Source organism: Actinacidiphila acididurans (assembly GCF_016918855.1).
Lineage (GTDB): Bacteria > Actinomycetota > Actinomycetes > Streptomycetales > Streptomycetaceae > Actinacidiphila > Actinacidiphila acididurans.
Genome location: NZ_JADKYB010000032.1, coordinates 1 through 57671 on the forward strand (window position 1 = coordinate 1; position 57671 = coordinate 57671).

General features: G+C 73.3%; 47 protein-coding genes (1 of these 47 running past the window's edge). 19 read left to right on the plus strand and 28 right to left on the minus strand.

What is annotated here, in order from left to right; all coding sequences use genetic code 11:
- Positions 1 to 139: 139 nt before the first annotated feature.
- Positions 140 to 1129 (plus strand): aldo/keto reductase, encoded by a 990-nt coding sequence (locus tag ITX44_RS37450; RefSeq protein ID WP_205363870.1) that lies wholly within the window; start codon positions 140 to 142, stop codon positions 1127 to 1129.
- 57 nt (positions 1130 to 1186) lie between these two features.
- Here the strand turns inward: ITX44_RS37450 and ITX44_RS37455 are convergent, their stop codons facing one another.
- Positions 1187 to 2239, minus strand: coding sequence for a LacI family DNA-binding transcriptional regulator (locus ITX44_RS37455; protein ID WP_205363872.1), 1053 nt, complete (start codon positions 2237 to 2239; stop codon positions 1187 to 1189).
- Between the two features lie 316 nt (positions 2240 to 2555).
- Here ITX44_RS37455 and ITX44_RS37460 point away from each other — a divergent pair, with 316 nt between their 5' ends.
- The 3 genes from ITX44_RS37460 (at position 2556) to ITX44_RS37470 (ending at position 6290) form a co-directional block, all read left to right on the plus strand.
- Entirely contained in the window at positions 2556 to 3389 is an 834-nt protein-coding gene (locus ITX44_RS37460) for an aldo/keto reductase (protein ID WP_205363875.1), read from the plus strand.
- Positions 3390 to 3491: 102 nt separating this feature from the next.
- Positions 3492 to 5486 carry a CHAT domain-containing protein gene (locus tag ITX44_RS37465; RefSeq protein WP_205363876.1) on the plus strand — a complete coding sequence of 665 codons (1995 nt, stop codon included), beginning with the start codon at positions 3492 to 3494 and terminating at the stop codon, positions 5484 to 5486.
- A gap of 48 nt (positions 5487 to 5534) precedes the next feature.
- Positions 5535 to 6290, plus strand: coding sequence for a hypothetical protein (locus ITX44_RS37470; protein WP_205363877.1), 756 nt, complete (start codon positions 5535 to 5537; stop codon positions 6288 to 6290).
- A 323-nt stretch (positions 6291 to 6613) separates the two neighbouring features.
- Here the strand turns inward: ITX44_RS37470 and ITX44_RS37475 are convergent, their stop codons facing one another.
- Positions 6614 to 6937: a plasmid stabilization protein gene (locus ITX44_RS37475; RefSeq protein ID WP_205363878.1), complete on the minus strand. Its 324-nt coding sequence runs from the start codon at positions 6935 to 6937 to the stop codon at positions 6614 to 6616.
- Positions 6938 to 7224: 287 nt separating this feature from the next.
- Between ITX44_RS37475 and ITX44_RS37480 the strand changes: the two genes are divergently transcribed.
- The 3 genes from ITX44_RS37480 (at position 7225) to ITX44_RS37490 (ending at position 9859) form a co-directional block, all read left to right on the plus strand.
- On the plus strand, positions 7225 to 7995 hold the full coding sequence (locus ITX44_RS37480) for an SDR family NAD(P)-dependent oxidoreductase (RefSeq protein WP_205363879.1): 771 nt from the start codon (positions 7225 to 7227) through the stop codon (positions 7993 to 7995).
- A gap of 189 nt (positions 7996 to 8184) precedes the next feature.
- Positions 8185 to 8778: a TetR/AcrR family transcriptional regulator gene (locus ITX44_RS37485; RefSeq protein WP_307795661.1), complete on the plus strand. Its 594-nt coding sequence runs from the start codon at positions 8185 to 8187 to the stop codon at positions 8776 to 8778.
- 217 nt (positions 8779 to 8995) lie between these two features.
- Positions 8996 to 9859 (plus strand): SGNH/GDSL hydrolase family protein, encoded by an 864-nt coding sequence (locus ITX44_RS37490; RefSeq protein ID WP_205363880.1) that lies wholly within the window; start codon positions 8996 to 8998, stop codon positions 9857 to 9859.
- Here ITX44_RS37490 and ITX44_RS37495 read toward each other — a convergent pair.
- The gene (locus ITX44_RS37495; RefSeq protein ID WP_307795662.1) at positions 9846 to 10847 is read right to left on the minus strand and encodes a LacI family DNA-binding transcriptional regulator; all 1002 of its coding nucleotides are present in this window, start codon (positions 10845 to 10847) and stop codon (positions 9846 to 9848) included. The genes ITX44_RS37490 and ITX44_RS37495 overlap by 14 nt on opposite strands.
- A gap of 413 nt (positions 10848 to 11260) precedes the next feature.
- Between ITX44_RS37495 and ITX44_RS37500 the strand changes: the two genes are divergently transcribed.
- Positions 11261 to 14410: a GH92 family glycosyl hydrolase gene (locus ITX44_RS37500; RefSeq protein WP_205363883.1), complete on the plus strand. Its 3150-nt coding sequence runs from the start codon at positions 11261 to 11263 to the stop codon at positions 14408 to 14410.
- Between the two features lie 22 nt (positions 14411 to 14432).
- Here ITX44_RS37500 and glgC read toward each other — a convergent pair whose 3' ends face one another.
- Together glgC and glgA are read right to left on the minus strand one after the other, a co-directional pair.
- Positions 14433 to 15656 (minus strand): glucose-1-phosphate adenylyltransferase, encoded by a 1224-nt coding sequence (gene glgC, locus ITX44_RS37505; protein ID WP_205363885.1) that lies wholly within the window; start codon positions 15654 to 15656, stop codon positions 14433 to 14435.
- Positions 15657 to 15785: 129 nt separating this feature from the next.
- Entirely contained in the window at positions 15786 to 17093 is a 1308-nt protein-coding gene (gene glgA, locus ITX44_RS37510; RefSeq protein WP_205363886.1) for a glycogen synthase, read from the minus strand.
- A gap of 277 nt (positions 17094 to 17370) precedes the next feature.
- Here glgA and ITX44_RS37515 point away from each other — a divergent pair, with 277 nt between their 5' ends.
- A complete protein-coding gene (locus ITX44_RS37515; protein ID WP_205363887.1) occupies positions 17371 to 17997 on the plus strand; it encodes a GNAT family N-acetyltransferase in 627 nt (208 codons plus the stop codon).
- An 81-nt stretch (positions 17998 to 18078) separates the two neighbouring features.
- Here ITX44_RS37515 and ITX44_RS37520 read toward each other — a convergent pair whose 3' ends face one another.
- Positions 18079 to 19023, minus strand: coding sequence for an SDR family NAD(P)-dependent oxidoreductase (locus ITX44_RS37520; protein ID WP_205363891.1), 945 nt, complete (start codon positions 19021 to 19023; stop codon positions 18079 to 18081).
- Positions 19024 to 19302: 279 nt separating this feature from the next.
- On the opposite strand from ITX44_RS37520, the gene ITX44_RS37525 reads away from it, so the two are divergent.
- Together ITX44_RS37525 and ITX44_RS37530 are read left to right on the plus strand one after the other, a co-directional pair.
- Entirely contained in the window at positions 19303 to 19896 is a 594-nt protein-coding gene (locus tag ITX44_RS37525) for a TetR/AcrR family transcriptional regulator (RefSeq protein WP_307795663.1), read from the plus strand.
- Between the two features lie 151 nt (positions 19897 to 20047).
- Complete coding sequence (locus ITX44_RS37530; protein ID WP_372441088.1) at positions 20048 to 20950, plus strand: RNA polymerase sigma factor SigF; 903 nt, start codon at positions 20048 to 20050, stop codon at positions 20948 to 20950.
- 87 nt (positions 20951 to 21037) lie between these two features.
- On the opposite strand, the gene ITX44_RS37535 is transcribed toward ITX44_RS37530, so the two are convergent.
- From ITX44_RS37535 to ITX44_RS37580, 10 genes are all read right to left on the minus strand, one after another.
- Entirely contained in the window at positions 21038 to 22843 is a 1806-nt protein-coding gene (locus tag ITX44_RS37535) for a GH39 family glycosyl hydrolase (RefSeq protein WP_236062362.1), read from the minus strand.
- Between the two features lie 134 nt (positions 22844 to 22977).
- Entirely contained in the window at positions 22978 to 25014 is a 2037-nt protein-coding gene (locus tag ITX44_RS37540) for a glycoside hydrolase family 31 protein (RefSeq protein ID WP_205363893.1), read from the minus strand.
- A 165-nt stretch (positions 25015 to 25179) separates the two neighbouring features.
- On the minus strand, positions 25180 to 25941 hold the full coding sequence (locus ITX44_RS37545) for a carbohydrate ABC transporter permease (protein WP_236062373.1): 762 nt from the start codon (positions 25939 to 25941) through the stop codon (positions 25180 to 25182).
- A gap of 140 nt (positions 25942 to 26081) precedes the next feature.
- Complete coding sequence (locus tag ITX44_RS37550; protein ID WP_205363894.1) at positions 26082 to 27053, minus strand: carbohydrate ABC transporter permease; 972 nt, start codon at positions 27051 to 27053, stop codon at positions 26082 to 26084.
- A 16-nt stretch (positions 27054 to 27069) separates the two neighbouring features.
- Complete coding sequence (locus tag ITX44_RS37555) at positions 27070 to 28368, minus strand: ABC transporter substrate-binding protein (protein ID WP_205363895.1); 1299 nt, start codon at positions 28366 to 28368, stop codon at positions 27070 to 27072.
- Positions 28369 to 28628: 260 nt separating this feature from the next.
- Entirely contained in the window at positions 28629 to 29663 is a 1035-nt protein-coding gene (locus ITX44_RS37560) for a LacI family DNA-binding transcriptional regulator (protein ID WP_307795664.1), read from the minus strand.
- A gap of 213 nt (positions 29664 to 29876) precedes the next feature.
- Complete coding sequence (locus ITX44_RS37565) at positions 29877 to 31373, minus strand: MFS transporter (RefSeq protein ID WP_205363899.1); 1497 nt, start codon at positions 31371 to 31373, stop codon at positions 29877 to 29879.
- Between the two features lie 371 nt (positions 31374 to 31744).
- Positions 31745 to 32215, minus strand: a complete 471-nt coding sequence (locus ITX44_RS37570) for a cyclic nucleotide-binding domain-containing protein (protein ID WP_236062363.1) — start codon at positions 32213 to 32215, stop codon at positions 31745 to 31747.
- Positions 32216 to 32283: 68 nt separating this feature from the next.
- A complete protein-coding gene (locus tag ITX44_RS37575) occupies positions 32284 to 33033 on the minus strand; it encodes an amino acid kinase family protein (RefSeq protein WP_205363901.1) in 750 nt (249 codons plus the stop codon).
- An 81-nt stretch (positions 33034 to 33114) separates the two neighbouring features.
- Positions 33115 to 34005, minus strand: a complete 891-nt coding sequence (locus ITX44_RS37580) for a universal stress protein (protein ID WP_205363902.1) — start codon at positions 34003 to 34005, stop codon at positions 33115 to 33117.
- A gap of 266 nt (positions 34006 to 34271) precedes the next feature.
- On the opposite strand from ITX44_RS37580, the gene pflB reads away from it, so the two are divergent.
- From pflB to ITX44_RS37595, 3 genes are all read left to right on the plus strand, one after another.
- Entirely contained in the window at positions 34272 to 36569 is a 2298-nt protein-coding gene (gene pflB / locus ITX44_RS37585; RefSeq protein ID WP_205363903.1) for a formate C-acetyltransferase, read from the plus strand.
- Positions 36570 to 36675: 106 nt separating this feature from the next.
- On the plus strand, positions 36676 to 37374 hold the full coding sequence (gene pflA / locus ITX44_RS37590; RefSeq protein WP_236062374.1) for a pyruvate formate-lyase-activating protein: 699 nt from the start codon (positions 36676 to 36678) through the stop codon (positions 37372 to 37374).
- A gap of 86 nt (positions 37375 to 37460) precedes the next feature.
- Positions 37461 to 37937: a Crp/Fnr family transcriptional regulator gene (locus ITX44_RS37595; RefSeq protein WP_205363905.1), complete on the plus strand. Its 477-nt coding sequence runs from the start codon at positions 37461 to 37463 to the stop codon at positions 37935 to 37937.
- Between the two features lie 55 nt (positions 37938 to 37992).
- Here ITX44_RS37595 and ITX44_RS37600 read toward each other — a convergent pair whose 3' ends face one another.
- Positions 37993 to 39726, minus strand: a complete 1734-nt coding sequence (locus tag ITX44_RS37600) for a GAF domain-containing sensor histidine kinase (protein ID WP_205363948.1) — start codon at positions 39724 to 39726, stop codon at positions 37993 to 37995.
- A 245-nt stretch (positions 39727 to 39971) separates the two neighbouring features.
- On the opposite strand from ITX44_RS37600, the gene ITX44_RS37605 reads away from it, so the two are divergent.
- Positions 39972 to 40385 (plus strand): pyridoxamine 5'-phosphate oxidase family protein, encoded by a 414-nt coding sequence (locus ITX44_RS37605; protein WP_205363906.1) that lies wholly within the window; start codon positions 39972 to 39974, stop codon positions 40383 to 40385.
- A gap of 98 nt (positions 40386 to 40483) precedes the next feature.
- Here ITX44_RS37605 and ITX44_RS37610 read toward each other — a convergent pair whose 3' ends face one another.
- From ITX44_RS37610 to ITX44_RS37640, 7 genes are all read right to left on the minus strand, one after another.
- Complete coding sequence (locus ITX44_RS37610; RefSeq protein ID WP_205363907.1) at positions 40484 to 41689, minus strand: globin domain-containing protein; 1206 nt, start codon at positions 41687 to 41689, stop codon at positions 40484 to 40486.
- Between the two features lie 142 nt (positions 41690 to 41831).
- The gene (locus ITX44_RS37615) at positions 41832 to 43307 is read right to left on the minus strand and encodes a hydrogenase large subunit (protein WP_205363908.1); all 1476 of its coding nucleotides are present in this window, start codon (positions 43305 to 43307) and stop codon (positions 41832 to 41834) included.
- Between the two features lie 2 nt (positions 43308 to 43309).
- Positions 43310 to 44908, minus strand: a complete 1599-nt coding sequence (locus ITX44_RS37620; RefSeq protein WP_205363910.1) for a proton-conducting transporter transmembrane domain-containing protein — start codon at positions 44906 to 44908, stop codon at positions 43310 to 43312.
- Positions 44908 to 45579 (minus strand): hypothetical protein, encoded by a 672-nt coding sequence (locus tag ITX44_RS37625; RefSeq protein WP_205363912.1) that lies wholly within the window; start codon positions 45577 to 45579, stop codon positions 44908 to 44910. The genes ITX44_RS37620 and ITX44_RS37625 overlap by 1 nt, the downstream gene beginning before the upstream one ends.
- Positions 45576 to 46574 carry a respiratory chain complex I subunit 1 family protein gene (locus ITX44_RS37630; protein ID WP_236062364.1) on the minus strand — a complete coding sequence of 333 codons (999 nt, stop codon included), beginning with the start codon at positions 46572 to 46574 and terminating at the stop codon, positions 45576 to 45578. The genes ITX44_RS37625 and ITX44_RS37630 overlap by 4 nt, the downstream gene beginning before the upstream one ends.
- A gap of 23 nt (positions 46575 to 46597) precedes the next feature.
- Entirely contained in the window at positions 46598 to 48670 is a 2073-nt protein-coding gene (locus ITX44_RS37635) for a proton-conducting transporter transmembrane domain-containing protein (RefSeq protein ID WP_205363914.1), read from the minus strand.
- Positions 48667 to 49149, minus strand: a complete 483-nt coding sequence (locus tag ITX44_RS37640; protein ID WP_205363916.1) for an NADH-quinone oxidoreductase subunit B family protein — start codon at positions 49147 to 49149, stop codon at positions 48667 to 48669. The genes ITX44_RS37635 and ITX44_RS37640 overlap by 4 nt, the downstream gene beginning before the upstream one ends.
- A gap of 508 nt (positions 49150 to 49657) precedes the next feature.
- Here ITX44_RS37640 and ITX44_RS37645 point away from each other — a divergent pair.
- Together ITX44_RS37645 and ITX44_RS37650 are read left to right on the plus strand one after the other, a co-directional pair.
- The gene (locus tag ITX44_RS37645; protein WP_205363918.1) at positions 49658 to 50185 is read left to right on the plus strand and encodes a hypothetical protein; all 528 of its coding nucleotides are present in this window, start codon (positions 49658 to 49660) and stop codon (positions 50183 to 50185) included.
- A 222-nt stretch (positions 50186 to 50407) separates the two neighbouring features.
- Positions 50408 to 52864 (plus strand): glycoside hydrolase family 9 protein, encoded by a 2457-nt coding sequence (locus ITX44_RS37650; protein WP_307795665.1) that lies wholly within the window; start codon positions 50408 to 50410, stop codon positions 52862 to 52864.
- Between the two features lie 95 nt (positions 52865 to 52959).
- Here ITX44_RS37650 and ITX44_RS37655 read toward each other — a convergent pair whose 3' ends face one another.
- The 3 genes from ITX44_RS37655 to ITX44_RS37660 form a co-directional block, all read right to left on the minus strand.
- On the minus strand, positions 52960 to 54234 hold the full coding sequence (locus ITX44_RS37655; protein WP_307795666.1) for an RNA polymerase sigma factor: 1275 nt from the start codon (positions 54232 to 54234) through the stop codon (positions 52960 to 52962).
- Entirely contained in the window at positions 54231 to 54551 is a 321-nt protein-coding gene (locus ITX44_RS41900) for a YciI family protein (RefSeq protein ID WP_236062365.1), read from the minus strand. Before ITX44_RS41900 ends, ITX44_RS37655 begins: the two co-directional genes overlap by 4 nt.
- A gap of 579 nt (positions 54552 to 55130) precedes the next feature.
- The gene (locus tag ITX44_RS37660; protein WP_205363920.1) at positions 55131 to 55286 is read right to left on the minus strand and encodes a hypothetical protein; all 156 of its coding nucleotides are present in this window, start codon (positions 55284 to 55286) and stop codon (positions 55131 to 55133) included.
- Positions 55287 to 55296: 10 nt separating this feature from the next.
- Here ITX44_RS37660 and ITX44_RS37665 point away from each other — a divergent pair, with 10 nt between their 5' ends.
- Entirely contained in the window at positions 55297 to 56319 is a 1023-nt protein-coding gene (locus ITX44_RS37665; protein WP_205363921.1) for a glycoside hydrolase family 3 N-terminal domain-containing protein, read from the plus strand.
- A 111-nt stretch (positions 56320 to 56430) separates the two neighbouring features.
- Positions 56431 to 57249 (plus strand): alpha/beta fold hydrolase, encoded by an 819-nt coding sequence (locus ITX44_RS37670; protein WP_205363922.1) that lies wholly within the window; start codon positions 56431 to 56433, stop codon positions 57247 to 57249.
- A gap of 258 nt (positions 57250 to 57507) precedes the next feature.
- Here ITX44_RS37670 and ITX44_RS37675 read toward each other — a convergent pair whose 3' ends face one another.
- Positions 57508 to 57671: the end of a saccharopine dehydrogenase NADP-binding domain-containing protein gene (locus ITX44_RS37675; protein WP_205363924.1), read on the minus strand. It continues 949 nt past the right edge of the window; 164 of the gene's 1113 nt are visible here — the last part of the coding sequence; the start codon falls outside the window, past its right edge — the gene reads right to left on this strand; it ends in the stop codon at positions 57508 to 57510.

Below are 57671 nucleotides of genomic sequence, written 5' to 3' on the forward strand. Positions count from 1 at the left end.
CATGATCGGCCAGCTCTACCACTGCCTCCACAGCGGGCAGCTCTTCGACGAGCAGCATGCTTTCACCTCCCCATCAGCAGATCTGGCCGCTGCGGCTTGACTTCTTAGTCACGTGAGATGTCTTTCGGAGGAGTGAGTCATGCAGCAGCGCACACTCGGCGGCCAGGGCCTTGAGGTCTCGGCGATCGGTTACGGCGCGATGGGCCTGACCATGGCCTACGGCCCCACCGACGAGGAGGCCGGCGTCGCCGCCATTCGCCGCGCGCACGACCTGGGCGTCACCTTCTTCGACACCGCCGAGATGTACGGCTTGGGCACCGGATCCAACGAGATCCTGGTCGGCATGGCGGTCAGGGACTTCCGCGACGACGTGGTCCTGGCCACCAAGTTCGGTGTCGACATGTCCGTGCCTCCGGAGCGGATCGGCAGCGCTCTCGACAGCCGGCCCGACACCATCCGCAAGGTCGCCGACAACAGCCTGCGCTACCTCGGCGTGGATCACATCGATGTCTTCTACCAGCACCGCGTCGACCCCGAGGTGCCCATCGAGGAGGTCGCGGGCACCGTCAAGGAGCTGATCGACGCGGGCAAGGTGAAGTACTTCGGCCTCAGCGAAGCCGGACCCGAGACGATCCGCAAGGCGCACGCCGTGCAGCCGGTCTCCGTCCTGCAGACCGAGTACTCCCTGTTCGAACGGGACGTCGAGGAGCTCTTCCCCACCCTGGACGAACTCGGCATCGGCTTCGTCGCCTACTCCCCTCTCGGCCGCGGGTTCATCACCGGCACCGCCAAGCCCGCCGGCCAGTACGAAGCCACCGACATGCGCAACGTCGACCCGCGCTGGCAGCCGGGCAACTTCGAGAAGAACGTCGAAGCCGTCGACCGGCTCGCCGAGCTCGCGGCGGCCAAGGGTGCCACCGTCTCCCAGCTCGCCCTGGCCTGGCTCCTGACCCGGGGCGAGCACATCGTGCCCATCCCCGGCACGCGCAGCCCGAAGCGCATCCAGGAAAACGCCGGCGCCGCCGACATCGCTCTCACCGACACCGACCTCAAGGCCATCGACGGGATCCTGCCTCAGGGCGGCTTCGGCGCCCGCTACCCCGAGGGGCGCGTGCCCACCTGGATCTGAGACCCCCGGGACAGACGCACTCAGGTCGGGCCGCTCAGCCGGTGCGGCGGGTGGCGGTCAGGCGGAGGCGCGGACCACGAGCCGGGTCGGGGTGACGATCGAGGCGAGGGCGGGCACGGCGGGTGCGCCGGCCGGGGCGGGCGGTTCCAGGGTGCGCAGCAGCAGGCGGGCCATCAGGCGGCCCATTTCCTCGATGTCCTGGTGGACGGTGGTCAGCGGCGGGTCGGTCCACTCGGCGACCGAGATCATGTCGTCGAAGCCGACCACCGCCACGTCCTGCGGGATGCGGCGGCCGGCCGTACGCAGCATGTGCAGCGCGCCGGAGGCCATCAGGTCGGAGGCGATGAAGACCGCGTCGAGGTCGGGAGAGCGCTCCAGCAGGGCAGCCATGGCCCGGGCGCCGCCCTCCGCGGTGAAGTCGCCCTCGGCGATCAGGGTGCCGCCGCCCTCGGGCAGCACGTCGCGGAAACCGTTCAGCCGGTCCACGGAGGCCGGCTGGTCCAGCGGCCCGGCGATGTGGGCGATGCGCCGGCGGCCGAGTCCGAGCAGGTGACGCACCGCGTCACGGGCGCCGCCGCGGTTGTCGCAGTCCACGTACAGGGTGCGGCGCCCCTGGTCGTGGTCCTGCCAGGTGGGCCGGCCGCCGACGACGACCGGGACACCGGCCTGACCGGCCAGGCCGGTCAGCGGGTCGTCGGCGTGCAGCGAGAAGATCAGCGCGCCGTCCACGTGGCCGCCGGCCAGATAGCGGCCGACCCGTTCGTGGTCGGACTCGCCGCCGGTGAGCAATAACACCAACTGGTTGTCGTGCGCGGTCAGTTCGCGGCTGATGCCGCGCACCTGGCGAGCGAAGAAGGGGTCGGCGAAGAAGCGGGCCTCGGGTTCGGCGACGACCACGGCGATCGCCTCGTTGCGCCGGGTGACCAGGGTACGGGCGGCCTGGTTGGGGACGTAGCCGAGTTCCTCCACGGCTTTGCGGACCCGTTCGGCCAGCGGGCCGCGTACCCCCGCTCCCCCGTTGACCACGCGCGAGGCGGTGGCGCGCGAGACTCCGGCGCGGGCGGCGACGGCCTCCAGAGTGGGACGGGACACGGGGCGCGGGCCGGGCAAGGGGTCTCCTTAGCGCGCGGAAACGACCACCGGGCCGGACGCCGGCGGCAGGTCAGGGCCCCAGAGTAAACGATTACATTCCGCCGTGAGAGCGCTCTCCGAACTCAAGACCACCGCGTCCGCCCGGCGCATGCCTCCGGGGCCGCCCGCTCCCGCGCGCCGGACCCGACCGGACCCGTTACGGTGGGTCATGGGGTGCGAGACCCGCCCGACCGCGTCGCCGCAGGTCACGAGGGTACGAGGCGTGGCGGGGCCGGGGGCACGGGGGCGTCGGGGGGCAAGGAGTCCAGCCGACCCACGCAAGGAAGCCGCGCACATGACAACAGTGCCCACGCTCACGCTGAACAACGGTGTCCCGATCCCGCAGCTCGGCTTCGGGGTCTTCCAGATCGAGCCCGAGAACACCAGGGCCGCGACGCTCGCCGCGCTGGAGACCGGCTACCGGCACATCGACACCGCCGAGATGTACGGCAACGAGAAGGAGGTCGGCGAGGCGGTCCGGGAGTCGGGCCTGCCGCGCGGCGAGGTGTTCGTGACCAGCAAGCTGAACAACGGCTACCACGCGTACGGCGACGCGCTCGCCGCCTTCGCCCGTACCGTGGACGACCTCGGCCTGGAGTACGTCGACCTGTTCCTGGTCCACTGGCCGATGCCGGGCGTGGGCGACTACGTGGAGACGTGGCGGGCGATGGAGGAGATCTACCGGTCCGGCCGCACCCGGGCGATCGGGGTCTCCAACTTCAACCCGGCCCACCTGCGGAAGCTGCTCGAGAACACCGAGGTGGTCCCGGCGGTGAACCAGATCGAGGTCCACCCGTACCTCACCCAGGACGACGTGCGTGCCTTCGGCCTCCGGCACGGCATCGCCACCGAGGCCTGGTCGCCGATCGCCAAGGGCAACGTGCTCGGCGACCCGGTGATCGCCGGCATCGCCTCCCGGCTGGACCGCTCGACCGCCCAGGTCACGCTGCGCTGGCACCTCCAGCGCGGCGACATCGTCTTCCCCAAGTCGGTCACCCGCGCCCGCGTCGAGGAGAACTTCCGCCTCTTCGACTTCGAGCTCACCGAGCAGGACATGGCCGCGATCACCGCCCTGAACCGCGACGAACGCACCGGCCCGGACCCGGACACGTTCAACTGGATCCCCTGAGCCCCGGACGGGGCGGGGCGGGGTCGGTCCGGGAGAGCGCTCTCCCCCTCCAAACGCGGGCAGGGCCGCACAGAGCCGGGCCCTGCCGTGGCAGGATGCAGCATGGCCGGTTCCGACGAGGCGGCGCGCGCAGCGCTCGCCGAACTGCTGCGCCGGGCGTGTCTGGACGAGGTACGGCCGGGAGACGCCGAGGCGGCCCGGCTGCTGCTGCGAACGTTCGTACGGGACGACCTGGACGCCGTGCTGCTCGCCGCGGGGACGGGCGGGGTGTGGGCGGCCTACCGGCCGGACGAGGAACTGGACGCGGATATCGAGGCGGCCGCGCTGGCGTCGGCCCGGGCGTTGCTGGGGGCCGGTGCCGAGGACGGTGAACGCGCCCTGGCCGCCTCCGCGCTGGCGCTGATGGCCGTTCGCGGGGCGGGGGAGCGCCCCGGGGCCGATCTGGTGGCGGCGGCCGCGGCCGCACGCTCCTGCGAACAGCACGACGTCGCCCTGTGGGCCGGACGGCAGGCGCTGGCCGTCCGGAAAACGCTCTCCGCGTCGGACGAAGCGCTCGCGCTGCTCACGGTGGCCGTGCTCGGCGGCGATCCCGCGGCGGTCGAAGAACTGTACGAGGCCACCTCCCGGTTACCGCCGGACGACATCGCCGTCCGTTCGGCCGAGGGGCTGCGTCCCACGCTCCGCCCGGCCGGGGGCAGGAAGCCCTCCGCCGCCGGCCGGGCGCTCGCGGCGGACGACCGGAAGGGTGCCGCGGCCGCCGCCGCGGCCGAGATCGCGGAGTTGCGCCGGCACACCGACGACGACCTGCTGAGCGGCCTGCACATGGCGCTGCGGGCCCTCGCCGTCGCGGACATACAGGTCGAGGCGGCCCGGCGCGGTCTGATCTCGGTGCTGGGCCACCTACGACGCCGCCAGCACTTCGGCGAGGTGCCGCCGGTCGCCCGGGCCGGGCTGGAACTCGTGGCCGATCTCCTGGCGCTGGACCCCACGCTCGAGGCCGTCAACGTCCTGGCCGAACTCCTGGAGGCCATGGCCGACGCCGGGCTCTCCGAGATCGCCGCGCTGCCCGACGCCGGCGAACTCCCCGAACTGGCCCAGGCCCGGCTGGCGCTGGAGGCCCAGCGCCACCCGCTCTGGCCGGACCTGGCGGCCTGCGTCACGGGGCTGCGCGGCCGGCCCGGGCTGCTGCTGCGCTGTCAGCGCATGCTGTCCACCGGCGAGTTCACGGTCCGCGCGCTGCTGGTGACCCCGCCGCGCACCGTGGCGATGAAACGCGCCGTGCTCAACCGGGCCGAAACGTCCCTGCTGGACCGGCTGGCGGGAGGCGACCCGCGGGAGATCGCCGGGGTCACCGCGCCGGAACTCGACGGCCTGGTGGAAAGCCTGCTGCCGGACACGCTCGTGGCCCGGCTCGCCGGCCCCGGGCTCGGCTCGCTGGTGATCGTTCCGGACGGCCCGCTGTGGAGCGTCCCGTGGCAGGCCGCGGCCGCGCTGAGCCGGACGAGCGTGACCCTGTCCCCCTCGCTGGCGGTGCACGCGCGCCTGCGGCCGTTCGCCGCTGCGATCCGCCGGGTGACCGCGGTGCTGGACGACGACGCGCCCGGCGGCGACCTGGTCTTCGACGCCCTTCAGGAGGCACGGGCCGGCGGACGGCTCGACGTACGCCTGACCGCGGAGCCCGGCGGCACGCCCACGGACCTGCTGCTGGTCTTCGCCCACGGCGGAGGCACGGGCCTGGGCTTCCGTACCGGCGCCGCCGGCCGGCCACTGGGCGCGCTCGCCCTGGCCGGCGCCGCGCCCCCGCCGAACGCGCTGATCGCCGCCTGCTGGTCCGCGGCGGCGCCTCCGACCTCGTTCCCGATCAACCTGCCGGCCGCGATGCTGCTGAACGGTACGTCCACCGTCGTCGGCGGCCTGTGGCCGCTGCCGGGCCTGCCCACCGCGCGCATCGTGAGCGCCCTCATCGGCCACCTCGCCGACCACGGGCGGTTGCTGCCGGCGCTGGCCGCCGCGCGCTCGGCGGTGCCCGCCGACTCGACCGCCCGCTGGGGCCTGGTCGTCCACGGCGCGGCGCCGGACGACCACCCGCCCGCCTGACCGCCCGCCCGCCGACGACCCGCGAACGACGACCCCGAGGAGCAACGCGTGGCACTGCCGAGCAAGTACGCCAAGGCCGTGTGGGAGACCGAAGGGGCGCTGGCGACCTGGCTGCCGGATCGTTCCCTTCAGGTCGGCGACATCGTGACCCGCGACGGGACGGGCGGCGCGATCCGGGTCGAGACCCGGCTGCGGGACCTGGTGCGGCACGAGGAGCCGGGACCGACGGTACGGCGGCCGGGGGTGGAGCGGATGCTCCTGCAGGACGGTTTCTCCTTCCAGGCCGACGCCGACGCGTCCGCGCCGGGCGCCCGGGTGCGCGCCCGCCTCAGCGGCGCCTCGTCGTTCGTCTTCGTCGCGGAGCACGGCACGGTGACGGAGTACCGGCGGGTCGCCGACGTACGGGAGGCGATGCTGTCGCTGTACGCGCGAGGCGTCTGGCGCGACACGTGGCACGTGGTCACCGCGGTCCGCTCCTTCGACGCCTGCACCCTGGTCGTGGCCGAGGGCGACGACGCCGAGGCTGAGCTGCACGTGGAGGTGCCCGGTGACCCCGGCGGCCAGCAGGTGATCCGGGCCGGAGCCGGCGTGAACGTCCACCGCGGCAGGGCGGCGACCTGGTCGCTCACCGCCTCCACCCCGCTCTACGAGGCGCTCCACGTCAAACGGCGCCTGCGCCGCACCGAAACCGCCGCCAGCTACCTGGACGACGACCCGGATCCCCGCCCCCTTGCCGATGGAGACCACACCGAACCGACCGCCGCCCGCGTCACGCCCGAGGCCCTGGGTCTGCTCGCCGGCTGACGTCCGGGCGCGGCCTGCCCCGTGGTTGGAGGCGGGGAGAGCGCTCTCCGACTTCGAGGTCGGCGCTCTCCTGGCCGGTGCGGCCCCTTCCGCGCCGGGCCCGGGCGGGCCGGCGGCCGGAGCTGGCCGTACACACCTCCGGGACCCGCCGCGCAGCCCGGCTGCCGGGTGCGGGCCCGGCAAGCAGCTTTCCTTGTCCCGGGCCGCCGCTGAACCCGGTTGCCCCGGTCTGGCCGGCCGGTTCGGACTCCCGGATCCGGGAGCCGGGCGAAGAGCCAGGTCAACTCCGGATCGGCTCACCAACCCGCCGGCCGCGAGGCCCTTCAGCGGCCCAAGGCCCGAGTGAGTTCGTCCTTGGTCATGTGCGAGCGGCCCTTGATGCCGCGTTGGCGGGCCTCGTTGTAGAGCTGGTCCCGGGTCGGGCCGCCCGGGCCGGAGCCGGAGCGCAGGCCGCCGCGACGGCCGGAGGACATGTCGCGGGTGGAGGTGCGGCTCGCGCCGCGGGACTCGCCGGAGCGGGCCCGTTCCTTGTTGACGGTGCGGGCGGCGATTTCCTCGGCCCGCTGCTCGGACTCGCCGCGTTCCCGGGCGCTGTCCTTGATGTGTTCGTACTGCCGCTCGCGCTTGGGCGACGCTCCGCGGGGCATGGTGCTCACCTCTCGTCGTACGTACGGCGCGGACCGGTCCGGCGGTCCGGCCTGCCGTTCGCCTGCCCGGCCCCCCGGACGGCACACGCACCGTGGTCCCGTACGCGCCACCGGCCGCTCCCGCGCGGCCGCCGCGCGTACGGCGTCCGGGTGGCGGCGTCACGCGCCCCCATTTTGGACCCCACGGTCCACACTCGTGTTACGGTTCATTCTGAACCGCGCAGTCCATTCTGATCCGGGCGCCGCGGCCGCCGAATCCAGCGAAGAAAAAGGAAAGGGGCACCGCCATGACCGCTCGACTGCAGGGCAGAACCGCACTGGTCACCGGCGCGACCAGCAACATCGGCCGGGCGATCGCGGTGGCGTTCGCCGCGGAGGGCGCGCATGTGGTGGTGGTCGGGCGCAACCCGGAGCGAGGCGCCGAGGTGATCGCGGAGATCGAGGCAGCAGGCGGCCGGGCCGACTTCGTCGCCGCGGACCTGGACGGCAGCGCCGCAGCGAGCACCGCGCTGGCCGAGCGCGCCACCGAGGTGCTGGGCGGCCGGATCGACATCCTGGTCAACAACGCCGGGATCTACCCGCCCGCGACCACGACCACCACCGACGACGCGACCTTCGACCGGGTGTACGCGGTCAACGTCAAGGCGCCCTTCTTCCTGACCGCCGCCGTCGCGCCCGCGATGGCCGCGCGCGGCTCGGGCAGCATCGTGAACCTCGGCTCGTGGATCAGCCGGCTCGGCATTCCGGTCGGCTCGCTCTACAGCTCCACCAAGGGCGCGCTGGAAACGCTGACCCGGGCCTGGGCCGCCGAGTTCGGGCCGTCCGGGGTGCGGGTCAACGCGATCTCGCCGGGCGTCGTCCACCCGGCGCTGCCCGAGGGGACCGGCCCGCACCCCGGCGACGTGATGATGAAGGGCACCCCGGCGGACGGCCCCGGCACACCCGAGGCGATCGCGCACGCGGCGGTGTATCTGGCGAGCGACGAGGCCGCGTTCGTGCACGGCACCGTGCTGGACGTGGACGGCGGCCGGGTCGCGGTGGCGGTCGTCGCCGCCTGACCGGCGGGCCCGGGACCGTACGATGGGACCCGGACCGCCGAGCCCGGCCGGGTCCTACGGTCCGCTCGGGTCCGGTCCCTACCGTTCCGGTCCCTACCGTTCCGGTCCGGGCCGGTCGAATCGGTCCGGTCGCAGCGGACGGGCGGCAACGCCGGTCACGTCGGTGAAGTCGCGGAAAGGCGGGGGCAGGTGCCGCAGGGTCTGACGAGCAAGGGCGCGGCCACCCGGCAGCGCATCATCGAGGGCACCTCGGACTTGATGCGGCGCAATGGCGGCGGGGTGTCCCTGGACGAGATCCGCGGCGTCACCGGCACCAGCAAGAGCCAGCTCTTCCACTACTTCCCCGACGGGCGGGAACAGCTCGTGCTCGCCGTGGCCCGGCACGAGGCGGATCAGGTGCTGGCCGACCAGCAGCCGTATCTGGACGAGTTGACCTCGTGGCCGGCCTGGTACGGCTGGCGGGACACACTGCTGGACCACTACCGCCGGCAAGGCCGGCAGTGCCCGATGCGGGTGCTGCTGGAGCAGCTCTCCCCGGAGGACGAGGGCGCGCGGCAGGTGCAGACCGAGCTGCTCGAGACCTGGCACGGCAAACTCGCCGCCGGGGTGCGGCACATGCAGCAACAGGGGCTGATGCGGCCCGCTCCGGACGCCGACCGGGCCGCCGCGGGCCTGCTGGCCGCCGTGCAGGGCGGCGCGGTCCACATGATCGTCACCGGCCGGCTCGACGCCCTGGAGGCGGCACTCGACCTGACGCTCGGACAACTCCGGGCCGACGCCTGAGCCGCAGCGGCGATCCGCCTCCGGCGGCGGCACCCGTACGCCGCCCGCGCGTTTTCACCGCGTTTCCACCACACCGTCCGTACCGGTTATGGTGACCCCTTGTCACCCGCGAGGAGTCGCACAGTCGGTGGCGAGTGGTGAGGTCCGGCCCGGCGGGACGCCGTACGGCACACCCCGCCGAAGGCCACGTGCAGGAAAGCCGGAAAGGACGACGGACATGAGGGGCGGCCGGCTGGCTCGTACCGGGGCGGTGGTCGCCGTGGTCGCCGCGGCCTGCGTCCTGGCGGTCGTGGCGCTGCTGCCCTCGCGGGGCACGGCCAGTGCGGCCCCGAAGAAGAGCGGTCCGCCGCCGCTGGTACGGGTGATGCCGCTGGGCGACTCGATCACCTGGGGGCAGGGCAGCGCCACCGAGTCGTCGTACCGGGCGCCGCTGTGGCGCATGGTGGCGGGGCAGAAGCGGTACGCGATCCGGTTCGTCGGCTCCGAGCACAACGGCGACCTGCCCGAACCGGACAACGAGGGCCACCGCCGCTACACCATCGGTCAGGTGATGGCGAACATCGACCGGTGGACGGCCGCCGGCCGGCCCGACGTCGTCCTGCTGCACATCGGCATCAACGACCTGAACCGGCGTGTCGACCCGGACCACGCGCCCGAGCGGCTGGCCGCCCTGGTGGACCGCATCTACGCCGACCGGCCCGGCGTCTCGGTCGTCTACCTGGGCCTGATCCCCACCACCCCCGGACTCCAGCCGCAGATCGCCGGCTTCAACGTGCTGGCCCGGCACTTGGCGGCCGTCGAGCGCGAGCGCGGGCGGATGTTCCGTTACGTGGACCCGCCCGCGCTGACCGCGGCCGAGCGGGTGGACCGGCTGCACCCGAATGACGCGGGCTACCTGCGGATCGCCCGGGCCCTGTTCCCGGCGCTGACCGCCGCCGTCGAGGAGCGCGAGGCCCGCGGCGCGGTGGCGCGCGCCGGTGCCGGCGTGACCGGCCCCTCGGACGGACCGGCCCCGGCCACGCCCCCGACCGGACCGGGCAGCCCATCCCCCACTCCCCCCACCGCCGTCACGCCCGCCTGAGCTCCCCCGAGCCGCGTTCGACCAGCCGCGTCTCGAGTACAACCGAGCGCGGCGCCGAGGTGTCGCCGGCGATGCGGGAGAAGAGCAGGCCGGCCGCGGCGCCGCCGAGCGCCAGCGGGTCCTGGCTGATCACGGTGAGCGGTGGGGTGAGGCGTTCGGCGAGCGGCAGGTCGTCGAAGCCGACGACGGCCAGCGGGGCGGGGTGGTCGAGGTCGTCGAGCACCCCGAGGGTGATCAGGTCGTTGCTGGTGAACAGCGCCGTGGGCGGGTCGGGCAGGGCGCGCAGGCCGGCGAGCGCTGCGCGGGCCTGGTCGCCGGTGCGCAGGCCGTGCCGGATCAGGGCCGGGTCCTCGGGTATGCCGCGGGCGGTGAGCGCGTCGAGGTAGCCGGCGCAGCGCTGGCCCTGGGTCCAGATCCCGACGCGGTCGCCGAGGTAGGCGACGCGGGTGTGGCCGTGGGCGAGCAGGTGGGTGACGGCGCGCCGGGCGCCGGCCCGGTTGTCGACGGTGACGGTGTCCACGGCCAGGCCCGGGGCGGGCCGGTCCACGCACACCACCGGGGTGCCGGCGTGCGCGGGTCCGCGCAGGAAGCCGTGGCCGGCGGCGGTGGGCACCAGGATCAGGCCGTCCACCTGGCGGGCGGTGAAGGCGGCGACGACCTCGCGCTCGCGGCGCGGTTCGTCGTGGGTGCTGCCGATCAGGACCAGGCAGCCGCGGCGGTGCGCCTCGTCCTCCACCGAGCGGGCCATCCGGGCGTAGAAGGGGTTGGCCAGGTCGTCCACGAGCAGGCCGATGGTGGCGGTGCCGGGGCTCTTGCGGCGCAGATGGCGGGCGTTGTCGTTGCGCTGGTAGCCGAGGGCGCGCACCGCCTGGCCGACCTTGGCGGCGGTGGCCGGCGCCACGCCCGGCTCCCCGGAGACGACCCGGGAGACGGTCATGGGGCTGACGCCCGCCAGTCGGGCCACGTCCTTCATCGTCGGGCGTCTCACGGGCCTCCTCGCCTCCGCCGCTGTCCGTGCTCGCGGTTGCCTGTGTTCCCGGTTTGCCTGTACGCCTGCGCTGCCTGTCCTGCCTGCCGAAACGATGTCGCCGCCGGTTTCGATGATGGCAGGCCGGCCCGGTCGGGCGGGGACGGCCGCGTGAGGGTTTGGTAACGTTCCCACCCACTCGGCGGCACGGTCAGGGATGTGACGGCGTGTCAGCAGGGCACGGAGCCGCCGTGAAGCCCGGCGCCCCTACGCTGCTCCGCGGGGCTGGTCCAGACCCTTGACATTGCGTCAGGTACACATCAACAATGCTCATCCGCTTGGTAACGTTCACACGCACCTCGAGCAGCCCCGTGTCCCGCGGCAGCCCGCCCCCTGCGAGGCGGTGCGTGCCTGAAGCGAGAAGGTGGTCCTCCGTGCTCCCTGCGGTTTTCCGCTCCAGGTCCCTTTCCAGGGCCCTCGGCGCGCTGTGCGCCCTGTTACTGGCCGTCCTCGGCGTCAACGCGCTGGCCTCGGTGCCCGCCCGCGCCGCGACGGCCGATCTGACGCAGTACGCCGACCCGTTCGTCGGCACCGACGACAGCACCGCGCCCAACCCCGTGCCCGGCGGCGCGGGCGGCTCCACGTATCCGGGGGCCGTGGTGCCCTTCGGCGGGGTGCAGTTCAGCCCGGACACGCCAACCGCGTCGCCGTCGGGCTACCGGTACTCCGACACCTCGATCGAGGACTTCAGCCTCACGCACTTCGACGGCGCCGGCTGCCCCAACAACGAGGACCTGCCGCTGATGCCGGTGACCGGCGCGCTCGGCAGTTCCCCGGGCAGCAACTGGACCGGGTACGCGTCGGCGTACACCAAGGCCAACGAGAGCGCGTCGCCCGGCTACTACAAGAACCGGCTGGACAAGTACGGCACCGACGTGGAGCTGACCGCCACCACCCGCACCGGGATGGCGCGGCTGACCTACCCGGCCACCACGCAGGCCCGGCTGCTGATCAACGACAGCCGCAGCGCGACCGGTTCGCGCAGCGGCTCGGTGCGGGTCTCCGGGTCCGAGGTGACCGGCAGCGTGACGGCCGGCGGCTTCTGCGGCTCGTCCAAGACCTACCAGATCTACTTCGACATCCGCTTCGACCGCGCGCCCACCGGTTACGGCACCTGGTCCGGCTCCACGGTGACCGCCGGTTCGGCGAGCGCGAGCGGCACCGACACCGGGGCGTACGTCACCTTCGACACCACCACCGCGCCGACCGTGCAGGCGGTGATCGGCCTGAGCTACGTGAGCGTCGCCAACGCGCAGGCGAACGTGGCGGCGGAGAACAGCGGCTGGGACTTCGGCGCGGTGCGCTCGGCGGCGACCGCGGCCTGGAACGGGGTGCTGAACCGGGTACAGATCACCGGCGGCGCCACGGCGGACCTCAAGAAGTTCTACACCGCGCTCTACCACGTCTTCCAGAGCCCCAACATCTCCAGCGACGTGGGCGGCGACTACCGCGGCTTCGACGGCGCGGTGCACAACTCCGCGCGCCCGGTGTACCAGAACTACTCCGGCTGGGACATCTACCGCTCCTGGGCGGCGCTGATCGCGCTGATCGCCCCGGCCGAGGCGAGCGACATCGCCAACTCGATGGTGCTGGACGGCCAGCAGGGCGGGCTGCTGCCCAAGTGGTCGCAGCAGACCAACGAGGACTTCGTGATGACCGGTGACCCCGGTCCGATCATCGTGGCCAGCATGTACGCCTTCGGGGTGCGGAACTTCGACACGGCGGCCGCGCTGTCGCTGATGGAGAAGGCGTCCAACGGCGGCACCATGCAGGGCTCGGCGACCCGCGGCCGGCAGTCGACGTACACCGGCCTGCACTACCTGAACGGGGCGCCCTCGGACTCGCTGGAGTACTCCGCCTCGGACTTCGCGGTGGCCCAGTTCGCCAAGGCGCTGGGCGACACGACCAGCTACGGCACCCACATGACCCGGGCGCAGTGGTGGCGCAACACCTTCGGCCCGGAGGCCGGTTACGTGCAGCCGCGCAACACCGACGGCTCCTACGTGTGGCCGCTGGACCCGGCGAGCCCCACCAACTTCACCGAGGGCAACGCCGCCCAGTACACCTGGATGGTCCCCTACGACTACGCCGACCTGATCAACTCGATGGGCGGCCGGCGCACCGCGGTGCAGCGCCTGGACCACCACTTCACCGAGGTCAACGCGGGCCAGAGCCGCCCGTACTTCTACATCGGCAACGAGCCGGAGCACGCGGTGCCGTGGGCGTACGACTTCGCGGGCGACCCGGCCGGCGCCTCGGACGCGGTGCGCGCGGTGATGACCCAGTCGTACACCACCGGACCCGGCGGGCTGCCCGGCAACGACGACCTGGGGGCCACCTCGGCGTGGTACGTGTGGGCGGCGCTGGGCCTGTACCCGGCGACGCCGGGCGCCGACACGCTGGCGGTGCACGGCCCGTCCTTCCCGCAGGTGGTGCTCCAGCGCCCGGGCGGCGCTGTCACCCTGACCGCCTCCGGCAGCGGCCCGTACGTGCAGGGCCTGGCCGTGAACGGGGTCGCCACCAGCCACAATTACCTGCGCTACCCGGACCTGGCGGGCGGCGGCACCGTGGCCTTCACCATGGGGACGGCCGCGTCGGCGACCTGGGGCACCGGCGCCTCGGACGTGCCGCCGTCCTTCACCGACGGGGCCACCCCGGTGCCGGCCGTGCCCGATCCGGGGCCGGACCTGGCGCAGGGCCGTCCGGTGACCGCGTCGGCGCCGTGCGCGAGCGCCGAGTCCGGTGACAAGGCGGTGGACGGCAGCCTGAAGAACAACAGCAAGTGGTGCTCGAAGACCTCCGGAGCGAGCCTTGCGGTGGACCTCGGGTCGGTGCGGACCGTCTCGTCGTTCGGGGTGGACCACGCCGCGCTCGGCGGCGAGACCACCGACTGGAACACCGCCGCCTTCCAGATCCAGACCAGCACCGACGACACCACCTGGTCCACGGCGGTCACGGTGAGCGGTTCGCGGTCCAGCCGTACGTACCATGCGGTCGCGCCGCGCGCGGCCCGCTATGTCCGGCTGGTGACGACCACGCCCTCCCAGACCACCGACCCGGCGACCCGGATCTACGAGCTGGAGGTGTACGGGAGCGGGCCGGCCGACCTGGCGCTGGGCGCGGCGACGACCGGCTCGGCGTCCTGCAACTCCACGGAGACGCCGGACAAGGCGGTCAACGGGAGCTGGAGCGGCGGCAACAGTGACAAGTGGTGCTCGACCGCGTCGGGCACCAAGACGCTGACCGTGGACCTGGGCGCGGCGCACGCGCTGAGCTCGCTGGTGGTGCGGCACGCGGGCGCCGGCGGCGAGGACCCGGCGTGGGACACGCGGGACTTCGACATGGCGGTGTCGGCCGACGGCTCGGCCTGGACGACGGTCGCCCAGGTCCGCGGCAACACCGCCGACACCACCACCCAGCAGGTGAGCGCCACCGCCCGGTACGTGCGCCTGAGCGTGATCACGCCGACGCAGACCACCGACCCGGCGGCGCGGATCTACGAACTGGAGGCGCTGGGCAGCTGAGGCCGGGCCGGGGGCGCGCCCCTCAGCGCACCACCTCCTGGCCCTTGCCGAGGGCGATCACCCCGGCCGCGGACACCGTGTACAGCTCACGGTCCCGGTCGGGGTTGACGCCTATGGTGGCGCCGGGCGGGACGTCCACGTTCTTGTCCAGCACCGCGCCGCGTACGATCGCGCCGCGCCCGATCCGTACGTTGTCGTGCAGCACCGAGCCCTGGACGACCGCGCCGGGGTCGACCACCACGCCGGGCGAGAGCACCGAGCGGGTCACCTGGCCGCGGATCACGCAGCCGGGGCTGATCACCGACTCCCCCACGATGCCGCCGGCCGCGATCTTGGCGGGCGGCAACTGGCCGGCGACGTGCGTGTAGATGGGCCAGCTGCGGTTGTACAGGCTGAAGGCGGGCTGGTCGCCGACCAGGTCCATGTGGGCGTCGTAGTAGGCGTCCAGGGTGCCCACGTCCCGCCAGTAGCCGTGGTCGCGGGCGGTCTCGCCGGGCACGTGGTTGGTGCCGAAGTCGTAGACCTGGGCGACGCCCTTGGCGGTCAGCCGGGGCAGGATGCTGCCGCCCATGTCGTGCATCGACTGCGGGTCCTCGGCGTCCTCCTGCAGCGCCTCCAGCAGGGTCTTGGTGGTGAACAGGTAGTTGCCCATGGAGGCGAAGACGTGGCCGGGGTCGCCGGGCAGCGACGGCGGGTCGGCGGGCTTCTCCAGGAAGCCGTCCACCTCGATGCCGTCGGCGCCGGGCGTGATCACCCCGAAGCCGTGCGCGTCGGCGCGGGGCACCTTGATGCCGGCCACGGTGACGCCCGCGCCGTGCTCGATGTGCTGGGCGAGCATCTGGCGGGGGTCCATCCGGTAGACGTGGTCGGCGCCGAAGACCGCCACGTAGTCCGGCTGTTCGTCGTGTATCAGGTTCAGCGACTGCAGGATCGCGTCCGCGCTGCCCAGGTACCAGCGCGGGCCGAGCCGCTGCTGGGCCGGGACCGGGGTGACGTAGTTGCCCAGCAGGCTGGACATCCGCCAGGTGGTGGTGATGTGCCGGTCCAGCGAGTGCGATTTGTACTGGGTGAGTACGCAGATCCGCATCATGTCGCCGTTGACCAGGTTGGACAGCACGAAGTCCACCAGCCGGTAGGTGCCGCCGAAGGTCACCGCCGGTTTGGCGCGGTCGGCGGTGAGCGGCATCAGCCGCTTGCCCGCGCCGCCGGCCAGCACGATTCCCAGCACCGAAGGTCCACCGCGCATCGGGTACCCCCCTTGATCTCGATCGAAGTCCGCATCCGTCCAGTCCCCTTGTGTTCCGCTGCCGTGCGTCCGGCCGCTGTGGGTCCGGCCGCCGTCCCGGGCCGGGTGGGCCCGGGGCGCCGGGCCGGGTCAGCCGGCGCCGAGGAGCGCCGCGTACAGCTCGGCGGTCCGGGCCGCGACCGTGTTCCAGCCGAAGTCGCCCGCGGCGCGCTCGCGGCCGGCCGCGCCCATGGCGTCGGCGGTCGCCTTGTCGCCGGTGAGCCGGTCAATGGCCGCGGCGAGGCCGGCCTCGAACTCCGCGGGGCGCTCCTCGTCGTAGGGCACGAGCAGGCCGGTGACGCCGTCCTGGACGACCTCGGGGATGCCGCCGACCGCGGAGGCCACCACCGCGGTGCCGCACGCCATGGCCTCCAGGTTGACGATGCCCAGCGGCTCGTACACCGAGGGGCAGACGAACACCGAGGCGTGGGTGAGGAGCTGGACGACGGCGGAGCGGGGCAGCATCGCCGGGATCCAGTGCACCCCGTCGCGCACGGCCTGGAGCTCGTCGAACAGGGCGCGGAACTCGCGGTCCAGCGCGGGGGTGTCGGGGGCGCCGGCGCACAGCACGAGCTGGACCGACGGGTCGATGCCGCGGGCGGCGCGCAGCAGGTGGGGGACGCCCTTCTGCCGGGTGATGCGGCCGACGAAGAGCACGTACGGGCGGGCCGGGTCGACGCCGATCCGCTCCAGCACGTCGGTGCGGGGGTCGGGGCGGTAGGTGGCGGTGTCGATGCCGTTGCGTATGACGTGCACCCGGGCCGGGTCCAGCGCCGGGTAGCAGGCCAGGATGTCGGCGCGCATGCCGTCGGAGACCGCGATCACCGCGTCGGCCGCCTCGACGGCGGTGCGTTCGGCCCAGCTCGACAGGGCGTAGCCGCCGCCGAGCTGTTCGGCCTTCCAGGGGCGCAGCGGCTCCAGCGAGTGGGCGGTGACCACGTGCGGCACGCCGTACAGCAGTTTGCCCAGGTGGCCGGCCAGGTTGGCGTACCAGGTGTGGGAGTGCACCAGGTCGCGGCCCTGGAGGGCGGCGGCCATGGACAGGTCGGTGCCGAAGGTGCGCAGCGCGTCGTTGGCGCCGTCCAGGAAGCCGGGCGCGCTGTGCCCGACGACCCCGGGCCGGCTGTCCGCCCCGAAGCGGTGCACCTCCACGTCGGCCAGGGCGCGCAGTTCGCGGGCCAGGAACTCGACGTGGACGCCGGCCCCGCCGTAGACGTCCGGCGGGTACTCCCGGGTCAGCAGTGCCACCTTCACCCGATCCTCCCGCCGTCGACGTGCCGTGTGCTCCTTGCCTTCCCCGCGGCGGGCCGGATCTATCGTGCGAGTGGCCGGTCCGTGCCGTCGGGGCGGGGGCCGGTGGGGTTGCTCGGAATTCGGCCACGTTCTATGCGTTGTCATGTACGGGGCTTCCGCGCCATCGGAGCCGCGGCCGGCCCCGCCCGATGGGGCATCAGCTCACCCGAGCGACGGCTGGGGCAGCCGCCGGTCACGTACGGCGACCATTCGATCGCCGTAGGTCCGGCCCCGCGGGCACAACCGGAACCCGGTCAAGCACATATCTGCCGGTCCCGGGGCAATACCGCGGATCTGCCCTGCCCGCGCGACAACTGGATTGACGCTTTATTGACGGTCACCGACCCCCCGGCCCGGGCAAACACAGTGGAGACAGAGCGTGATGACCGATCCGCACCTCACCGCACCCGCCGCGCTGCACACCGGAAACCGGCTGGCGCTGGCACTGGCAAGGGAAGAGATGATGCAGGACTACCACCGGTGGGAGACCGACCCGGCGACGGTGGTCGGTTTCGGTGCCCGCTGGCCGGTGCCCTGGGAAGTGTTCCAGACACGCTTCCGGAACGGTCACACCACCACCCACTACCAGTTGTTCGAGGTGATCACCGCTGACGGCGGCACTCCGGTGGGGACGACCTCACTGAATGTCGACCAGTCCGTCAACAGCGCCGAGTTCACCCTCGTGATCGCACCGGAGCAACGCGGCCGGGGCTACGCGACCGAGGCGACCGCACTCACCCTCGACTGGGCGTTCCGCATCGCGTCGCTCAGCACCGTGTGGCTGGAGGTGCTGGCTCCGCACAGCGCGGCGGTGCACGCCTACCTCAAGGCCGGTTTCCGCACCGCGGGGCGACTGCGCAACGCCGCCCTGTGGCACGGGGAGCGTGTCGACAAACTCCTTCTGGACTGTGTCCCCGACGACTTGGCGAAAAGCGACTTCGCACAGGGCTTTGACCTCGCACAGGGCTTTGCAGAGAACTTCACAGAGAACGTCACAGAGAAGAGGTGACCCACCATGTCCTGTCCCGACATCAACTGCCGCAAGGGCGGCTGCACCACCGACCCGGGCGGCCGGCCCGCACACCACGGGTCAGCCGGCCAGCGTGTCCAGCGACACCTGCCACAGCCGGGCCGCCGCCTCGGGGTCGAGGGCGTGGGCGGCCACGCCGAAGCGGGTCGGCGGCCGGTTCTCCTCGGCCTCCTGGCAGTCCTCCAGGTAGCGGCCGCCGACGCCCGCCAGCAGCGGGGAGACCGCCGCGAGCACCGAGGTCGCGGCGCCCTGCTCCGGGCTCTTCCAGAAGGTGGCGGTGCCGCCGGACTGGGCCCGCAGCCGGTTCAGCTCCTCCTCGGTGACGTGCCGCTGGAGGTTGGTGCGGATGGCGCCGGGCATCAGGGCGTTGACGGTGATGCCGTCGGCCGCCCAGCGCTTGGTGGCCTCGACCGCGAAGAGCACGTTGGCGGTCTTGGACTGGCCGTAGGCGAGCCAGGGCTCGTACTGCCGCTCGCGGAAGTGGATGTCCTCGAAGACCACGCCCGAGCGCAGGTGTGCGGAGGAGCTCACCGACACCACCCGGGCGTTCCCGGCCGCGGCCAGCGCCGGGTGCAGGCCGGTGGCCAGCGCGAAGTGGCCGAGGTGGTTGGTGGCGAACTGCAGCTCCCACCCCTGCGGAGTGCGGGCCTCCGGCGAGGCCATCACCCCGGCGTTGTTCACCAGGATGTGCAGCGGTCCCCGCCAGGCCTGGACGAAGGCGGCCACCGAGCCCTGGTCGGACAGGTCCAGAGGGGCGACCGCGATGCGCTCGTTGCCGGTGGTGGCGGTGATGTCGGCGGCGACCTCGTGGCCGGCCCGCTCGTTGCGCACCGCCAGGGTCACCTCGGCGCCCGCGCCGGCCAGGGCGCGGGCGGTCTCGATGCCGATCCCGGAGGCGCCGCCGGTGACGACGGCGCGCCGTCCGGTCAGGTCGATGCCGGCCACGACCTCGGCCGCCGTGGAGTCACGGTCGAAAGGCGTGGTGATACGCGTACTGGAAGTCATGTTCGTCCCGTTTCGCAGGTCCCCGGGATGGTCCGGGGCTGGTCGCAGCGGTGGCGGCACCCGGTGACCGCGTACGGTGTTCCGGCGACCGCGGACAGTGCCGCGCACCTGGTCGCCGGCACCACGGTCAACCGGAGGAAGCTCCGCTACGGTGCCCAGAATAAGCGGAGGTGGCTCCACTTGCAACCGGCCCAGGGACATGGCATCGGGTCCGGGCCGGCGCCCCCGTACCCTGGTGGGCGCGGCCACCGCCGACCGGGCCGACGAAGGAGACAGACCGTGCCGGGCAGCACCCCCTCCCCCAGACCCCTGCGGGCGGACGCGCAGCGCAATCGCGACCGGCTGCTGGCCGCCGCCGTGCGCGCGCTGTCGCAGGGCGGTGAGGCGACGCTGGAGTCGATCGCCAAGGACGCGGGCGTGGGCATCGGCACCCTCTACCGCCACTTCCCCACCCGCGAGGCGCTGGTCGAGGCGGTCTACCGCAACGAGCTGACCCGGCTGTGCGACGCGGCACCCCTGCTGCTGGAGTCCGCGCCGGCCGACCGGGCCATGCGGGTCTGGATGGACCGGTTCGTGGACTACATGACCACCAAGCGGGGCATGGCGGACGCCCTGCGGGCCGTGGTCGCCTCCGGCGGCAACCCCTTCGCGCACAGCCGCGACTCGCTCACCGGTGCGATCTCGGCCCTGCTGGCCGCCGGGGCGAAGGAAGGATCACTGCGGGCCGACGCCGATCCGGCGGACGTGCTCACCGCGCTCAGCGGCGTCTCGCTCGCCGCCGGCCAGCCCGACCGGCGCGAACAGGCGGGCCGGCTACTGGACTTGCTGATGGACGGACTACGGCACGGCGCCCCCGGCCCACCCGCCGGTTGACCCCTCCGATTCCGGTGCAAAATCGGACATTTGGGGACGGTGAGCCGGAAGGGACCTGTGGGGCAGGAAAATTCCGCTGCCGAATGTGGCATACCTGGTTCGAGGCCGGGCAGGCGGGCTGCGAACAGTCGAAGATGTGCGAGGCGATGACGTGACCACAACGGTTGAGCAGTCGGGAAGCACGAACGAGACGGCGACGAGCGGGCAGTGGACAGCCGGGGACGAACAGACCACCGGCGGACTGCCGTGGATCGACGACGCGACGAGCGTGGCACCGCGTGACGCCCGGGAGTTGTCCAGGCTCTTCTTCGACCGCCTCCAGGAACTGGAGGAGGGGACGCACGCGTACAGTTACGCCCGCAACACCCTCATCGAGATGAACCTGGCCCTGGTGCACTTCGCGGCCGGGCGGTACCGCAACCGGCCCGCCACCGACCACGAGGAAATCGTGCAGGTCGGCACGATCGGGCTGATCAAGGCGATCGACCGGTTCGACCTGTCGCGGGAGACGGAGTTCACCACCTTCGCCATCCCGTACATCGTGGGAGAGATGAAGCGCTTCTTCCGCGACACCTCCTGGGCGGTGCACGTACCGCGCCGGCTCCAGGAGCTGCGTGTGGAGCTGAGCAAGGCCAAGGAGGAGCTGTCGCTGCGGCTGGATCGCGACCCCACCGTGCAGGAACTCGCCGAGCACCTGCACCTGGGCGAGGAGGAGGTCGTCGAGGGGCTGGTGGCCGCCAACGGCTACACGGCCGGTTCGCTCGACACCCCTTACAACGACGCCGACAGCGGCCCGGACAGCGAGGGACGCACCCTCGCCGAGACGTTCGGCGCGTGTGATCCGGCCCTGGAACTGGTGGAGGACTTCCACAGCCTGGCGCCGCTGATCGAGAAACTGCCGGAGCGGGACCGCAAGCTGCTGCAGATGCGGTTCGGCGAGGAGATGACCCAGGCGCAGATCGGCGAGGTGATGGGCTACTCGCAGATGCACGTCTCCCGGCTGCTGAGCCGGACGATCAACAGGCTGCGGGCGGGGCTGCTGGCCCAGGAGTGACCCCTCCGCTCCCCGTCGGGCGGCCGTGACCCGGAAACCCTTCCCCGGGTCACGGCCGCCTTTTCGGCTGCGCGGATCCTGGGGGTCCTACGAGGTGGAGATGTCGGCGCGGTCGACGGCGATGTTGTTGCCGCTGCTCGCGCCGTTGCGCGCTCCGGTGTTGACGATGGTCAGCGTGTGACTGCCGGCGGCCAGCAGCGGACTGGTCCACACCACACCGGAGGCGTTGCGGGACGGGGCGTAGTCGTCCACGTTCACCGGTGTGCCGCCGTCCACCGACAGCGACATGATGCCCTGGTCGACGTCCCGCACCGCGTGCAGCGCGACCTGGGTGCCGGTGAAGCGCAGCACCGCGGTGGCGCCGCCGACGTACGACCAGTTCGCGGTCTGCTGGTACATGTCGGGCACGCCGGTGGTCACGCCCCAGTTGGCGCCGTACTCGAAGTGGTCGAGGTCGGAGACGGCGGTGTCGGTGCCGTCCACGATCACCGTCGAGTCGACCGGGCCGGTGGAGCCGTTGCCCGGGGTGAGGGTGACCGTGTACGCGTCCGAGCCGCTTGCCTGGCTGACCGGGACCACAAGGGAGTTGCCGTTGACCGCCACGTCGCTGTCCAGGACGGTGCTCGGGCCGCCGGGCAGCGGGTTCGCGTCGGGGATGCGCTGCACCTTCACGTGCACCTTGCCGTTGTTGACCAGCCAGGAGGCGGCGGTGACGTTCTGGAAGGTCACCGTGGCGGTACCGCCCTGGCCGGAGTTGTTGCCGAGCAGGGCCCGCACCTGGCGGGTGCCGCTGTCCAGGGCCGCGGCCACCGCGGTCGCGCCGTTGCCGCCGGTGCCCAGCAGCTTGCCGCTGAGCTGGGCGTAGGCCTGGTACACGTACCACTGGCCGGTGGGCTGGCCGCCGACCAGCAGTGAATCCAGCGTCCCTGCGCCGCAGCAGTCGGACCAGATGGCGTGCGCGGCGGCGCTGACCCCGGAGGCGGACAGCCGGTCCAGGAACCACGCGGTGTAGGCGGAGTTCTGCTGCTGGGAGAACAGGTACTCGTTGATCGTCAGCGGCAGTTGGGCGATCTGGTGGGCGGACAGCAGCGCGCGGGCGTCGGCGGCGTCGGCGGCCGGGTCGGTGCCGAAGTGCCAGTTGAGCACGTCCGGCAGAGTGCCGTCGGTCGTGGTCCTTCCGAGGAAGCCGTCCAGCCAGCCGTGGTTGTAGCCACTGTACGAGGGGCCGGTGATCTTCGCGCTCGGGTCGAGCCGATGGATCTCCCGGACCGCGGTGTCCCACATCTGGTAGTACTGCTCGCTGTTGACGCCGCGCTGCCAGAAGCCGGTGCCGTCCGGCTCGTTCCAGATGTCGTACGTGACGCTCACCCCGGACGCCCGCACGTCGGAGACGAGCTGGTCGACGAAGCTCTTCCAGTTGGAGCAGTCGCCGTTGTCGCACGGGTAGACGGTGTTGGCGGGCTGGGTGGTGTCGGCGCCCCACACGTCGGAGACCAGCAGGTGGTAGGTGGCCCGGTAGGGGGCGGCGGTGACCCGGCGGGCCTGGGAGAGCGCCGAGTCGATCCGCACCCGGTAGCCGGACCCGGCGCGGTAGCCGTCGCCCAGCCAGCCGCCGCCGGCGATCCGGGCGCCGCCGCCGCGGAAGAGGGTGGGGGCCAGGGGCTGCAGCAGGCTGTCGGCGGGGGCGGAGCCGTCCTGGCTGAGCCCGTAGAGGAAGCCGGCGCCGGCGTGGTTGGGCGCGGCGCCCTGGGCGTTCAGGTCGACGGTGACCGACGTGTCGGCCGCCGCGGCCGGAGTCGGCGCGAGGGCGGCAGCGGCGACGGCCAGGACGGCCGCGGCCGCGGCCAGCCCGGCGAACGCGCCCTTGCGCCACCGGGGTCGGGCTGGATTCATCGTTCCTCCCTGACGGAATCACTCACGGAATCGCTCGAATCACTGGAATCACTGGAATCGCTGACGGGAATGGCTCACGGAATGGCTGACGGAACCGCCGGGAAAAGGGCCGCCGAGGTGGCCGGCGGTTCGGTTCACGGGATCGCCGGCAGTGGTACCGACGAGGCGGGGGTGCCTGCCGGGACGAAGGGATCGGCCCGGTCGCGCAGGAAGAGCGGCACCGTCTCCAGCGGGGCGGCGGCGGTGACCCAGGTGCCCCCGGGGTGGACGGCGCCGGTGGCGTACTCCGTCCACCGCGCGCCGGCCGGCAGGTAGACCCGGCGTTCGCGCGCGCCGGCCCGTACCACCGGCGCCACCAGCAGGTCCGGGCCGCACAGGAACTGGTCGTCCACGTCCCAGGCGGCCCGGTCCGCGGGGAACTCCAGGAGCAGCGGCCGCAGCAGCGGCAGGCCGGTGCGGCGGCCGTCGTCCAGCGTGCGGTGCAGGTAGGGGCGCAGCCGCTCGCGCAGCCGCAGCGCCGCGGTCATGGCCCGCTCGGCGCACTCGCCGTAGGACCAGATCTCGTTGGGGCCGCCGCCGGTGCCGACCGGGCCGTCGAAGATCCGCGGTTCGCGGTGGCCGTGCAGCCGCAGCAGCGGGCAGAAGGCGGCGAACTGGAACCAGCGGACCATCAGTTCGCGGTAGTCCTCGTCGTCCGGGTCGCCGCCGTGGAAGCCGCCGATGTCGGTGGTCCACCAGGGGATGCCGCTGAGGGCCACGTTGAGGCCGGCCCGTACCGAGCCGGCCAGCGCCTCGAAGGTGGCCGGGATGTCGCCGGACCACAGGGCGGCGCCGTACTTCTGCGAGCCGGCCCAGGCCGAGCGGATCAGCGACAGCACCTCGGTCTCGCCCTGCTCGGTGAGGTGCTCGTGGATGCCGCGGGCGTGCTCGCGCGGGTAGAGGTTGGCGACCTCCGCGCCGGGTCCGGCGGCGAAGGACAGGTTGTGCGGGTGGCCGGGGCGCATCTCCGGCTCGCAGGCGTCCAGCCAGTAGGTGCGGATGCCGAGCTTGTAGTAGTGCTCCTGGAGCCGGTCCCACAGCGCGGCGCGGGCGGCCGGACTGGTGGCGTCGTAGAAGGCGACGCCGATGCCGGCGGCGTTGTCGCCGGTGTCGGGCCAGTCGGCGTGCAGGGCGGGGCCGGCGTCGGCGGCCACCAGGTGCCCGGCGTCGCGCAGTTCGGCCCAGGCCGCCGACAGCGGGCTCACCGACGGCCACACCGAGACCACCGGCTCCACACCGAGATGCCGCAGTTCCTCGGTCATCGCCCGCGGGTCGGGCCAGTCGCGCCGGTCGAAGTCCCAGTCGCCCAGGTGCCGCCAGTGCAGGTAGTCGATGACGATCGCGGACAGCGGCAGCCCGCGCCGGGCGTACTCGCGGGCCACGGCCAGCACTTCGGCCTGGTCGCGGTAGCGCAGCTTGCTCTGCCACAGCCCGGACGCCCAGCGCGGGAAGGCGGGGGCGTGACCGGTGGCGCCGGCGTACCGGGCGAGGACGTCGGCGGGGGTACGGCCCGCGGCCAGCCACCAGTCGATCTGCCGGGCCCGGTCGGCGACCCAGCGGGTGCCGTTGGCGGCGAACTCGACCCTGCCGACCGCCGGGTTGTTCCACAGGAAGCCGTAGCCACGGCTGGACAGGGCGAAGGGGACGGTCACCTCGCCGTTGCGCTGCCGCAGTTCCAGCACGGTGCCCTTCTGGTCGAACCGGCCGTGACCGTGCTGACCGAGGCCGTGGACGCGCTCCCCGTCATGGGCGGCGAAGCGCTGCTCGATGCGGTACGTGCCGGCGCCCGCGGCCTCGAAGTGCCGGGCGCCGGGCCACCAGAAGTGCGCCGGCTCCTCGCGCAGCAACTCCTCCCCGGTGTCGGTGCGCACGGCGGTCAGCAGGCCGTCGGCGGCGGCCACGGTGACCCGCAGCAGGCCGTTGACCAGGACGGCGTGCCCGGCGTGGATCTCCGTGACGCACTCCCGCGACGGCTGCGGCGCGTCGTCGAGCGCGCCGGGCAGGCCGTCCAGGATGCGGTGCAGGCCGGCCCGGACCCGGACCGCGTCGGGGCCCCAGGGTTCGACCTGGAGCACATGGTGGCCGTGTCGCCACAGCAGTCGGTCGGGGGTGCGGGTGAACGCGGGCGGCAAGGCGGTTCTCCTCGATCGGGTTCGTCGGTACGAGTCGTCGGTACGAGTCGTCCGTGCGGGTGCGGTGCGGGTCGTACGAGCGGGCTGTGCGGGCGAGTTGTGCCGGAGTACGGCGGGGTCCAGCGGCGGGGCGTACGGATCCGGGTCCGCGGACGGCGACGGCGCTCAGTCCTTGAGCGCGCCGCCGGTCACGCCGGCCGACACGTACCGCTGGGCGAGCACGAGCAGGGCGGCGGCGGGCAGGGAGGCGATGATCCCGGTGGCCATCACGCTGTTCCAGTCGCTCAGGTGGGCGCCGATGAAGCGGTAGATGCCGACGGTGACCGGGGCCCGGTCGTCGCGGGTGGTGAGGGTGACGGCGAACAGGAAGTCCGCCCAGGCGAAGAGGAAGGAGAACAGGCTCGCGGTGACCAGGGCGTTGCGGCACACCGGCAGCACCACGCCGAGCAGCGTGCGCAGCGGTCCGGCCCCGTCCAGCACGGCGGCCTCGCCGAGTTCGGCGGGCACCGCGCGCATCGCGGTCTGCAGGATCAGCGTGGCGAAGGGCACGCACAGGGTGGAGTCGGCGAGGATCAGCGCCAGTGGCGAGTCCAGCAGCCGCAGCCTGTTGGCCGCGGTGTAGAAGGAGTCGGCCATCACCACACCGGGGATCATCTGGGCGACCAGCAGGGCGAAGGTGAGCAGGCGGGCGCCGGGGGCGCGCAGCCGGGCCGTGCCGTAGGCGGCCGGGACCGCGATCAGCAGCACCAGCGCCACCGTGCCGGCCGACACGCCGAGGCTGACCAGCAGATGGCCGCCCTGCGTGGACAGCGCCTCGCGGTAGCCGCGCAGCGTGCCGTGCACGGGGATCCAGGTCGGCGTGCTTTTCACCAGGTCGGTGGAGGGCAGCAGCGAGGCGTCCAGCATCCAGTAGAGCGGGAAGAGCATCACCGCGAGGATCAGCAGGGCGAGCACGGTGTACGCGGCGCGCGGCAGCCCGCGGGCAGCGGCGCCGTTCGGTTTCCGGCGCGACGGCCGGGCGGCCGACATGACCGACGTTGCCGAAGTGCCCGGTGCGGTCGGGGCGCTCACCGCTGCATCTCCCGTCGCGTGCCGCGCACGTACACCACCGCGAAGACCACCGCGACCAGGATCAGCAGGTTGCCGACCGCGGCTCCGCGGCCGAACTCCAGCTGCTGGAAGGACAGGTTGTACGCGAAGGTGGTCAGCGTCTGGGAGGAGCCGGCCGGGCCGCCCTGGGTGAGGATCATGATCACGTCGAAGACCTTCACCGTGTAGATCAGGCCGAGGGTGAGCACCACCGTGGTCACCGGCCGCAGCAGCGGCAGCGTCACCGAGCGGAAGCGCCGCCACGCGCCGGCGCCGTCCAGCGCGGCGGCCTCGTACAGCTCACCGGGGATGTTCTGCAGGCCGCCGTAGAGGATCACCATGTTGAACGGGATGCCGACCCAGATGTTGACCAGGGTCACGGCGATCAGCGAGTCGTGGGTGCTGGCCAGCCACGGCACCGGGTGGGCGATCAGGTGCAGCCGCAGCAGGGTGTGGTTGAGCACGCCGGAGTCGGTGTCCAGGATCCAGCGCCAGGCGGTGCCGGAGACCACCAGCGGCAGCAGCCACGGCACGAGCAGCAGCGACCGGATCGGGCCGCCGAGCGGGAAGCGGCGGCTGAAGAAGACCGCCAGCGCCAGGCCGAGGCAGAACTGGAAGACCAGCGAACCGGCCGTGAACAGCGCGGTGTTGAGCACCGTCCGGCCGAAGTGGCTGTCCCGGAACACGGCCCGGTAGTTGTCCCAGCCGACGTAGGGGGCGACGCCGGTGTAGAAGGAGGAAACGGTGTACTTCTGGAAGCCCATCCGGATGTTGCCGGCCAGCGGGTAGAGGTAGAAGCCGAGTACGTAAAGCCAGGCGGGCGCGGTGAAGGCGACGGCGGCCCAGCGGGTCCCAAAGGGCCCGCGGCGGCGGCCGGCGCGGGGCACGGAGGACGAGGCTGCGCCGGGCGCCGCGGGGTGCGGCTCGGTGCGGTGCACTGCGGTGGTCATGGGTCACCCGCTCGCTTCACTGGTCGTGGGCGGAGCGCTGGGCCTGTGCCAGCGCGGCCTGCGGGGAGGTGCCGCCGGCCAGGGCGGCCTGCACGGCGTCCGCGAGGGCCTGGCTGACCTTGGGGTAGGCGGTGCCGAGTTCGGCGGTGCGGGCCCGGGCGGTGCCGACCTCCCGGACGAAGGCGGCCATCTGCGGCTTGTCGGTGGCCAGTTGGGCGGCTGCCGTACGGTCGCTGGGTATGTAGCCGGCGTCGCTCGCCCACTGGGCGCTCTCCCGCTGCCCGAGCAGGCACTTGACCACCGCGACCGCCTTGGCCTCGCGTCCGGGGTTGCTGTGGCCGACCGTCCACACCTCGCCGCCCAGCGGGGTCACCGGGGTGCCGCCGGCGGCCGGCACGGGGATCGGCACGATGCCGAAGTGCAGGCCCTGCTTGGCGTCGAGGGTGGGGAGCTGCCAGGGGCCGTTGACCATCATGGCCGCGTTGCCGGCCGCGAACTGGTCGTTGACGTCGGCCTGGGTCCAGTTGACCACCGACTTGGACGCCGAGCCCGAGGAGACCAGGTCCTTCCACAGGGTGAGCGCCTGCACGGCCTGCGGGGAGTCCAGCCGGGTCAGGCTCGCCCCGGCGGTCCAGAAGAACGGCTCGAACTGGAAGCTGCCCTCCTCGTTGCCGACCGCGCTGAAGGCGATGCCGTAGCGGGTGCCCTTGGTCAGCGTGCGGGCGTCGGAGCGCAGTTCGTCCCAGGTCGTGGGGGGCTTCAGGCCGGCCGCCCGGAACAGGTCGGTGTTGTAGTACAGCGCCAGGCCGTTGACACCGGGCGCGATGCCGTACGTCTGCCCCTGGTACTGCCCGGCCGCGACGATCGACGGATACAGCCCGTCGGTGCCCAGGCCCTGCTTCGACAGCGACACCAGTCCCCCGGTGGCGGCCACCTGCTGGAGGTCGGGGTTGTCGATCAGCGCCAGGTCGGGCAGCGAACGGGCGGAGGCCTGCTGGAGCAACTTGGGCAGGAACTGGGCCCGCGGCACCTGCTGGTGCTCGATCTTCACGCCCACCTGGCTGCCGCACTCGTCGAGGATCCGGGGCAGTTGGGAGTTCTGCGGCGCCGCGTCGTAGTAGTCGGTCTCGGTGAGGGTGCCGCTGCCCCCGCCGGAGCCGGACCCGGTGCCGCAGGCGGCGGTCAGCAGCGCCACGGCGGCCGCGGCGGCGAGCGCGGAGAGGCGGCGGTGCGGGCCGGCGGTCCGGCCGGTGATCCGATCGGGCGCGGGAGTTCTGCCGGGCGAGCGGGTGATACGGGCGGGGGTGCGGCTCATTGACGTGCCTTTCGCCGTACGGGTGACGAGGAAGGGGGCTGCGGGCTGGGGGCTGGGGGCTGGGGGCTGGGGGCTTCTGGTTTCGGGAGGGGTTCGGCCGGGCCCGGGCGTGCCGCGTCATGCCCGATGTGTCGAATCGATTCGACAGCGGACACGCGGTGCGCCGCGGGCCGGAGGTACGCCGGAAGCGGGGCGGGGCGATACGGGAGCGGTACGGAGGGAGGTACGGAAGCAGGTGCGGGCGGTGCTACGGGGAGCGGTCAGCGGGTGGTGCCGGGCGGGCCGGGGCGGCGGCGGGGGCCGGTGCTGGCGCGGATCTTGAGTTCGGGGGCCAGCAGCGCGGCGGCCGGCAACTCCTCCCCCTCGATCCGCCGGGCCAGGCTGCGCACGGCGGCCCGGGCCAGGGCCTCGGCGGGCAGGGACACCGAGGTCAGCGGCGGGTCGCACCGCTCGGCCTCGTCGTCCGGACAGATGGCGATCACGGAGAAGTCGTCGGGCACACGGGCGCCGAGGCCGGCCAGCCGGTCCAGCACCAGCGGCAGGATCCGCTCGTTGTAGACGATGAGCGCGGACAGGCCCGGGTCACGGGCCAGCAGGTCGTCCAGCGCGCGGACCACCCCGCCGGGGGTGGGCTCGCACGGCGCCCACACCCCGCGCTGCCCGCGGTCGGCCAGCGCGGCCAGGACCGACTGCCGGGCGTGCACGGCGTAGGCCACGTCCTTGGCGAACGCCTCGGGCGGCTGGCCGAGGTAGCCGACCGCGGTGTGGCCGAGTTCGTGCAGGTGCTCGGCGCAGGTGCGGGCGGCCAGCGCGAAGTCGAAGTCCACCCGGGGCAGTCCGCGCGGGTCGTCGGGAGTGCCGACCAGCACCGCGGGGCTGTCCAGACCGGTGAGCAGCGCGATCCGCGGGTCGCGGCGCTGCACCTCCATGAGCATCACCCCGTCGGCGTAGGCGCCGGAGACCACGTCCCGGATCGCCGCCTCGCCGTCGTCGTCGGTGAGCATCAGGACCTTCAGCCCGCATTCCTGGGCGGCGGTCAGGGCGGCCCAGACGTACGGCATCTGCACCTGGTTGTGCGGGCCGTGGACCATCGGCAGGGCCATCGCGATCACGCCGGTGCGGCGGGTGCGGATGGACCGGGCACCGGCGTGCGGGCGGAACCCCAGGGCGGCGATGCTGCGTTCGACCCGCTTGATGGTCTCCGGCGAGATGGTGCGGTTGCCGCTGAGCACGTAGCTGACGGTGCTGCGGGAGACCCCCGCGTGCCGCGCGACGTCCGCGATGGTCACTGCCACGACCGTGGTCCCTCCCGACGGCTCCGTCGTCGTCATCGAACCGTGGTCCCGCGGACCGGACGGCCGATCCGTCGAACTGATTCGACTGCGCTGAACGGCCGTGAACGTAGCACGCGCCCATGGGGCCCACAAGGGTTCGCGCACGGGGTGCCGCGGGGGAAGGGGAAGGCCGGGGCGGCGCCGAGGGTGGCGCCGGCCCGGCCTCACGGGCGCTCAGGAGGTGCGGGCGGCCGGCTGCGCGGCGGGCGGCGGGGCCGCGCTGGACAGCGGGGCGGCGATGTCCTCCAGGGAACGCCGTTCGGCATTGACCGCGAGGAACAGGGAGACCAGGCCGGCCGCGCACATCAGCGAGGCGCCGATGACGAAGGCGAGCGCGGTGTCGCCCACCACGCCGGACTTGGTCAGGTCGGAGAAGACCAGCGGGCCGCTGATGCCGCCCGCCGCGGTGCCGAGCGCGTAGAAGAACGCGATGGCCATGGCCCGGGTCTCCATCGGGAAGATCTCCGAGACCGTCAGATAGGCGCTGCTCGCGCCGGCCGAGGCGAAGAAGAGCACCACGCACCAGCAGGCGGTCAGCGTGGTGGCGTTGAGCGAGCCGCGGTCGAACAGCCAGGCGGTGCCGAACAGCAGCACGCCGGACAGCAAATACGTCGAGGAGATCATGGTGCGCCGGCCGACGGTGTCGAAGAGCCGGCCGAGCAGCAGCGGTCCGGCGAGGTTGCCGGCCGCGATGACCGCGAAGTAGTAGCCGGTGTCACCGCTGGCCACGTGGAAGAACGTGGTCAGGATCGCGCCGAAGCCGAAGGTGATCGCGTTGTAGAGGAACGCCTGCCCGACGAACAGGGCCAGGCCCAGCACCGCCCGCTTGGGATAGGTGCCGAACACGGTCCGGGCGATGGTGCCGAAGCCGATGCCGGCGCGCTGGTGGATGGTGATGCTCCGGTCCGCGCGCGGCAGCCGTTCCTGTTTCTCCGCCTCCACCTCGCGCTCGACCTGCCCGACGAGTGTCTCGGCCTCCTCGCCGCGGCCGTGGATGAACTGCCAGCGCGGGCTCTCCGGCACGTGCCGGCGGACCAGCAGGATCACCAGGCCGAGCACCACGCCGAGGCCGAAGGTCAGCCGCCAGCCCACATCGGCCGGGAAGATCGAGGTGTTCAGGGCGAGGATGGACAGCAGCGAGCCGCCGATGGCGCCCAGCCAGTAGCTGCCGTTGATCATCAGATCCACCCGGCCGCGGAAGCGGGACGGGATGAGCTCGTCGATGGCCGAGTTGATGGCCGCGTACTCGCCGCCGATGCCGAAGCCGGTCAGGAAGCGGAACAGGAAGAACCACCAGGGCGCGAAGGACAGTGCCGTCATCGCGGTGGCGGTCAGGTAGACCGCCAGGGTGACCATGAACAGCTTCTTGCGGCCGTGCCGGTCGGTGAGCCAGCCGAAGAACAGCGCTCCGGCGCAGGCGCCCGCCACGTAGAGGGCGGCGGCGATACCGGTGATCTGGGCGGAGGTGACGGCCAGCCCGCTGCCCGGCTCCGACAGCCGTCCGGCGATGTTGCCGACGGTGGTGACCTCCAGCCCGTCCAGGATCCAGACGGTGCCCAGGCCTACCACGATCATCCAGTGCCAGCGTGACCAGGGCAGCCGGTCCAGCCGGGCCGGCACGTCCGTGGTGACGGTGCCGGTTTCCGCGGACCGCGGCCGTGGATCGGCCATGGACGCTCACCTCCTCGCGGGTCAGTCTCACATTGCCCCGCGGGGACCGCGCGCGGGGCTTATGCGTACGCCTGTCCCCGGCCGCCACTGTCACGCATTGCGGTGCTCGGGTGATGCCGCACAAGTTGCCCCGTCCCGCCGTCTCCGGACCTGCGGTCCGTGGCTGGTTGCTCGCGCAGTTCCCCGCGCCCCTTGGTCGGTGCGGCGCACCGCCGCGAAGTGCGGCAACGCCGGAATACCCAGGGGCGCGGGGTCCCCCAGAGCTTCGCCTGGGAGGTACCCCCAGCGCCACAAGCCACCCACCGGAGGGAAGATCCGGAGACGGTGGAACGGGGCAGCCCGGACGGAACCGGGTGCGGCGGGGCCGGGGATCAGCGGGAAAGCCCACTTCCGTAGGGACCGTAGAGGTCGAGGAGACGCGTGCGGGCGCTGTCGAGGCGGTGACCGATGACCTCGGCGCAGGCGAGGGTGAAGACGTACCCGAAGCGGGGGTCCTGCTCGCACAACTCGCGGACGTCGGCCGCATCGAACTCCCAGGCGCGGACCGGGGTGACGGCAGTAGCCGACATGTGCCAGCGGCGCGGCGGGAACATCCAGGACCAGCCCAGCAGGGAGCCCTGCCCGAGGGTCTCGGTGACCGCGGCGACGCTGCCGGGCACCCGGAGTTCCAGGCGCGCCTCGCCGTCGCGCAACAGCCAGAAGCGGTCCGCCGTCCCGCGCTCCTCGAAGATCCTCGCGCCGGCCGGGAACTCGACCGCCCGGGCCAGCGCCATCAGCTTGCCGCGCTCCTCCTCGGACACGGCGTCCAGCCGCTTGGTCATGGTCATGAACTGCGTGGTCATCGCTTCCTCTGCTTCTTCTGCTTCTCGTCGGGTCACGGGTGCTGGGGGGTGGGGTGCCGCGGGCCGGTTCAGGCCGGGCGGGCCACCGGGGCCGGGTGGATGAGGGTGCCGGTGGTCTCGCGGACGATGCCGAGCGCGTTGTCCGCGGGGCCGACTCCGGCGATGCCGCCGGTGCGAGTGACGTAGTCGGCGGCGATGTCGGCCAGGGCCGACACACCCTCGGGCAGCCGTACGGCGGACAGCTCCTCGGGGGTCACGCGCAGCAGCGGACGGGGGCGGCCGTGGCTGCGCGGGGCGAACAGGTGGGTGGCGGAGGTCAGGAACAGCAGGGCATCGGCGTCCAGGTACGCGGCCAGCAGGGCCGCCGTCCGCGCCGGGTCGGCGGCTCCCGCCACCGCACGCAGCCGTCCCGTCCCCGGTTCGCGGATCACGGGTACGCCGCCGCCCCCGGCGCAGACCGGCACGGTGCCGTCGGCGAGCAGGTCCCGGACGGCCGAGGCCTCCAGCACGGCGTACGGATGCAGCGCGGTTCGCGGACCGCTGTCGGCCGGGTCGGCGGGCGGGCGCAGCGCGGGGTCGTGGGCCCGTACCTCGGTGTGCGTCACCAGGGCCGTGACGTGACGGCCGGGCAGTGCGTCCGACAGGGCCCGTACCAGCCGGGACCCGGCGGGTGCGGCGGCCTCGGCCGGCCCGGCGTACGTGACCGCGAGCTCGTGACCGTCCCGGATCAGGTCGGCCAGGGACGCGGCCAGCATGTCCAGGCCCTCGCCGTCGTGGTCGGGCAGCGCGTCGGCCGCGATGTGAACCAGGGTGCGCATGGTGGGACTCCTCATGAGGTGATGGCGCACGGACGAGCTTCCGCACGCGGACGACGGCCGATACGGCGAACGCCAGTAGCGTCAGTCGTGCGGGACGACGGCCACCGGCGTGGGGCTGTGGTGGAGGACGGCGTGGGCGACGGGGCCCAGGCGGGGGCCGAGTTTCGGGGAGGGGGTGCGGCGGCCGATGACGAGGAGGGGGGCGCCGGTGGCGGCCTCGATGACGTGGCGGGCCGGGGGGCCGATCACCGCCTCGCCCGTGACCGGGACGGCGGGAAACTTGTCCTGCCAGGGCCGCAGGACGCGGGCGAACTCGTCGGCGTCCTGCGCGGCGAGTTCGCCGTCAAGGTCCACGTCCAGGCTGTAGGCGACTTCTTCGCCGTACGCCGAGGGCCGGTTGCGGCTGTGCACGACCCGAAGTCCCGTCGCCCGGCGGGCGGCCGCGTCGAAGGCGAACGCGATCACGCGGTCGTCGGGGCGGGCGAGATCGAGCGCGAGGACGACGTCCGCGTCCGGGGCACCCGACGCCGGGGAATCGGTGGGCCCTTGGCCGGACCGGACCAGGACCACCGGCCGGTCGGCGCGGGCGGTCACCGCGAGGGAGACCGAGCCCAGCAGGTATCCGGCGACGGTGCCCAGCGCGCGGCTGCCCAGCACCAGCAGTTCGGAGTCGGCGGCAGCCTCGAGCAGGGTCTCCACCGGCGGCCCGGCCAACTGTTCGGCGACGACGGTCAGTCCGGGGTGGCTGCCTCGTATCGCGGCGGCGGCCTCCCGAGGGATGCGCCGGGCCCAGTGCCGGAGGAGTTCCGGGTCGGCCGGGTGGGGGCCGTAGGCGTGCGCGCCCGGGTGACGGCCCGAGGCGAGCAGCAGCCGCAGCGGCAGACCGCGTCGCATCGCTTCACCAGCCGCCCAATCGGCGGCGGCCCGGCTCTCCGAGGAGCCGTCGATACCTGCGGTGATGAACGGAAGCATGGTGTGCTCCTTCCCTGTTGGCCCCTTCAGCCTGGTCCGCCGGGGCAGCCGGCAGCAGGGGCCGCAACGCCCTCTCGCCAGGGCCGGTGGTCCCGCCATGAGAGCCCCACGGGTCGCGGCGGCACTTCAGGGCCGGGCGGAGCCCGGGGCAGGGACCAACGGCCCTGCCCGGCGGCGATGTTCGCCACCGAACATCGAACGCAGGGCGGAACCGCCCCGCAGAACGCAGAACGCGGAAAGCGCGACGAGCGCGGAAGGGACGTGCGATGACCGTGGTGACGCACGACCGGAAGGACCAGGAGAACCGGGCGGACCAGGAGGGCGGGAAGGCCCAGGAGGTCCGTGCCTGGCGCGGGTTCGGCGGCGAGGAGTGGCGCGAGCGCATCGACGTGGCCGCCTTCGTCCGGGCGAACCGTACGCCCTACGAGGGCGACGCGAGCTTCCTGGCCGGCCCGACCGACCGTACCCGCGCGGTGTGGCGGAAGGTCGCCGCGCTGTTTCCCGAGGAGCGCGGGCGCGGGATCTACGACGTGGACACCGCGACGCCGTCGACGATCACCTCGCACGCGCCGGGCTGGATCGACCGCGACCGCGAGCTGATCGTGGGCCTGCAGACCGACGCCCCGCTCAAGCGGGCGATCATGCCGAACGGTGGCCTGCGCATGGTCGAGAACGGCCTGCGGGCGTACGGGTACGAGCCCGACCCGTTCGTCACCACGGTGTTCGGCCGGTACCGCAAGACCCACAACGACGGGGTGTTCGACGCGTACACCCCCGAGATGCGCCGCGCCCGCCGGGCCGGCATCATCACCGGCCTGCCCGACGCGTACGGCCGCGGGCGGATCATCGGCGACTACCGGCGGGTCGCGCTCTACGGCACGAGCCGGCTCGTCGAGGCCAAGCGGGCCGAGCGGGCCCTGCTGGACGCCCGCCCGTCCACCGAGGACGTGATCCGCGACCGGGAGGAACTGGCCGAGCAGATCCGCGCGCTGGGCGAGCTGGAGCGGATGGCCGCCTCGTACGGCTGCGACGTGTCCCGGCCGGCGGTCACCGCCCGGGAAGCGGTGCAGTGGCTCTACCTGGGGTACCTGGCGGCGGTCAAGGAGCAGAACGGCGCGGCGATGTCGCTGGGCCGCACCTCCACCTTTCTGGACGTCTACGTCCAGCGCGACCTCGGCGCGGGTGTGCTCGACGAGAGCGGCGCCCAGGAGCTGATCGACGACTTCGTGATCAAGCTGCGGATCGTCCGCTTCCTGCGCACCCCGGAGTACGACGCGCTGTTCTCCGGCGACCCCACCTGGGTCACCGAATCGATCGGCGGCATGGGCGAGGACGGGCGCACCCTGGTCACCCGCACCTCCTTCCGCTTCCTGCAGACCCTGTACAATCTCGGCCCGGCGCCCGAGCCGAACCTGACGGTGCTGTGGTCGCCGCGCCTGCCGGAGGGCTTCAAGCGCTTCTGCGCCCAGGTGTCCATCGACACCAGTTCCATCCAGTACGAGTCCGACGAGCTGCTGCGGCCGCGCACCGGCGACGACACCGCGATCGCGTGCTGCGTGTCGGCGATGGCGGTGGGCCGGCAGATGCAGTTCTTCGGGGCTCGCGTCAACCTGGCCAAGGCTCTGCTGTACGCGATCAACGGCGGCCGCGACGAGATGTCCGGGGAGCAGGTCGCCCCGGCCGCCCCGCCGCTCACGGGCGAGTTCCTGGACTACGACGAGCTGTCCGCGGCCTACGACCGCATGCTCGACTGGCTGGCGCGGACGTACGTGAACGCGCTCAACGTCATCCACTACATGCACGACAAGTACGCGTACGAGCGGCTGGAGATGGCCCTGCACGACTACCCCGTGCACCGCTTCCTGGCCTGCGGCATCGCCGGGCTGTCGGTGGCCGCCGACAGCCTGTCCGCGGTGAAGTACGGCCGGGTGCGGGTGATCCGGGACACGAGCGGCCTGGCGGTGGATTACGTGCCCGAGGGCGACTGGCCCGCGTACGGCAACAACGACGACCGCGCCGACGCGCTCGCGGCCGGGCTGGTGGAGTCCTTCATGGCGAAGATCGCCCGGCACCCGGCCTACCGCGGCGCCGAGCACACCCTGTCGGTGCTCACCATCACCTCCAACATCGTCTACGGGCACCACACCGGCAACACCCCCGACGGCCGCCGGTCCGGCGCCCCGTTCGCGCCCGGCGCCAACCCGATGAACGGCCGCGACCGGCACGGCATGGCCGCCTCGGCCCTGTCGGTGGCCAGGATCCCGTACGACAAGGCCCGCGACGGCATCTCGCTGACCTCCACGATCACCCCGGAGGGCCTGGGCCACGACCCCGCCGAACGGGCCGGCAACCTGGTGGGCCTGCTCGACGCCTACACGGCCGCCGGCGGCTACCACCTGAACGTCAACGTCCTGGACCGGGCCACCCTGGAGGACGCGATGGAACACCCGGAGGAGTACCCGGACCTGACCATCCGGGTGTCCGGATACGCCGTCAACTTCGTGCGCCTGACCCGTGAGCAGCAGCTCGACGTGATCAGCCGCACCTTCCACGGCAGCCGGTGATCACCCCGTGACCCGTACCGCTGCCGCCGCCGGGGCCGTCCCCGGCCCGCCGGCCGACCGCCCGGCCGCGCCCGCCGTCCCCACCGGCCGGGTCCACTCCTGGGACCTGTCCACCGGCGTGGACGGCCCCGGGACCCGCTTCGTCCTGTTCCTGAGCGGGTGCCCGCTGCGCTGCCTGTACTGCGCCAACCCCGACACCTGGCACATGCGCGACGGGCACCTCGCCACCGTGGACGCGGTGATGGCCGACATCGAACGGCACGCCGGCTTTCTGCGGGCCGCCGGCGGGGGCGTCACCCTCACCGGCGGCGAGCCGCTGCTCCAGCCGGCCTTCACCGGCGAGATCCTGCACCGCTGCCGGGCCCTGGGCCTGCACACCGCGCTGGACACCTCGGGCTACCTCGGCGCGCGGGCCGGCGACGCGCTTCTCGCCGACACCGGCCTGGTCCTGCTCGACATCAAGCACTTCGACGCCGCGCGCTACCGGAGGCTCACCGGCGCCCCCCTGTCCCCGACGCTCGCTTTCGCCACCCGCCTGGACCGCCTCGGCGTCCCGGTCCGCATCCGCTACGTGCTGGTGCCCGGCCGGACCGACGACGAGGAAGCGATCGACGGCCTGGCCGGTTTCGTCGCGGGCCTGTCCAACGTCGAGCAGGTCGACGTCCTGCCCTTCCACAAACTCGGCGCCCACAAATACGACGAGCTCGGCACCCCCTTCCCGCTCCGCCACACCCCCGTGCCCGACGCCGCCCTCACCGAACGGGTCCGCGGGCAGTTCCGCGCCCGTGGGCTGCGCGCCTGCTGAACGGGCGGACCCCCGCACCGCAACCGACGCAGCCCGGTTGGGCGCGGCTTCGAAGGAGTGGCTGCGCGACCAGGAAAGGCACTCACATGACAACTCACCCGACAACCGTCGCTTCCACCGGCCTGTTCGCCGCCCTGCCCAGCGCGGGCCGGGAGCGGCTGACGATTCTCGCCAAGGACGTGTCCTTCCCGGCGGGCACCCGGATCTTCGAGGAGGGCGACCGGGCGGACCGGTTCTGGGTGATCCAGGCCGGCTCGGTCGTCCTGGACACGTCCGTTCCCGGTCCGCGGCCGGTCGGGCTGGAGGTCCTGCGGCCCGGTGACCTGCTCGGCTGCTCCTGGCTGTTCCCGCCGTACGCCTGGCACCTGGGCGCCGAGGCGCAAGGCGACGTGCGCGCCCAGGAGTTCGACGCGACCATAGTGCGCGCCCTGTCCCGCGCCGACCCGGGATTCGGTGAAGCGCTGGCCCGCCATGTGGCCCAGATCCTCGGCCACCGCCTGCAAAGCGCCCGGATCCGCTTGCTCGACCTGTACGGGCCGCCCGGCATCGGTAGGACTCTCTGACCGGGGACGCGGGAGCCGGGAGCGGCGGGTGCGACGGGCCGCGCGGGCCGGCCGGTCAGCCCTCGGCCGGCAGGGGCGCTGCCCACTCCAGTGCGGTGCCGCCGCCAGACCGGCCGGGTGCCATCGTGAACGTGCCGCCCAGTTCCTCGGCGCGGGTGCGCGCGTTGGCCAGGCCGCTGCGCCGGGTCACCGCGGGATCGACGCCACGGCCGTTGTCGGCCACGCGCAGCCGTACCCAGCCGTCGCTCACGTCCACGGCGACCTCGACGGTGGTGGCCCGCGCGTGCCGGGCGGCGTTGGACAGTGCCTCGCGCAGCACCGCGAGGACGTGCTCGGCCACGCCGGCCGGCACGAGGGTGTCCAGCAGACCGCTCATCCGCAGCGTGGGCGTGAAGCCCAGAGCCTCGGCCGCCTGATCGGCCTCGGCGAGCAGCCCGGCCCGCAGCCCCGCGTCCTGCCGGGGCTCCCGCCGGCCCAGGCCGAAGATCGTGGAACGGATGATCTTGATGGTCTCGTCCAGGTCGTCGACGACGCGCCCGATGCGCTCCGCGGCCTCCGGCCGGTCGGCGACCCGGCCCAGGGCCGCCTGGAGGGTCAGTCCCGAGGCGAACAGCCGCTGGATCGCCAGATCGTGCAGGTCGCGGGCGATGCGGTCCCGGTCGTTGAAGACGAGCAACTGCTCGGAGGCACGGCGGTGCTCGGCGATGCGCAGGGCGAGCGCGGCCTGCGCGGCGAAGCCGGAGATCATCTCCAGGACGGCCTCGGAGAACGGCTGTCCGTCCGTGGTGCGTGCCACGTGCAGTACGCCGAGTGTCTCCTCCCCGCCGCCCAGTGGCACGAAGAACGCCGGGCCCAGTGCGACCACCGACGCGCTTCCGCCCTGCGAGCGGGGGTCGGCGGACAGCCCGTCGCTGCTGACCGGTTCGCCGCTGCGGTAGACCTCGGCCGCCAGGGTCGTCCCCGTCAGCGCCAGCCCGCGGACGGCTTCCGCCGACGGCCCGGCCGCCGCCTCGACCACGAGCTCGCCGGTGCCCCCCACCGGCAGCGCCAGCGTGACCAGGTCGGCCTCGGCCATCTCGCGCACGGTCTCGACCAGGGCCAGCAGCACCTGCGCCGGCTCGGTGCCCGACAGCAGGGAGCGGGTCAGCTCGCCGCTGGCCGACAGCCACCGCTGGCGGCGCCGGGCGTCCTCGTACAGCCGGGCGTTGTCGATCGCCACACCCGCGGCAGCGGCGAGCGTGAGCAGCACCGCCTCGTCGTCGGCGTCGAACTGGCTGCCGTCACGCTTGTCCGTGAGGTACAGGTTGCCGAAGATCCGCTCGCGCACCCGTACCGGAGCGCCGAGGAAGCCGCGCATCGGGGGGTGGCCGGGCGGAAAGCCCACTGACGCGGGATGCGCGGACAGATCCGCCAGCCGCAGCGGGGCCGGCTCATGGATGAGCAGCCCCAAAATGCCCTCGCCCTTGGGGTAGTGCCCGATCCGCGCCACGTCTTCCTCGTCCATGCCCACTGTGACGAACTGACGGATCGTGCCCTCCTCCCCGATGACGCCCAGCGCGCCGTAACGGGCGTCGACCAGCTCGACCGCCGAGGCCACGATCCGGCGCAGCACCGTCTGCAGGTCGAGATCGGAACCGATGGCCAGCACCGCGTCCAGCAGCGTCTGCACCTGGTCGCGGGTGCCGCGCACCCGGTCGACGTGCCGTTGCAGGTCGGTGAGCAACTCGTCCAGGCGCAGTTGCGGCCCCGAGCGCCGGTCCTCACGCCCGTTCGTGTCCTGGCCGTCCATTTCCGCCATCCCCTGTACGTCCGCCGCCACGCGAAAGTATGCCCGAGCGGCCTGTGACCTCCGCAAGAGGCCGCATCCGTCACGCGGCCGTGCCCGGACCACTACCCGGAGCGACGGGCCCGGTGACGGTTTCGCGGCAGTCGTGTCCCCCTGCGGGTGACGTGCGGAGGACCGCGGCGGCGTACCGGCCGAAGTAGGGCCGGTCGGCCCTACCGGGTGGAGGAGGCCGTGCCGAGGATGGAGCGATGGTGGAAGACGACGGCTTTCGCGCTCTGGACCGGCAGGAGTGCTTGGCGCTGCTGGCCGAGGTGCCGGTGGGCCGCGTGGTGTACACCCGGCGGGCGCTGCCCGCGGTCCTCCCGGTCAACTTCTCCCTGGACGAGGACGGCTCGGTGCTGCTCCACAGCTCCGCCGGCTCCGACCTCGTGCGCGCCATCGACGGCGCTGTGATCGCCTTCGAGGCGGACGAGTTCCACGCGGCGAGCCGCTCCGGCTGGAGCGTGGTCGTCACCGGCCGCGCCACCGTGGTGACCGACCCCGCCGAGCAGGCACGGCTGTCGCGGACCGGCCCCGTCTCGTGGATGCATGTGCGGGACGGGGTCTTCGTCCGCATCGAGTCCGAGATGGTCACCGGTCGCGAGCTGACCGCGGTGGCGTGATCGTACGCGCTGATCGGACGGCCTGATCCGCCGCTCGGCCCGCTGCCCAGGGCTGATGCCGCCGACGGCACCGCCCTGGTCGTCACCTGCCGTCCGGCTCAGTGCGCCGCGTCGGCCAGCCACAGGTCGGGGCCGAAGACCTCGTAGCGGATCCGGCGGGCGGGGATGCCGGCGTGCAGCAGCTGGGTGCGCACGGCGCGCATGAAGGACAGCGAGCCGCACAGGTAGACGGCTGCGTCGGCGGGCAGGTCCAGGCCGGTGAGGTCCATCAGGCCGGTGTGCGCGCCGGGTTCACCGGCGGCGTCCCGCTCGTACCAGAAGTCGCCCTGGGCGCCGGGCAGTTCCCACAGGGCACGTTCCGTGTCGAAGCGCAGTGCGTGCTCCGCGGGAGAGCGGTCGGCGTGCAGGACCCGCACCGGACGGGTCGCTCCGGTGGCCGCGAGGTGTTCGAGCATGCCGACCATCGGGGTGCAGCCGATGCCTGCCGAGACCAGCAGCAGCGGGGTGGTGTCGTCGTCGAGGACCACATCACCGAACGGCGTCGAGAGCGACAGCTCGTCACCGGGCCGCACCGTGCGGTGCAGCCGGTTGGACACCTCGCCCTCGGGGGCCTGCGCCACGCTCGCGACCCGCTTGACGGTGATGCGCCGCATCCGATCGCCGGGCGCGCCGGACAGGCTGTACTGGCGGGTCTGGTGCACACCGTCGGGCATGAGGGCCCGGACGCTGACGTACTGCCCGGCCCGGGTCGGCGGCACCGGGCCGCCGTCGGCCGGGCGCAGCAGGAAGGAGACCACGTCCGCCGTCTCCACCCGCCGTTCCACCACGGTCCACTGCCGCCAGGGCCGGCGCGGGTCGACCCGCGCCTCCTGGTAGAGCCGGGCCTCGAGGGCGATGAGTGCGCCGGCCATCAGCCAGTACACCTCGTCCCATGCCGCGGCCACCTCCGGGGTGACCGCCTCGCCCAGCACGTCGCCGATGGCGCGGAACAGGTACTTGTGGACGATCGTGTACTGGTCCTCGGTCACGCCGAGCGCGGCGTGCTTGTGGGCGATGCGGGCGAGCAGGGCGTCCGGCCGCGTGCCGGGGTGGTCCAGCAGGGCCTGCGCGAAGAACGCGATGGACCCGGCCAGTGCTTTGCGCTGCTCGCCGCTGGCCTGGTTGCCGCGGTTGAACAGCCCGTCCAGCAGCTCCGGCTGCTCCGCGAACATGGTGCCGTAGAAGCGGGTGGTGATCTCGTCCAGGGCTCCGCCGACAGCGGGCAGGGTGGCGCGGACGACCGCGGCCGACTCGGGCGAAAGCATGGCTCTCCCTCAATGGGTTCCGGTGCGTGCGGGACGAGGCACCGCCGGTCGCTTCGCGCCCGGCGGGCTCATCGAGCATCGCTGTCGTCCCGGTGGCTCCCATAGGGCCGAACCGCGCCTGCCCGGGGCCGATCGGCCCTGATTACAGGTCGTTGCCGGCGTAGGAGAGGTTGAAGCTTTTGTTGGTCAGCGGGAAGTCGGGCACGATCGTGTCGGCCAGCGCGACCGGCAGGGCAGGCCAGTTGAAGAAGGACGGGTCGACGGGTTTGACGCGGCTGAGGGTCCCGTCGGGGGCGAGTTCGACGCGGGTCGTGATGGTGCCGCGCCAGCCTTCGACGATGCCGTTGCCCGCGCGGGGGCCGTGGTCCCGGGCCGGCGGGGTCACGGTCCGGCCGGGGGTCAGGTCCGCCGCGAGGTGGTCGACGAGGGCGAGTGAGGTGTCGATCTCCTCGGCGCGTACCAGGAAGCGGGCCAGGACGTCACCGGTGTCGTGGACCGGGACGGTCAGCGTCTCGCCGTAGTCGTGGAACGGGTGGGAGCGGCGGGCGTCGTCGGGCAGGCCGCTGGCTCGCGCGACGTAGCCGAGGCAGCCCAGATCGCGGGCGGCCTGGGCGGACAGGCGGGCGGTGCCGGTGAAGCGGTCGAGGACGACACCGTGGTTCAGGGCGAGCGCGACGACTTCGCGGATGTCGGCGCCGAGCGCCCGGAGCCGGTCGCGGTCGGGCAGCGCCTGCAGGACGGCGCCGCCGGGGACGACGCCGCCGCGCAGGAGGCGGTGGCCGGTGATCCCGTGGTTGAGGCGCAGCAAGTGCTCGCGGATGCGCTGGGCGTGGTTGTTGAGGATGCCGTGGCCGACGTCGTTGCACAGGGCGCCGATGTCGGTGATGTGGTTGTGGAGGCGCTCCAGTTCCAGGAGCAGGGCCCTGGCCCGGCGGGCCGGTTCGGGGACGGTGGTGCCGGTGGCTTCCTCGACGGCCAGGCAGTAGGCCAGGGCGTGGCCCACGGCGGTGTCCCCGCTGATCCGTTCGGCCAGCGCCAGGCCGGTCTCGGGGGTACGGCCCTGGAAGAGCTGCTCGATGCCTTTGTGGACGAACCACAGGCGCGCCTTGAGCTTGATGATGGTCTCGCCGACGACGGAGAACCGGAAGTGCCCGGGCTCGATGAGACCGGCGTGCACGGGGCCGACGGGGATTTCGTAGACGCCGTCGCCCTCGGCTTCCAGGAAGGGGTAGGGGCCTTCGGGTTCGGCGAACGGCGGTGGCGGCCCGGCGTCGGGCCGCATCGGGTACCAGCCGCGGGGCCAGTGGAAGTGACGGACCAGGCGGCGCGGCAGAGGGTGGTCCAGCGGTACGACACCGTGCAGGTCGCGCATTTCGCGTTCGAACCGTCCGCCGGGGAAGGACAGCCGTGCGATCGACGGGAGTTCGGGCGCGGCCGGGTCCAGGCGGGTGTGCAGTTCGGTGCGGGTGTCCGGCGGCCCGGAGACGAAGAGGTGCACGATCCGTACGGCGTCGGCGTCGTGGTGGGCGGCGACCAGCGCGAGGCGCCCGCCGTCGGCGAGCAACTGCTCGGCGGCGGCCGGGAGTTCGTCCGGAGTGGTGTCACGTACGGTCAGCACGGTCAGTGTCCTCCGATCACTGCCGCCGCGGCGTGCAGGACGTGGCCGAGCGGGCCGAGGGCGGTGCCCAGGGCCGCGCAGGCGAGCAGCCCCAGCGCCCAGGGCAGCCAGGCCGCGGCCCCGATCCGTACCGGCCGCTCGTCCACGGGCGGCTCCGGACGCCCTTCGGCGGGGGCCGGTGGATCGGAGCGCGATGCGCCGCCCACACCGGCACCCACGGCGACCTTCACCTCGGCAGGGGCCGCCGCACGGGTCGCCATCGGGGCCTGCCCGAGGACCATGCGTGCGGTACGGGCGGCGAGCGCGGCGAACGCGGTCAGCACCAGGAGCAGCGCGACGGCCACCGGCCAGCCCATGCCGTCGGCGAAGGCGGCCCGGACGATGCCGATCTCGGAGGCGAACAGGCTGAACGGCGGCAGCCCGAGCAGGGCCACGACCGCCAGTCCGAAGGCCGCGCCCAGCGCCGGGGCCTGGGCCAGCAGGCCGCGGACCCGGCCGATCCGGCTGGTACGGCGCAGTTGCAGGATGCGGCCGGCGGAGGTGAACGCGACGGATTTGGCCAGCCCGTGGCCCGCGATGTGCAGCAGCACCGCCGAGATCGCCAGCGGGCTGCCGACGGCCGTGCCCAGGGCGACCAGGCTCATGTGCTCCATGCTGGAATAGGCCAGCATCCGCTTGTAGTCGCGCTGGGCGAGCAGCAGCCCGGCGGCCACGGCAAGGGTGAGCAGGGCGGTGCCGGCCAGCAACAGGCGTACGTAGCCGGTGCCCAGAGCCGCGTCCGCGATGACCTTGTAGCGCAGGATCGCGGCGAAGGCGACCGACAGCAGCACGCCGGACATCAGGGCGGAGACGGGCGCCGGTGCCTGGCTGTGGGCGTCGGGCAGCCAGGCGTGCAGGGGCACGACTCCGGCCTTGGCGCCGAAGCCCAGCACGACCAGGCCGATCCCGAGGCGGGTCACGTCCGGGTCCAGCCGGTCGGCGTGGGCGGCCAGCACCGGCCAGTCCAGCGCGGCCGACTCCGACAGGCCGGCCTGCCGGGCCGCGTAGTAGACCAGGACGGTGCCGAGGAAGGCCAGCGCGATACCGGCCGAGCAGATGACGACGTATTTCCAGGCGGCCTCCACCGAGGCGCGGGTGTGGCGGTGGCCGACGAGAAAGGCGGTCACGACGGTCGTGGCCTCGACGGCCACCCACAGCACCCCGAGGTTCTCGGCCAGCACGGCGGCGGCCATCGCGCCCAGGAAGGCGTGGACCAGCGCCCCGTACCGGAGGGCGTCGCGGTCGGTGAAGCGGCCCGCGTCCCGTTCGCCGGCCAGGTAGGCCGGGCTCGCCCCGCAGGCCAGGGCCGCGACCGCGCCGACGACCAGCAGCATCCACGCGGTCAGGCTGTCGGCGCGCAGCAGGTGTCCGCCGGTGGTGACGGCCCGGTGGCCGGGCACGTACGCGGCGAGCAGTGCCCCGCACGTCAGGATCGCGGCGGGCGAGACCAGCCCGGCCCAGGCGGACAATGCGCGACGGCGGGGGACGGCGTAGCAGGCGGAGACGGCGAGCGGCACGGCGACGGGCCCGGTGAGCAGGACGGCGGAGGCGAGGGGGGTCATCAGTCGTGCAGCTCCCGCAGGTCGTCGATGTCGGTGCCGCCGAAGGCCACGCGCATCCGGGTGGTGAGGATCTGCAGGACCAGGACGGCCAGCAGCAGGTCGAAGGAGACCCCGAGTTCGACGATCAGCGGCACCCCGGACGTGGCGAGGAAGGCGGTGGCGGTGATGCCGTTGTCCAGCAGCAGGAAACCGACCACCTGGGACAGCGCGCGGCGGCGGGTGACGAGGGTGAAGAAACCGATGAGCACCACCGCGATCCCGACCGGCAGCGCCCGGGTGGCGGGTGAGGGCGCGAGCCGGACCAGCGGCCGGGCGGCGGCGTACGCCAGCAGCGTCAGCGCGGCCGCGGTCAGCAGCGAGGCGGCGACGTTGACCAGCGGCTGCGTCTCCCGGGTCTCCCCGCCGGCCGCCGCGCCCGCGGCAAGGGCGCGGCGCATCAGGTGCGGCAGGACGCCCACCCGCAGCACCGCGATTCCGGCGGCCACCGCTACCAGGTCCCAGCGGTGCTCGTGCAGCCCGAGCAGCAGCGCGATGGCGGCCAGCGCCATGCCCTGCGCGGCGAAGATCCGTACGATCGCGGCCAGATCGCGCCGCCACAAAGTGAGCACCGCCGCGAGCAGGAAGATCCCGGCGGCCAGGTCCAGCAGTTGACCGTAGATGCCGGTGTTCATCGCGATCCCTCCCCGGTCAGGAAGTACGAGGCGGTCACGGCGAGCAGCGCCAGCAGGAAGGAGCCGGCGAGCAGTTCGGGCACCCGGAACAGCCGGAGCTTGGCCCAGAACACCTCGGCGGCGGCCAGCAGCACGCCCAGCACTGCCACCTTCACGGCCAGCAGCAACAGGCCGAGGCAGGCGGCGCCCACCGAGGCACCGGTGGCGATTCCCCAGGGCGCGAAGAGCGAGGCGAGCAGGCCCAGCAGCACGGTCAGCCGCATCTGGGAACCGAGTTCGACCAGGGCCAGGTCGGGGCCGGAGTATTCGAGGACCATCGCCTCGTGGACCATGGTCAGTTCCAGATGGGTGGCGGGGTTGTCCACGGGCAGCCGTCCGGTCTCGGCGAGCACGACCACGGCCAGGGCCACGGCGGCCAGCGCCCCGGCCGGGGAGGCCAGCCGGCCCGGGTGGTGCTCCGCGCCGGCCACGATGGCCGGCAGATTCGTCGATCCGGCCGGTATGGACAGCGCGAACACCGAGAGCAGGATGGTGGGTTCGACCAGCGCGATCACGGTCATCTCGCGGGAGGCGCCCATGCCGCCGAAGGCCGTGCCGGTGTCGAGACCGGCCAGCGCGAGCGAGACCGTGCCCAGTGCCAGCACCGCGACGACCAGAATCAGATCGGCGCTGCCGCTGACCGGCGTCGCCGTCGAGACGAGCGGCACCAGCGCGGCGATCACCCCCGCGGTCACCACGAGCAGCAACGGCGCGGCGCGGAACGCCGGGCCGGTGCGTACCGGCGTGATGGGCTCCTTGCGCATCAGCTTGCGCACGTCCCGCCACGGCTGGGCGATCCCGGCCCCGGCCCTGCCCTCCATCCGCGCCCGCACCTGCCGCATCAGCCCGGTCAGCAGCGGCGCACCGCCGATCACGACCACGACCTGCGCGACCATGGCCGCCGCGCCGACGCCCCGCACCGCCCCCAGGGCGCTCACCGCGTGTGCGCCACTCATCGGATCCACCGCGTTCACCGCACTCACTGCGCCATCGCCAATGCCACGAGAAGGGTGACCAGGCCGAAGAAGCCGTAGCCGAGGTAGCGGTGCACGCTGCCGGTGGCCAGGCGGCGGGCGAGGGTGCCCACTCCCGTCAGGGCGTCGAGCACCGGCCGGTACACGCGGTGTTCGATCCGGTCGGGGATCCGGCGCTGGAACCGCACCCGCTCGACCAGGTACGCCGACTCCCGCACCGGTGTGACGTCCACGTCCTGCTCGGGGGCGAGCACGTCGTCGAAGACCCGCTGCAGCGGCTCGGCGAACGAGGTCGCCGTGTACGCCATCCTCGCCGTCGGCGCACCGCCGCCGCAGTCCCACAGCCGGGCCTGCCTGCGCCGCCGGCGGCGGGCGACCACCCCGGTCAGGGCCGACACCGCCAGCACGCCCGCGGCCAGGGCGACCGCCACCCACAGCGGGGAGAGCAGCGCGGGAATCCGGGCCAGCCTGACCTGAAGACCGTTCTCGGTGAGGGCGGTCCCGGATCCCCGCAGTCCGGCCGCGGCGGTCGCGTGGGTCAGCCCGTCCGCGAGCGTGCCCGGTACCAGGGCCAGCGCGACGCAGCACGCGGCGAGCAGGCCCATCCCGGCCAGCATGGCCGGCGGCGCCTCGACCGCGCCGGCCGCGCGCGGGCTGCGCGGCAGAGCGAAGAAGCCCACGCCGAGCGCCTTGACGAACACCGCGGCCGCCAGCCCCGCGGACAGCGCGATGGCCGCGACGGCCACCGGGAGGACGACGGCGGCCAGCGTGCCCGGCACCGCGAGACCGTGGATCAGCGACTGGAGCAGCAGCCATTCGCTGACGAACCCGTTGCCCGGTGGCAGCGCCACCGCGCCCAGCGCGCCGACGGCGAACAGGCCCGCCGTCGCCGGCATCCGGGCCCGCAGGCCGCCTAGCGCGTCCAGATCCCGCAGGCCCGTGGCGCGCAGCACCGACCCCGCCGCGCAGAACAGCAGTGCCTTGAACGCCGAGTGGTTGATCACGTGCAGCATGGCCGCGGTCAGCGCGAGCGCGGCGAGCGCCTGGTTCCCGGCGGCGGCGAACAGGCCCGCGGCCCCGACGCCGACCAGCACCAGGCCCAGGTTCTCACTCGTGGAGTACGCCAGCAGCCGCTTGAGATCCGAGGCCATGGCGGCCTGGAGGATCCCGTACACCGCCGAGAGCGCGCCCGCCGCCAGCACCAGCAGCCACCACCAGCGCGGCCCGCCGCCCAGCAGATCGAAGCCGACCCGGATGATGCCGTACGCGCCCAGGTTCACCATCGCCGCGCTCATCAGCGCGGAGACATGGCTGGGCGCCTCCGGGTGCGCCCTGGGCAGCCACGCGTGCAGGGGCACCATGCCCGCCTTGGACGCGAACGCCGTCGCGGTCAGCACGAACACCGTGCCCCGCGCCGCCGGCGACATGGCACCGGCCCCCGCCCGCAGCGCCGCGAACGTCTCCCCGCCCGCCCGCGCGGCGTACAGCGCCAGCCCGGCCAGCAGCAGCACCAGCCCGAGATGGGTCATGACGGCGTACCAGGTCCCGGCCTCCCGAACCGACGCCCGCTCCCGGTGCTCGGCGCACACCAGCAGCAGCGAGGTCAGCGCCATCAGCTCCCACAGCAGCAGGAACGTCGAGACGGACGAGGCGGCCGGCACGAGCAGGAGGGTCACCGCGAACAACGGGAGAACGGCCTGGGCGCCGCGGGAGAGGACCCCGTGCGCGGGCCCGGCCGCGCCGGCGACGAGATGACCCCCGTGGCCGGTGGGGCGCGCGTACCCGATGCCGTACACCCCCACGGCGGCGATCACCCCGCCGGCCACCGCCATGAACAGCCCCGACAGGGCGTCCACCGCCAGCTGCACCCCGGCCAGCGGCAGCAGGCCGGGCAGAGCGGCCGACCAGCGGGTGCCGCCGAGCGCGGCCACCCCCGCGGCAAGCCCCGCCGCCCCCACGCCCGTCGTGCACGCCCCGACCGCGGCGGCCCGCCACCGCGGCGGCGTCACCAGCCCGGCCACCGACCCCGCGCCCGCCAGTGCGGCAGCGAGGGCGAGGGCCGGCCCGACCGCGTTCACCGGCCGGTCACGGTGCGCAGCGCCGCCACGATCCGCTCCGGCGCCGGCGGACAGCCCCGCACTTCCACGTCGACCGGCACCACGTCGCCGACCGCGCCCTCGACCCCGTAACCCCCGGCGAACTCACCGCAGTTCAACGCGCAGTCGCCGACCGCGACCACCAGCCGGGGCTCCGCCGCCGCGGCCACCGTACGGCGCAGCGGTTCGGCCATGTTGCGGGTGACCGGGCCGGTGACCAGCAGGACGTCCGCGTGCCGGGGCGAGGCCACCAGCCGGGCGCCGTACCGCTCCGCGTCGTGGACCGGGCCGAACGCCATGCCGATCTCGATCTCGCAGCCGTTGCAGGACCCGGCGTCCACATGCCGCACCTGGGCGGAGCCGCGCAGCTCGCGGGCCGCGGCCGGCGGGGCGTCGGTGGGCCGCGGCGGAGCGGGCTCGGCCACTCGCCCGGTCGAACGGATCTTGCGGAGCAGATTCATCGGGTCCCTGCGCAGGTACGTCGGTGGTGTGTCGGGGGCGGGAAGGGCTCCGGCTACGAGTAGCCGCCCTCGTCAGGGGTCGCGGTGCGCGGACCGGCCGGCGATCCGCCGTGATCCGGCGCAGCGGGGTGGTCACCGCGACCGCCCCCGGACCGGGCCGTTCCCGCCGTGTCCACGCCGCGCATCGCAACCATCCGTCGCTTCCGTCGTTCGTCAGCATGCGGCCGCCTTGCGCCGCACTCAGCGCATGAGGGCTTCATGAATTGAGAACATTAGCAATTCCTCAAAGCGTGACGAGAGGGGGGTGGCCGGCCCTTGACGGCCCCGCCGGCCAGGGCCGGTCGGCCCTGGCGCCCGCGGATCACGACTGTGTTCACTGAACGTCCAGGTCCGTCGCCGGGCGCCCGGCGACGGACCCGACCAGGAACATGACCAGGACCTGGCCGGTGGGAACAACAGTCGCAACGATGACGGGAACGGCACGGGTGACGGTGGACGGAGCGGAACGGTGATCGCGGCGGTGGGGTGCGCGGACCTGCCCGCGGACACGATGGAGCTGGTGGAGAGCGAGCTGCGCGCGGCGCTGGAGCGGTGCGTGGCGGGGGCGGCCGTGCTGGTACGGGCCGGGGCCGGACTGCCCGTGGTGATCGGCAAGGCGGTGCGCGAGGCCGGCCGGAAGCTGGTGGTTCTGCTGCCCGCCCAGGGAACCGTGCCCGCCGTGCTGCCCGAGCGGGACCGGGCGGCGGCCAGGGAACTGGTGCTGCTGGCCGAGCACGTCCGCCTGCTGCCGTTCGACCCGGCGGACCGCAATGCCTGCGTGAGCGCCGACGAGCGGCTGATCGAAGGCTGCCGGCACGTGGTGGCGGTCTGGGACGGCTCGCCCTCCAGCGGCCGGGACGCCACCGCGCACCTGGTGGCCTTCGCCCGCACCCGGGGCATCCCGGTGCAGATCGTCTGGCCGGACGGCGCGGGGACATCGGCGGCGCCCGAGCCGTACCACGGCCGTACGGGAGGGCCCTTCCCCTCGCGGGAGTGAGGCACCGCTGACGGCTGAGCAGTGCGGGGCCCGGCGCCCGCGCAGCGGCAGCGGCAGCGGCAGCGGCAGCGCGTCCGGCTGCCCCCGCCGGAGGCGGACGCAGCCGGACGCCGAACGGCTGAAGGCGCGCGCAGCCTTGACGTGCCGGGGTCGCGGGGCCAGCATGTGGGAGCGCTCCCACACTCATTCGCCACAGTCCCCACCCCCACCTCTGGAGGACGCGTGACCTTGCGAAAACCGCCCTGGCCGCGCCGGGCCCGGGCCGCTGTCGTCACCGTGACCGCGGCGCTGCTGCCGCTGACCCTGGCCGCTGCGGCCGGGGCGACCGCCGCGCACGCGGCACGTTCGGCGGCCGGCGCCGCCGCGCCGAGCTACAACTACGCGGAGGCGTTGCAGGACTCGATGCTCTTCTACGAGTCCCAGCGCTCCGGCAAACTGCCCGCCGACAACCGCGTCTCCTGGCGCGGCGACTCCGACCTGACCGACGGCCAGGACGTCGGCGTGGACCTGACCGGCGGCTATCACGACGCCGGCGACGAGATCAAGTTCGGCTTCCCGATGGCCTTTTCGATGACCATGCTCGCCTGGGGCGGCATCGACGAGACGTCCGGCTACACCAAGAGCGGCCAGAACACGTACCTGCTGCGCAACCTGCGCTGGGGCGACGACTGGCTGCTCAAGGCGCACCCCTCGCCCAATGTGCTCTACGGCCAGGTCGGCGACGGCGGCAGCGACCACTCGTTCTGGGGCCCGGCCGAGGTCAACCCGTCGCCGCGGCCGTCGTACCGGATCGACGCCTCCTGCCCGGGCTCCGACCTGGCCGGCGAGGCCGCCGCCGCGCTCGCCTCATCCTCGATGGTGTTCAAGGGCAGCGACCCGACGTACGCGGCCACGCTGCTGACCAACGCCAAGCAGCTCTACACCTTCGCCGACACCTACCGCGGCACGTACGACAAGTGCATCACCGCCGCCCAGGGCTACTACAACTCCTGGAGCGGCTACTGGGACGAGCTGGTGTGGGGCGCGATATGGCTCTACCGCGCCACCGGTGACAGCTCCTACCTGACCAAGGCCGAGACGTACTACGCCCAGCTGCCCAAGATGAACCAGACCACCACGCCCGAGTACAACTGGACGCTGGCCTGGGACGACAAGAGCTACGGCGACTACGTGCTGCTCGCCGAACTCACCGGCCAGCAGAGCTACACCGACGACGCCGAACGCTGGCTGGACTGGTGGACCTCCGGGGTGGGCGGCACGAAGGTGTCCTACTCGCCGGGCGGCGAGGCCTTCCTCGACCAGTGGGGCTCGCTGCGCTACGCGGCCAACACCGCTTACGTGGCCCTGCAGTTCGGCCACTGGCTGACCGGCCAGGGCAAGGACGCCGCCAAGGCGCAGACGTACCACGACTTCGGCGTGCGGCAGATCGACTACGCGCTCGGCGACAACCCGCGGCACGAGACGTACGAGATCGGCTTCACCAACTCCGGCACCACCACCAACTGGCCGCAGTACCCGCACAACCGCACGGCGCACGGCTCCTGGGACCAGTCGATGTCCGACCCGCCGAACACCCGGCACCTGGACATCGGCCTGCTGGTCGGTGGGCCGTCCAGCGCCAACGACTCCTTCACCGACGACCGCCAGCAGTACGCCATGACCGAGGGCGCGCTGGACTACAACGCCGGCTTCTCCGGCGCGCTCGCCGCGCTCACCGACGAGTACGGCGGCACCCCGCTGGCGAACTTCCCGCCGAAGGAAACCCCGGACGGCCCCGAGGAGTTCATGCAGGCCGCGGTCAACGCGTCCGGCACCAACTTCTACGAGATCAAGGCGCAGGTGGTCAACAAGTCCGGCTGGCCGGCCCGGCACCTGACCCACGGCAGCTTCCGCTGGTACTTCACCCTCGATCCGGGCACCAGCCCCTCGCAGGTCACGCTCGCCTCGCCGTACAACCAGTGCCTGGCGCCGCAGGGACCGACCCAGTACTCCGGGAACGTCTACTACGTGACGATCAGTTGCGAGGGCCAGGACATCGCGCCGGCCGGGCAGTCCGCGTTCCACCGCGAGGTGCAGTTCCGGCTCACCTTCCCCGGCGCGCACGACCCGAAGGGCGACTGGTCGTACCAGGGCGTGTCCACCGTGCCCGGCTCCACCCCGGTGACGGTGAACGACATCGTGCTCTACGACGGCGCGAACCCGGTGTGGGGCACGGCGCCCGACGGCTCCGGCACCACCCCGCCGACCACGCCGCCCCCGACGACGCCTCCGCCCACCACCCCGCCCCCGACCACTCCCCCGCCGACCACGCCTCCGCCCACCACGCCCCCACCGACCACCACCCCGCCGGGGCAGGGCGCCGGGTGCGCGGTGACGTACAAGGTGACCAACGCCTGGTCCGGCGGCTTCCAGGCCGACGTGCAGGTCACCGACCTCGGCACCGCGCCGATCAATCACTGGACGGTGACCTGGACGTTCGGCGGCGACCAGAAGGTCGGCAACGGCTGGAACGGCACCTTCGCGCAGAGTGGCCAGAAGGTCACGGTCACCGACGCCGGTTACAACGCGACGATCCCGCCGGGCGGCTCCACCGGCTTCGGGTTCACCGGCACCTACAGCGCCAGCAACGCGGCGCCGACCGGTTTCGCGGTCAACGGGAGCCCTTGCGCGGTGTCCTGACGTCACTCAGGTGACGGCGTACACCGTGTCCCGTCTCCGCCCGGCCCCACTGCTCAGGGGGGCCGGGCGGAACCTTTTCCCCGTCCCGGCCGCCATCACCGCTGCGTCCCTGCCGTCCGCTCCAGCCTTCGGCGCAGAAAGCGGCGTTCCGCCTCGGTCGGCGCCAGCTCCAGCGCCCGGCGGTAGGCATCGGCCGCCTCCTCGGTGCGGCCCAGCCGCCGCAGCAGGTCCGCGCGAGTGGCCGGCAGCAGGTGGTAGCCGGGCAGTTCGCCGGCCGCGTCGAGCGCGTCCACCAGGGCGAGCCCCTGCTGCGGGCCGTGCGCCATGGCGACGGCCACCGCCCGGTTGAGCTCCACCACCGGGCCGGGCGCGAGCCGGGCCAGCTCCGCGTAGAGTAGCGCGATCTGCGGCCAGTCGGTGTCCTGCGGCCCCGCCGCCTGGGCGTGCAACGCGGCGATCGCGGCCTGTATCTGGTACGGGCCGGGCCGCCGCCGGGCCAGCGCGACCTCCAGCACCGTCACGCCCTCGGCGATCCCCTGCCGGTCCCAGCGGGTGCGGTCCTGCTCCTCCAGCGGCACCAGGTCACCGGCCGCGTCGGTACGGGCGGCGGCCCGCGCCTCGTGCAGCAGCATCAGTGCCAGCAGCCCGGCCGCCTCGGGCTCGTCCGGGAGCAGCCGGGTCAGCAGCCGGGTCATCCGGATCGCCTCGGCCGTCACCCGGCGCTGGTCCGGGCCCGCGGCGCCGGGCGCGTATCCGGCGTTGAACAGCAGGTACAGCACGGCCAGCACCGCCGCGGTGCGCTCGGGCAGCAGCTCGCGCGGCGGCACCCGGAACGGGATCCCGGCATGGCGGATCTTGGCCTTGGCCCGGGTGAGGCGCTGCGCCATGGTGCGCTCCGGCACCAGGAAGGCGCGGGCGATCTCCGCCGTGGTCAGCCCGGTCAGCGACCGCAGGGTGAGCGCGACCTGCGCCGGCAGCGGCAGTGCGGGGTGGCAGCAGGTGAAGATCAGCCGCAGCCGGTCGTCCGGCACCGCGTCCCCCTCGGCGGCCTCGGCCGCGGCGACCGCCTGCGCCTCCGCGGAGCCGGCCGCGGCCGCGGGCCCGGCCGGGTCGAGCCGGGCCGCCTCGCGCAGCTTGGCGGACTCGTTCGCGGCCCGGCGCAGCCGGTCCAGCGCCCGGTTGCGGGCGGTCGTGGTCAGCCACGCGCCGGGCCGGCGCGGCACCCCGTCCCGCGGCCAGGTCTCCAGCGCGCGCTCGAAGGCGTCCTGGGCGCACTCCTCGGCCAGGTCCCAGTCGCCCGTCGACGCGATCACGGCCGCCACGACCCGGCCCCACTCCTCGGACCAGGCCGCGCCGACCGCCTCCTTCACCCGTTCCAGAACGGCCGCACCTCGATCATTCCGTAGGCCGCCATCGGGTGCTTCGAGGCGATCTCGATGGCCTCGTCCAGGTCGGCCACGTCGATCACGTCGAAGCCGCAGATCTGTTCCTTGGTCTCGACGTACGGCCCGTCGGTGGTCAGCGTGGCGCCGCCGCGCACCCGTACCGTGGTCGCGTCCTCGGCGTCCCGCAGCCGGTCGCCGGTCAGCCGCCGGCTGCCGGCCATGTCGATCCACGGCTGGGGGTCCATCTCCGCCGGGTCGGCCGTGAACGGCCCTTCCGAGCAGATGAGCAGCATGTACTTCATTGTTCAATCTCCTTGCGTTGTCCTTGTGTTCCCTGGTGCTGTGTTTCCTGGTGTTGCGATCCCTCGTCGTGCCCTCATGCTGTGTTCCCCCGTGCCCGGCCGCGCGCCCCCGTGGCCGCGCGGCTCCGACGTCCTCACGACGAACGGGACCGGCCCCGCGCGACATCACCGCCGGAAAAAATCTTCCGGGTTCCGGCGGCCCGCCGCGAACGTGACCTCCCGCGGCGCACGCGTCCGCCGATCGCGCGAGCGCAGGGGGGCCGCAAAGACGTATTTCGCCCCTCTCACGGGGGTTTCTGCGCGGCACGTGCGTTGACCGGCGGCTTTCGTGGCAGATGTCATGGCAGGCAGTTCCGTCGGATGCGTTTCGTTGTGGTTTATTCGACGTCGACAAGATCATCGACTGATGAGGTGAGGTTCCGCCGTGCACCAGCCGCCGACCGCTCCCGCGTCACAGACCGCCGGGCCCCGGGCCGGACGGCGCGGGCCGAATGTCCGAAGGGTGCGGCCGGTGGGCCGCGGCATTCCCGCGTGCCTGGCACTGGGGCTGCTGGTCACCGTAGCGGCCTGCGGGAACGGTCACGGGGGTCCGACCGCGTCCTCGGCGGTGCCGTCGGCGAGCGCGACCACCGCCACGGGAACGACCCCGGGGACCGCGACCGCGTCGAGCCCGGGCGCGACCGTGCCGCCGCCGCCGGCGCCGACGACCGGCCCGGCGGGCTGCGTGAATCGCACGATCGCGGCGATGTCGCAGGCGCAGCAGGTGGGACAGCTCTTCATGACGTCGGCGACCACCACGGGGATGACCGGGGCGGAGTCCGCGGCGATCACCGCGGGGAAGACGGGCGCGGTCTTCCTCAAGGGGCACACCTCCGCCGGGACCGGCCCGGTCCGGGCGGTGGCGGATCAGGCGCGGTCGCTGGCCTCGCCGGTGAGCGGTGTCAGCGTGGGCATGCTGGTCGCGACCGACCAGGAGGGCGGCCAGGTGCAGGTGCTGAACGGCCCCGGTTTCAGCGCCATCCCCAGCGCCGTGGTGCAGGGCCGCTCGGCCCCGTCCACGCTGCAGAACGACGCGCGGACCTGGGGCGGGGAGCTGCGCAACGCCGGGGTGAACACGAACCTGGCGCCGGTCGCCGACACGGTGCCGCCGAACCTGGTGAACGTCAACGCGCCCATCGGCAGGTTCGACCGCGAGTACGGCACCGACCCGGCGACCGTGGCCTCGCACAGCACGGCCTTCCTGCGCGGGATGGGCCAGGCCGGCGTCGTCGCCACCGCCAAGCACTTCCCGGGCCTCGGCCGGGCGAGCGGCAACACCGACACGACGGCACACGTGGTGGACAACGTCACCACCACGACCGACCCCTTCCTGGAGCCCTTCAAGTCGGCGATCCAGGCGGGCGTGCCCTTCGTGATGGTCTCCTCGGCGATCTACACGAAGATCGACCCGAACCGGCAGGCGGCCTTCTCCCCCGTGGTGGTACGCGACCTGCTGCGCAACACGCTCGGCTTCAAGGGCGTGATCATCTCCGACGACCTGGGCCAGGCCGTCGCGGTGGCCGACCACACCCCGGCCCAGCGCGCCCTGGACTTCTTCGCGGCCGGCGGCAACCTGCTGCTCACCGTCCAGCCGGCCGACATCGTGCCCATGACCTCGGCGGTGCTGGCCCGGCTCCCCCAGGACCCGGCCCTGCGCGCGAACGTCGACGACAGCGTACGGCGCGTGCTGACGGCCAAGCAGAACGCGGGCCTGCTGACCTGCCACTGAGCGGGACCGGCCGACAGGAGGGCGCGGTGGTACGACCGGCGCGGCGATGACTTCCGCGCGCGCCGGCTGTCGTACCGGTCACGAGGTCACCCGGCACGCCTGGAGGCACCCATGACCACCGTCCATTCGCTGCCCGTACCCGGCGCGCGACTGCACTACGAGGTGCGCGGCGCGGGACCACTGCTGATTCTGGTGGGCGCGCCCATGGACAGCGGTCCCTTCACGCCGCTGGCCGAGGCGCTCGCGGACGCGTACACCGTGGTGACCACCGATCCGCGGGGCATCTCCCGCAGCACGGTCGACGATCCGGACCGGGACGCGACGCCCGAGCAGCGCGCGGACGACCTGCGGCGGATCGTGACGTCCTTCGGCGAGGAGTCGGCGGACGTGTTCGGCAGCAGCGGGGGCGCGGTGACCGGGCTGGTACTGGCCGCGCGGTCCCCGCAGTACGTACGGACCCTGGTCGCGCACGAACCGCCGCTGCTCACCCTGCTGCCGGACGCCCGGGAACGGCTCGCCGAGGTGGAGGAGGTGCGCCGGACGTTCCTCGCCGAGGGGCAGGGCGCGGCCTGGGCGAAGTTCCTGGCCGCCGCGGGCACTCCCGGCCCGGGACCGGGCCCCGACCAGGCGCCCCCGCCCCCGCCGAGCCCGGAACAGGAGGCCAACGGCGCCTTCATGCTGGGCCACATGCTGCGCGGGATCACCCACCACCGCCCCTCCCTCGAGGCCCTGCGGACCGGCGGCACCCGCATCGTCCCGGCCGCGGGCGGCACGTCGAGCGGCCAGACCGCCCACCGCGCGGCCGCGGCCCTCGCCGAAAACCTCGGCTGCGGCCTGACCGTCTTCCCCGGCGGCCACGCCGGCTTCGCCGAACACCCCGCCGCCTTCGCCGGCCTGCTCCGGGACGTGCTGGTGAGAGCGCCGGCTTAGGTCGTGTCCGGCGGGTTCGGCGGATCTCGGTGGAGCAGCCGGCGGCGTCCTTGGCCGCGGTTCTCCGCCGAAGGCCGTGGGGGGACCCCTGCCGGCCCGACCGGCCGCCCGCCGGGGCAAGCGCGGGCCCGGCAGGACCCGCCGGACAGGCGCTGAGGACCGATCGTCCGGCCTGGACGGCGGTGGGCGAGTGGCGGGTCCGGACCGCCGATTCGCCGAGCCCGGTCGTACGGTGCCGCCCGGCTCCACGTGGTCCGGTCAGCGAACCGCGGCGTCCACTTCCGCGTCGAGGACGAACTGCGCGCCGGCGGTCACGGCGAGGTCGGGGCCGAAGAGGGCGCCCGGGGTCCAGGTGCCGGGGCGCGCTTCGCCGTGGGCGAGGCGGGTGGCGGCCTCGGCGGCGACCTGGGCGGTGAATTCCA

Coding starts and splice junctions, on each gene's coding strand:
- ITX44_RS37565 (WP_205363899.1), bottom strand. CDS start 31,373: ATGGCCGATCCACGGCCGCGGTCCGCGGAAACCGGCACCGTCACCACG.
- ITX44_RS37545 (WP_236062373.1), bottom strand. CDS start 25,941: ATGCTCTTCCCGCTCTACTGGATGCTGGACGCCTCGCTGCTGCCCTCC.
- ITX44_RS37520 (WP_205363891.1), bottom strand. CDS start 19,023: ATGACTTCCAGTACGCGTATCACCACGCCTTTCGACCGTGACTCCACG.
- pflB (WP_205363903.1), top strand. CDS start 34,272: ATGACCGTGGTGACGCACGACCGGAAGGACCAGGAGAACCGGGCGGAC.
- ITX44_RS37515 (WP_205363887.1), top strand. CDS start 17,371: ATGACCGATCCGCACCTCACCGCACCCGCCGCGCTGCACACCGGAAAC.
- ITX44_RS37640 (WP_205363916.1), bottom strand. CDS start 49,149: ATGAATCTGCTCCGCAAGATCCGTTCGACCGGGCGAGTGGCCGAGCCC.
- ITX44_RS37450 (WP_205363870.1), top strand. CDS start 140: ATGCAGCAGCGCACACTCGGCGGCCAGGGCCTTGAGGTCTCGGCGATC.
- ITX44_RS37665 (WP_205363921.1), top strand. CDS start 55,297: ATGTCGCAGGCGCAGCAGGTGGGACAGCTCTTCATGACGTCGGCGACC.
- ITX44_RS37610 (WP_205363907.1), bottom strand. CDS start 41,689: ATGCTTTCGCCCGAGTCGGCCGCGGTCGTCCGCGCCACCCTGCCCGCT.
- ITX44_RS41900 (WP_236062365.1), bottom strand. CDS start 54,551: ATGAAGTACATGCTGCTCATCTGCTCGGAAGGGCCGTTCACGGCCGAC.
- ITX44_RS37600 (WP_205363948.1), bottom strand. CDS start 39,726: ATGGACGGCCAGGACACGAACGGGCGTGAGGACCGGCGCTCGGGGCCG.
- ITX44_RS37480 (WP_205363879.1), top strand. CDS start 7,225: ATGACCGCTCGACTGCAGGGCAGAACCGCACTGGTCACCGGCGCGACC.
- ITX44_RS37460 (WP_205363875.1), top strand. CDS start 2,556: ATGACAACAGTGCCCACGCTCACGCTGAACAACGGTGTCCCGATCCCG.
- ITX44_RS37620 (WP_205363910.1), bottom strand. CDS start 44,908: ATGACCCCCCTCGCCTCCGCCGTCCTGCTCACCGGGCCCGTCGCCGTG.
- ITX44_RS37580 (WP_205363902.1), bottom strand. CDS start 34,005: ATGCTTCCGTTCATCACCGCAGGTATCGACGGCTCCTCGGAGAGCCGG.
- ITX44_RS37595 (WP_205363905.1), top strand. CDS start 37,461: ATGACAACTCACCCGACAACCGTCGCTTCCACCGGCCTGTTCGCCGCC.
- ITX44_RS37630 (WP_236062364.1), bottom strand. CDS start 46,574: ATGAGTGGCGCACACGCGGTGAGCGCCCTGGGGGCGGTGCGGGGCGTC.
- ITX44_RS37535 (WP_236062362.1), bottom strand. CDS start 22,843: ATGAATCCAGCCCGACCCCGGTGGCGCAAGGGCGCGTTCGCCGGGCTG.
- ITX44_RS37575 (WP_205363901.1), bottom strand. CDS start 33,033: ATGCGCACCCTGGTTCACATCGCGGCCGACGCGCTGCCCGACCACGAC.
- ITX44_RS37605 (WP_205363906.1), top strand. CDS start 39,972: ATGGTGGAAGACGACGGCTTTCGCGCTCTGGACCGGCAGGAGTGCTTG.
- ITX44_RS37555 (WP_205363895.1), bottom strand. CDS start 28,368: ATGAGCCGCACCCCCGCCCGTATCACCCGCTCGCCCGGCAGAACTCCC.
- ITX44_RS37625 (WP_205363912.1), bottom strand. CDS start 45,579: ATGAACACCGGCATCTACGGTCAACTGCTGGACCTGGCCGCCGGGATC.
- ITX44_RS37475 (WP_205363878.1), bottom strand. CDS start 6,937: ATGCCCCGCGGAGCGTCGCCCAAGCGCGAGCGGCAGTACGAACACATC.
- ITX44_RS37570 (WP_236062363.1), bottom strand. CDS start 32,215: ATGACCACGCAGTTCATGACCATGACCAAGCGGCTGGACGCCGTGTCC.
- ITX44_RS37550 (WP_205363894.1), bottom strand. CDS start 27,053: ATGACCACCGCAGTGCACCGCACCGAGCCGCACCCCGCGGCGCCCGGC.
- ITX44_RS37670 (WP_205363922.1), top strand. CDS start 56,431: ATGACCACCGTCCATTCGCTGCCCGTACCCGGCGCGCGACTGCACTAC.
- ITX44_RS37465 (WP_205363876.1), top strand. CDS start 3,492: ATGGCCGGTTCCGACGAGGCGGCGCGCGCAGCGCTCGCCGAACTGCTG.
- glgC (WP_205363885.1), bottom strand. CDS start 15,656: ATGCGCGGTGGACCTTCGGTGCTGGGAATCGTGCTGGCCGGCGGCGCG.
- ITX44_RS37490 (WP_205363880.1), top strand. CDS start 8,996: ATGAGGGGCGGCCGGCTGGCTCGTACCGGGGCGGTGGTCGCCGTGGTC.
- glgA (WP_205363886.1), bottom strand. CDS start 17,093: ATGACAACGCATAGAACGTGGCCGAATTCCGAGCAACCCCACCGGCCC.